The 57,671-nt window shown below is 43.8% G+C and carries 41 protein-coding genes and 1 pseudogene (1 of these 42 running past the window's edge); 17 read left to right on the top strand and 25 right to left on the bottom strand.

All coding sequences use genetic code 11. The annotated features are described in order from the left end of the window. Positions 1-1,307, top strand: partial view of a prephenate-dependent tRNA uridine(34) hydroxylase TrhP gene (gene trhP / locus CAG57_RS07545; RefSeq protein WP_099612033.1) — the 3' portion only. The gene continues 94 nt to the left of window position 1, outside the view; the window shows 1,307 of its 1,401 coding nt (coding positions 95-1,401); the start codon falls outside the window, past its left edge; its stop codon occupies positions 1,305-1,307. A gap of 2 nt (positions 1,308-1,309) precedes the next feature. Beyond that, positions 1,310-1,564 carry a YfhL family 4Fe-4S dicluster ferredoxin gene (locus CAG57_RS07540; RefSeq protein ID WP_099611877.1) on the top strand — a complete coding sequence of 85 codons (255 nt, stop codon included), beginning with the start codon at positions 1,310-1,312 and terminating at the stop codon, positions 1,562-1,564. A gap of 42 nt (positions 1,565-1,606) precedes the next feature. Here CAG57_RS07540 and CAG57_RS07535 read toward each other — a convergent pair. From CAG57_RS07535 to CAG57_RS07520, 4 genes and pseudogenes are all read right to left on the bottom strand, one after another. Then, a pseudogene (locus CAG57_RS07535) lies at positions 1,607-3,027 on the bottom strand (MDR family MFS transporter). Between the two features lie 138 nt (positions 3,028-3,165). Continuing rightward, on the bottom strand, positions 3,166-6,432 hold the full coding sequence (locus CAG57_RS07530; RefSeq protein ID WP_161428516.1) for an ExeM/NucH family extracellular endonuclease: 3,267 nt from the start codon (positions 6,430-6,432) through the stop codon (positions 3,166-3,168). A 30-nt stretch (positions 6,433-6,462) separates the two neighbouring features. Next, positions 6,463-7,557: a porin gene (locus CAG57_RS07525; protein ID WP_237665836.1), complete on the bottom strand. Its 1,095-nt coding sequence runs from the start codon at positions 7,555-7,557 to the stop codon at positions 6,463-6,465. A gap of 552 nt (positions 7,558-8,109) precedes the next feature. After that, on the bottom strand, positions 8,110-10,101 hold the full coding sequence (locus tag CAG57_RS07520; protein WP_161431060.1) for a bifunctional metallophosphatase/5'-nucleotidase: 1,992 nt from the start codon (positions 10,099-10,101) through the stop codon (positions 8,110-8,112). A gap of 146 nt (positions 10,102-10,247) precedes the next feature. On the opposite strand from CAG57_RS07520, the gene panE reads away from it, so the two are divergent. Genes panE through CAG57_RS07505 form a run of 3 tightly spaced genes read left to right on the top strand, consistent with a single transcriptional unit; the run spans position 10,248 to position 12,952 of the window. Beyond that, positions 10,248-11,138: a 2-dehydropantoate 2-reductase gene (gene panE, locus CAG57_RS07515; protein WP_161426792.1), complete on the top strand. Its 891-nt coding sequence runs from the start codon at positions 10,248-10,250 to the stop codon at positions 11,136-11,138. Further along, entirely contained in the window at positions 11,135-11,734 is a 600-nt protein-coding gene (locus tag CAG57_RS07510) for a DJ-1 family glyoxalase III (protein ID WP_161426793.1), read from the top strand. The genes panE and CAG57_RS07510 overlap by 4 nt, the downstream gene beginning before the upstream one ends. A gap of 6 nt (positions 11,735-11,740) precedes the next feature. Continuing rightward, positions 11,741-12,952, top strand: coding sequence for an aminotransferase class V-fold PLP-dependent enzyme (locus tag CAG57_RS07505; protein WP_161426794.1), 1,212 nt, complete (start codon positions 11,741-11,743; stop codon positions 12,950-12,952). Between the two features lie 27 nt (positions 12,953-12,979). Here CAG57_RS07505 and csdE read toward each other — a convergent pair whose 3' ends face one another. From csdE to CAG57_RS07485, 4 genes are all read right to left on the bottom strand, one after another. Next, complete coding sequence (gene csdE / locus CAG57_RS07500) at positions 12,980-13,405, bottom strand: cysteine desulfurase sulfur acceptor subunit CsdE (RefSeq protein WP_099611873.1); 426 nt, start codon at positions 13,403-13,405, stop codon at positions 12,980-12,982. A gap of 62 nt (positions 13,406-13,467) precedes the next feature. Next, positions 13,468-14,277 (bottom strand): tRNA cyclic N6-threonylcarbamoyladenosine(37) synthase TcdA, encoded by an 810-nt coding sequence (gene tcdA, locus CAG57_RS07495; protein WP_161426795.1) that lies wholly within the window; start codon positions 14,275-14,277, stop codon positions 13,468-13,470. Positions 14,278-14,359: 82 nt separating this feature from the next. Beyond that, positions 14,360-15,463, bottom strand: a complete 1,104-nt coding sequence (gene mltA, locus CAG57_RS07490) for a murein transglycosylase A (RefSeq protein WP_161426796.1) — start codon at positions 15,461-15,463, stop codon at positions 14,360-14,362. Between the two features lie 71 nt (positions 15,464-15,534). Continuing rightward, the gene (locus tag CAG57_RS07485) at positions 15,535-15,948 is read right to left on the bottom strand and encodes a DUF2850 domain-containing protein (protein ID WP_237665826.1); all 414 of its coding nucleotides are present in this window, start codon (positions 15,946-15,948) and stop codon (positions 15,535-15,537) included. A gap of 292 nt (positions 15,949-16,240) precedes the next feature. Here CAG57_RS07485 and argA point away from each other — a divergent pair, with 292 nt between their 5' ends. Together argA and CAG57_RS07475 are read left to right on the top strand one after the other, a co-directional pair. Next, on the top strand, positions 16,241-17,575 hold the full coding sequence (gene argA / locus CAG57_RS07480; protein WP_161434089.1) for an amino-acid N-acetyltransferase: 1,335 nt from the start codon (positions 16,241-16,243) through the stop codon (positions 17,573-17,575). Between the two features lie 217 nt (positions 17,576-17,792). After that, complete coding sequence (locus CAG57_RS07475) at positions 17,793-17,975, top strand: hypothetical protein (RefSeq protein ID WP_099611871.1); 183 nt, start codon at positions 17,793-17,795, stop codon at positions 17,973-17,975. A 37-nt stretch (positions 17,976-18,012) separates the two neighbouring features. Here CAG57_RS07475 and recD read toward each other — a convergent pair whose 3' ends face one another. From recD to CAG57_RS07455, 4 genes are all read right to left on the bottom strand, one after another. After that, positions 18,013-20,145: an exodeoxyribonuclease V subunit alpha gene (gene recD, locus CAG57_RS07470; RefSeq protein ID WP_161428038.1), complete on the bottom strand. Its 2,133-nt coding sequence runs from the start codon at positions 20,143-20,145 to the stop codon at positions 18,013-18,015. Continuing rightward, positions 20,142-23,750 (bottom strand): exodeoxyribonuclease V subunit beta, encoded by a 3,609-nt coding sequence (gene recB, locus CAG57_RS07465; RefSeq protein ID WP_161428046.1) that lies wholly within the window; start codon positions 23,748-23,750, stop codon positions 20,142-20,144. Before recB ends, recD begins: the two co-directional genes overlap by 4 nt. Positions 23,751-24,005: 255 nt before the next feature. Next, positions 24,006-27,464: an exodeoxyribonuclease V subunit gamma gene (recC, locus tag CAG57_RS07460; RefSeq protein ID WP_161428039.1), complete on the bottom strand. Its 3,459-nt coding sequence runs from the start codon at positions 27,462-27,464 to the stop codon at positions 24,006-24,008. Positions 27,465-27,553: 89 nt separating this feature from the next. Next, the gene (locus CAG57_RS07455) at positions 27,554-28,522 is read right to left on the bottom strand and encodes a TDT family transporter (RefSeq protein ID WP_099611869.1); all 969 of its coding nucleotides are present in this window, start codon (positions 28,520-28,522) and stop codon (positions 27,554-27,556) included. Between the two features lie 108 nt (positions 28,523-28,630). On the opposite strand from CAG57_RS07455, the gene CAG57_RS07450 reads away from it, so the two are divergent. The 3 genes from CAG57_RS07450 to dapD all read left to right on the top strand — a co-directional run bounded on the left by CAG57_RS07450 (position 28,631) and on the right by dapD (position 31,195). After that, on the top strand, positions 28,631-29,521 hold the full coding sequence (locus tag CAG57_RS07450; protein WP_161428040.1) for a LysR family transcriptional regulator: 891 nt from the start codon (positions 28,631-28,633) through the stop codon (positions 29,519-29,521). A gap of 91 nt (positions 29,522-29,612) precedes the next feature. After that, positions 29,613-29,906, top strand: a complete 294-nt coding sequence (locus tag CAG57_RS07445; RefSeq protein ID WP_099611867.1) for a YebG family protein — start codon at positions 29,613-29,615, stop codon at positions 29,904-29,906. A 257-nt stretch (positions 29,907-30,163) separates the two neighbouring features. Beyond that, the gene (gene dapD, locus CAG57_RS07440; RefSeq protein ID WP_099611866.1) at positions 30,164-31,195 is read left to right on the top strand and encodes a 2,3,4,5-tetrahydropyridine-2,6-dicarboxylate N-succinyltransferase; all 1,032 of its coding nucleotides are present in this window, start codon (positions 30,164-30,166) and stop codon (positions 31,193-31,195) included. A gap of 63 nt (positions 31,196-31,258) precedes the next feature. Here the strand turns inward: dapD and CAG57_RS07435 are convergent, their stop codons facing one another. Beyond that, on the bottom strand, positions 31,259-32,377 hold the full coding sequence (locus tag CAG57_RS07435; RefSeq protein ID WP_161428041.1) for a GNAT family N-acetyltransferase/peptidase C39 family protein: 1,119 nt from the start codon (positions 32,375-32,377) through the stop codon (positions 31,259-31,261). A gap of 81 nt (positions 32,378-32,458) precedes the next feature. Between CAG57_RS07435 and CAG57_RS07430 the strand changes: the two genes are divergently transcribed. The 5 genes from CAG57_RS07430 (at position 32,459) to CAG57_RS07410 (ending at position 39,587) form a co-directional block, all read left to right on the top strand. Then, entirely contained in the window at positions 32,459-33,910 is a 1,452-nt protein-coding gene (locus CAG57_RS07430) for a RimK family protein (protein WP_161428042.1), read from the top strand. A gap of 170 nt (positions 33,911-34,080) precedes the next feature. Further along, positions 34,081-35,019, top strand: coding sequence for a zinc transporter ZntB (locus tag CAG57_RS07425; protein ID WP_099611864.1), 939 nt, complete (start codon positions 34,081-34,083; stop codon positions 35,017-35,019). Positions 35,020-35,139: 120 nt separating this feature from the next. Next, on the top strand, positions 35,140-36,288 hold the full coding sequence (gene chrA / locus CAG57_RS07420) for a chromate efflux transporter (RefSeq protein WP_161428043.1): 1,149 nt from the start codon (positions 35,140-35,142) through the stop codon (positions 36,286-36,288). 322 nt (positions 36,289-36,610) lie between these two features. Beyond that, the gene (locus CAG57_RS07415; RefSeq protein WP_161428044.1) at positions 36,611-37,744 is read left to right on the top strand and encodes an HD-GYP domain-containing protein; all 1,134 of its coding nucleotides are present in this window, start codon (positions 36,611-36,613) and stop codon (positions 37,742-37,744) included. Between the two features lie 157 nt (positions 37,745-37,901). Continuing rightward, positions 37,902-39,587, top strand: coding sequence for an AMP-binding protein (locus tag CAG57_RS07410; RefSeq protein WP_161428045.1), 1,686 nt, complete (start codon positions 37,902-37,904; stop codon positions 39,585-39,587). A gap of 144 nt (positions 39,588-39,731) precedes the next feature. Here the strand turns inward: CAG57_RS07410 and fusA are convergent, their stop codons facing one another. Together fusA and radA are read right to left on the bottom strand one after the other, a co-directional pair. Continuing rightward, the gene (fusA, locus tag CAG57_RS07405) at positions 39,732-41,819 is read right to left on the bottom strand and encodes an elongation factor G (protein ID WP_099611860.1); all 2,088 of its coding nucleotides are present in this window, start codon (positions 41,817-41,819) and stop codon (positions 39,732-39,734) included. Between the two features lie 226 nt (positions 41,820-42,045). Continuing rightward, on the bottom strand, positions 42,046-43,425 hold the full coding sequence (gene radA, locus CAG57_RS07400; RefSeq protein ID WP_099611859.1) for a DNA repair protein RadA: 1,380 nt from the start codon (positions 43,423-43,425) through the stop codon (positions 42,046-42,048). A 176-nt stretch (positions 43,426-43,601) separates the two neighbouring features. On the opposite strand from radA, the gene CAG57_RS07395 reads away from it, so the two are divergent. Then, positions 43,602-45,941 (top strand): PilZ domain-containing protein, encoded by a 2,340-nt coding sequence (locus CAG57_RS07395; RefSeq protein ID WP_099611858.1) that lies wholly within the window; start codon positions 43,602-43,604, stop codon positions 45,939-45,941. Positions 45,942-45,995: 54 nt separating this feature from the next. On the opposite strand, the gene serB is transcribed toward CAG57_RS07395, so the two are convergent. Beyond that, entirely contained in the window at positions 45,996-46,991 is a 996-nt protein-coding gene (serB, locus tag CAG57_RS07390; RefSeq protein WP_161427061.1) for a phosphoserine phosphatase, read from the bottom strand. Positions 46,992-47,092: 101 nt separating this feature from the next. Here serB and CAG57_RS07385 point away from each other — a divergent pair, with 101 nt between their 5' ends. Then, a complete protein-coding gene (locus CAG57_RS07385; protein ID WP_099611857.1) occupies positions 47,093-47,704 on the top strand; it encodes a YtjB family periplasmic protein in 612 nt (203 codons plus the stop codon). Positions 47,705-47,760: 56 nt separating this feature from the next. Here CAG57_RS07385 and deoD read toward each other — a convergent pair whose 3' ends face one another. The 9 genes from deoD to CAG57_RS07345 form a co-directional block, all read right to left on the bottom strand. After that, positions 47,761-48,486 carry a purine-nucleoside phosphorylase gene (deoD, locus tag CAG57_RS07380; protein ID WP_099611856.1) on the bottom strand — a complete coding sequence of 242 codons (726 nt, stop codon included), beginning with the start codon at positions 48,484-48,486 and terminating at the stop codon, positions 47,761-47,763. Between the two features lie 153 nt (positions 48,487-48,639). After that, positions 48,640-49,860: a phosphopentomutase gene (locus tag CAG57_RS07375; protein ID WP_161427062.1), complete on the bottom strand. Its 1,221-nt coding sequence runs from the start codon at positions 49,858-49,860 to the stop codon at positions 48,640-48,642. Positions 49,861-49,878: 18 nt separating this feature from the next. Then, positions 49,879-51,222, bottom strand: coding sequence for a thymidine phosphorylase (gene deoA / locus CAG57_RS07370; RefSeq protein WP_161427063.1), 1,344 nt, complete (start codon positions 51,220-51,222; stop codon positions 49,879-49,881). Between the two features lie 94 nt (positions 51,223-51,316). Then, positions 51,317-52,096: a deoxyribose-phosphate aldolase gene (deoC, locus tag CAG57_RS07365; RefSeq protein WP_099611855.1), complete on the bottom strand. Its 780-nt coding sequence runs from the start codon at positions 52,094-52,096 to the stop codon at positions 51,317-51,319. A 436-nt stretch (positions 52,097-52,532) separates the two neighbouring features. After that, entirely contained in the window at positions 52,533-53,789 is a 1,257-nt protein-coding gene (locus tag CAG57_RS07360; protein ID WP_161427064.1) for a NupC/NupG family nucleoside CNT transporter, read from the bottom strand. Positions 53,790-53,985: 196 nt separating this feature from the next. After that, positions 53,986-54,801, bottom strand: coding sequence for a TatD family hydrolase (locus tag CAG57_RS07355; RefSeq protein ID WP_237665731.1), 816 nt, complete (start codon positions 54,799-54,801; stop codon positions 53,986-53,988). Further along, complete coding sequence (locus CAG57_RS16050; RefSeq protein ID WP_099611852.1) at positions 54,773-54,979, bottom strand: hypothetical protein; 207 nt, start codon at positions 54,977-54,979, stop codon at positions 54,773-54,775. Before CAG57_RS16050 ends, CAG57_RS07355 begins: the two co-directional genes overlap by 29 nt. Positions 54,980-54,989: 10 nt before the next feature. Beyond that, positions 54,990-55,763: a peroxide stress protein YaaA gene (gene yaaA / locus CAG57_RS07350; protein ID WP_099611851.1), complete on the bottom strand. Its 774-nt coding sequence runs from the start codon at positions 55,761-55,763 to the stop codon at positions 54,990-54,992. A gap of 99 nt (positions 55,764-55,862) precedes the next feature. After that, entirely contained in the window at positions 55,863-57,293 is a 1,431-nt protein-coding gene (locus tag CAG57_RS07345; protein ID WP_099611850.1) for an alanine/glycine:cation symporter family protein, read from the bottom strand. Positions 57,294-57,671 lie beyond the last annotated feature (378 nt).

The following is a 57,671-nucleotide window of genomic DNA, read 5'->3' as shown; positions in this document are numbered from 1 at the left end:
TCTATGCTGGCCAGCCTCGCTATAGCTTACGGGTGCGTAATAACGAATTTAACCACGAAAACCTACAAATCGGCATTAACGAAGCGCATGCTCAAGGTAAGAAGTTCTATGTGGTATGTAATATTCAGCCCCATAACTCCAAATTAAAAACCTTTATTCGTGACTTAAAGCCGGTCATTGATATGGGCCCAGATGCATTAATTATGTCTGATCCCGGCCTGATTATGATGGTTAGAGAAGCCTTCCCAGAAATGGCGATTCACCTCTCGGTACAAGCCAATGCCGTCAACTGGGCAACCGTGAAATTTTGGTCAACTCAAGGGGTTGAACGGGTGATTTTATCGCGTGAACTCTCTTTAGAAGAAATTGAAGAGATTCGTGAAAAATGCCCAGAGATGGAGATCGAAATTTTTGTTCATGGCGCACTGTGCATGGCCTATTCTGGTCGCTGCCTTCTTTCGGGTTACATCAATAAACGCGATCCAAACCAAGGCACTTGCACCAATGCTTGCCGTTGGGAATACAAAGTTGAGCAAGGCAAAGAAGATGAGACTGGACAAATTGTTGAACAATTCGATCCCAACGCGGCTCAACCGATTGAAGTGCAGAGCGAACGCCCAGACAATACCATTGGGTTAGGTAAGCCAAGTGATGAAGTGGTTTTGCTTTCAGAAAGCCATCGTCCAGATGAAAAAATGGCCGCCTATGAAGATGAACATGGCACTTACATCATGAACTCGAAAGACTTACGCGCAGTACAACACGTTGAGCGCTTAACTCAAATGGGCGTGCATTCTTTAAAAATTGAAGGCCGTACCAAGTCGTTCTACTACTGCGCTCGGACGGCGCAAGTGTATCGCAAAGCGATTGATGATGCGGTAGCCGGCAAACCATTTGATGAAAGTTTAATGGGAACCCTTGAGAGCTTAGCGCATCGCGGTTATACCGAAGGTTTCTTGCGCCGCCATACCCATGATGCTTATCAAAATTACGACTATGGTTACTCGGTCTCTGACAGCCAACAGTTTGTCGGTGAGTTTACCGGAAAACGTCGTGGCCACCTGGCTGAAGTTGAAGTGAAGAACAAATTCTGCGTCGGTGATAGCCTAGAATTGATGACACCGAAAGGCAATGTCGTCTTTACCCTTGAAAGTATGGAAAACCGTAAAGCCGAATCTATTGATGATGCAAAAGGTAACGGTCACTTTGTGTTTATTCCGGTACCAGACGATTTGAACCTTGACTATGCTCTACTGATGCGCAACTTAAACGTCGGTCAAGATACGCGTAATCCAACAGGTAAATAATTATGGCGCTTTTGATCACAGCCAAATGCACTAACTGTGACATGTGTGAACCGGAATGCCCAAACCATGCGATTTCGATGGGGGATGATCTTTATCAGATCAACCCCGATTTATGTACTGAATGCAAAGGGCATTACGACAAGCCAACGTGTCAATCGGTTTGTCCTATCACCAATTGCATTATCACTGACCCCGAGCATATTGAAACCGAAGAACAGCTATTAGAAAAATTCGTCGTGATTCAAGGCCTTGCTTAATAAAAGCCCCAGACATAAGGTTCTGGGGTTTATTTTATCCAGCTAACTATAATCATCCAATTGAATGTGCGGTGCACGCAGCGCATTCAGCACACATAAAAATGCCAAACCTGCCGCCAATAAATACCCCGTTTGAAAAGCGTGAATAATCACCGATTGTGGGGTATCTAATAATGTTTGCAACGAACTTTGTGCATTAAAACCGGGGATTTGTGAGTAAATCAAACTGCCAAATACCGCCGTTCCTACTGATGCCCCCAGTGAACGTGACAGGGCTGCCATTGAAGTGATTCGTCCTAAACTCTCTCTGCCAGCGAGGGTTTGAATCAGCACTTGCGTTGAAGGCATCACCGAACCTAGCCCCAGCCCACAACAACATGCCAGTCCACTGACCCAATAAGGTGTAGGATCTATCATGGCGAGCAGAAAAAAGCCCAAACCAGTGATCGACATCCCCACCACAGGTAACCACTTCGGTACTCCCGTGTAGGCAATGGTTTTGCCTGTGATATAAGAACCACTGATTATTCCTGCAGAAAGTGGCATTAACAGTAGCCCCGCTCTCGCGGCATTCACCCCTAGCCCAACTTGTAAAAAAATAGGTAGGAAAAACACCAAAGCAAACAAACAAGCCGCAAATAAAAAAGTCGAAATAAGAGGAATATAAATTTCTTTGCGCACTAAAAGTGCTAAAGGTAAAAACGAATGTTTCACCGAGTGTTGTTGCCAGATGAACACCAGTAGTAACCCGAGAAACACCCCGAGTAAGGTCAGGCTAAGTAAAGAGCCCCACGCAAAATAGTGCCCTCCCGCAGACAACCAATAAATAATCACCGTCATTAAACTCGGAAATAGGATTAGTCCGAAAAAATCAATTTCGGTTTTCTGCGCCTTATTCACGGTTGAAGTCAATTTCGATAAACGATAAATCGCAACGCCAATCAAAGGTAGGTTAATCCAAAATAACCAATGCCAGGTTAAATAAGTGACGATCACGCCTCCCATCACCGGCCCACCAATACTGGCTAAAGCAAATAAGGAAGAAAAATAACCTTGGAAGCGTGCGCGTTGGCGCGGAGCCACTAACTCCCCAATTAAGGCTTGTGATAGGCTCATTAACCCCCCACTGCCCAACCCTTGAATAATTCGCCCTGCTACCAGCCATTGCATGTGACCAGCCAGCGCACTCACCACCGAGCCCCCACCAAAAATGATTAACGCAATCGTCAGCATTTTCTTACGACCGTATTGATCGCCCAGCCAGCCGTAAATAGGAACCGAGGCCGCCCCCGCCAACATATAGCCCACTGCAATCCATGAAGAAAGCTGCATATCTCCCAGATCACTGACGATTGCAGGGGTTGCCGTTGCTAATAATGTTTGATCCACCGCCGCCAAAAACATCGGCAAAAAAACAATCGTAAAAATACTTAAAAAGGTTTTTTATCAACAAGCTGAGACATGAATGCTTACAATTGTGCGAACCATGGACTCATCATATAGCGGAAAAAGACAAAACCAAAGCTCCTCAGCCTCTATGCCGCATAAATAGAAAAAGCCGCTCTATCCAAGAGCGGCTTATAAATAACAAGATTACTCAGTTAGTGTGTACGGCGAGAGCGACGTAACCAGCCAAATGTCAGTAAAGACAAGAGGCCAAAGCCACCCAGTGAGCCACCTGAACCTGAGCCATCATAGCTTGGCACAGCAACTTTACCCGTACTGATACCATCGGTTTTAGCAACTTCAATTGTCATTTCTTTACTAGAACCAGCCACTTCAGACCAAGTTACTTCAGCGTCATTGGCTTTCGTAACGGCTTGATCATCTTCAACATCTTGACGCATTAGATACATGCGAACGGTGTATTCACCACGTGGTAAATTCGCCACGTTAAAACTTACCGTTTGAAGGCCATCTTTTTTCAAGCCAACCACAGGGATCTGAGGTTTATCATTTGATTTCAAACCGCTCGTGATGACTAAATAAGCTTTATCGTCTTTTTTAGCATCGGCATTGACAACAAATGGAATATCGACGCGGCTACTATCAATGGTAAAGCGCACTGGCTGTGAACCTGGTTCAGCATATTTATACGATAACGCCATAATCACAGGATCATGATCCGATGAACGGAAAGCGGTGACTTTGGGCGCACTGTAATCTTTATCAGTACCGTGGAAAACACCAGGATTGTTACCAGCATTTCGTTTTTGGTAATCAAACAGCGGAGTTTCTGAACTGTTAATGTTCCAGTCAATTGCATCCACCACGCGTGATTTCAAACCAGGGCTAACCAACATATGGTCTAATGAGCCAATTTCGTCATTGTATGAATAACTCCAACTGGGTTGACGACCATATTTTTCATCCATCATATGTACAGCGTGAGAGTAACCGAAACTGCGCTTAATCACCGCACCATCAGAACCAAATTGAGGCTGGTTACCAATCCAAGTATCACGAGCCGCTTTCAAAGTTTTATTGTCTGGATTACTCATAAGCACGAGCATTGGGTCTTCATGAGCATAGGAGTTGAGGTCACCCATAATGATGCGATCATTATCTGGATAACGTTTTTCTAGTTGCTCGCCCAACTGAACCGCTCCCGCAATACGGAAGTTTTCACAGTTGCCTTGCTTATCGACATCAATAGGATTGTTCTTATAATCCTTAACTTGGAAGTCTTCCCAACACGCCGAACCTTTTGATTTTAAATGGTTGACTGAAACCGTTAGTTTTTTACCGGTATTGTGTACTAAGAAGGTTCCCGTTAACGAATCACGTTGGTAAGCTCGACCACTGCCGATCAATTCGCCTTTACCATTGGTGATCACATTACCATTATCGTCTGTCAATGCGGGGGCTTCTTGACGCGGCATAGGAATAATATCCACCTCTTCCAAGGTCACCTTACTCGGACGATAAATCAAACCGGTAGTAATCGCATCAGAACCTACGGTATCTTCTGCCGTGATCATTCGATCACCATTGGTATCAAAAGCAACAAAGGTATAGCGATTGCCTACGTAGTTGTCATAATGTCTTTTGGAATAACGATCTTCGGTATACTTATCGTTCAGAGCATCAACCAACTCTTTAACCGCACCATAGTGTCCAAAACCATTATTCTCTATTTCCATTAAACCAATAACATCAGCATTCATGCCATATAGCGCTTCAACTAATTTGGCTTTTTGCAGCTCAAATTCCACTTGACTCTCTGCGCCACGATTTAATCCATGAGAGTTATAGTCCCCTTTAAATGGCGAGTTGAAAAAGTTCAATACGTTTTTCGAGCCCACGCGTAATACAAACTCATCGGCAGCCACATTGGTTTGTAAACTCGGTTTGTTTTGTCGCGCACTATTATTTGATTTAAAGTTTGCTTTTGTGACAGTAAAATCACTGCTTTCTGGCAAAATCAATCGGTATTCATTATAGCTATAATCTAAGACACCGCGCATATCCACAACACTGTCATTGACTCGAATTGCGTTGGCGTTTGGATTGGTATTCCAAGCTGGGAAGTAAGGAATTTGTCCGTCTTTTGCCTTCGCATCACTTTCAACAAATACTCGGCGGTCTTGGTTTTCACGTATTGCGGCTTTTGATGCTTCAGAGCCAGCGGCGGCTAACTGGTTCGGATGCATATTGGGCCGTTCATAGGCAATCACCATGTTGCTTCTTCGCGGAGCATAATCAAAACTAAAGGTGCGGCTGACCCGCATATCTTGTTTACCCTCTAGCTCAGAATTCATATCTTCCGGCAAAGTAACTAACATCCCTTCATAACGCTCTAGTGTTGCACGGAAGGACAATTTTCCATCTTCAGTGTCCAATTCAGGAATCACAGTAATAGGGGTTGGAGCGATTTGATTGACCGTTGCGTCCATCACTTGGAATTTATTGACGGTGGTTTTCAGCTGAGTACGGCCATAAGACTCTTCAACTCGACCTTGGAAACATAAGGTTTGCCCTACATGCTCGTCTTTTGCCCCTGAAAAGGTCACCAGTAGCCCATCAGAGGTTTTAGCGTTGCCATCACCATCTTTATCTTGGATGTAATAACCTTTGGTCAAGCCAGTGGTTGCTGCCACCACCACACCTTGAACAAAATACTCGTCATCACTGATGTATTTTTTATTCTCGACATCGACCATAGGTGAATGCCAGCCATCACCCTGAATCGCATACGTTGGTGTCAGAGTCTGTCCTTCACAAACACCGACTTCCGGTTCTGGAGGAATAATTGCGCCGGATAATCCAGAGCCTAAACCTTCTGGTGAATCTTTGGCCGATAAATTCCACTCATCCGCTTTAAAGACCGCACTTGGTTTAGACTCATTACCGGTATTACGTACGAAGGTCTGATCAACGCCCCATTTTTCACCAGAGATGCCGACAATATCATGCGTTTTGCTGCGATATTCAGCTTTCTTTGCCTCATCATCAATTCTGCAATCAGATTCATCACCACAAGATGGAGTAATCGGATAAGCAATAAATAAGGCATCATCACCATTAAAGCTAACATCAGCCACTTTAAGTTTGGCACCAGCAGGAATAGTCGATGCAATATCCGCATTCAGATCTTTATGGTGGATAACAATTGAGGCTCCGGCAGCCAATGTAACACCATTGAGGCGGTTAATTTCTTGAAAGTAGGTACCACCATTGCCATCCATATATAAGGCGGTATTTTCAAAGGTATGCGCATCACTACCCACATTGGTAATTTCAATCGCTTTATTAAAGCCCGATCCTTCAAGATAACGTGCAATAACAATATCATTAATATCGGCAAACGCGGGGGCGGCCAATGAGCTACCAACCGCTAATGCCAGGAGAGACATTTTATGTTTCATAAGTATATCCTTGATTCTTCACAGAGCCGGTTAGAAAAAGACTTTCGCTTTGGCATAAACATCTTGGTAGGCTTCACCGATATTGCCTTCCACTTCAATCACAGAAGCGCGACTCGGTTTATAACGTACCCCAATAGTTTGGAAGCTACGACTGCGTCCCATCGCTTCCCATAGCTCGACATCGTGGCCCCACTGCTGGCTTCCTCTATCCCAATCTTTATAGGCTTCATAGTTAACTGAACCAACCACATCCCAACGCTCATTCAAGCTATATTGGAAAGAAGCTAAACCGCCTTGGTTCTTAAATTCTTGATAGCGATTACAGACTTGAATCGCCGGATCGACCCAATCATCGGAAGTGGTCGTACATTCACCGATTTCTTCATATTCAATAAAGCCGTTTAGGCCAAGTAATAACTTCTCTGTCGCTGCATAACGCAACCCGAGCCCATACAATTTGTATAAACCGTATTTCGACTCACCAGAAGAGCCATTACGACGCTCTGCACCAAGCACCATTGAAAATTCATCACCAAAGTAACCCACATAGCCATTGGTAATATTGCCTTGAGCTTGGCCTGATGAAGATTCACCTTTATAGCTGTAAGAAACCCCTACGGCAAACTTCTGATAGTTACCTTCATATTTTATGGTTTTAGCTTGGTCGCCGGCTTCTCCCGTCTCCGCACCGGTATCAAATGTTAAATCACCGTAAGCATCATAATCATCAAATGCAGTATCCGTTAAACCAAATTCGACATAGTGGTAAGGGCTATATCGATAACCCAGCCAAGCTTTATCGATCTGTAATACCATATCACCTGTGCCACCGCGCCAATTTTCACGTCCGTAATCTAATTCGATGCGGTAATCAAAAATGCTCACACGGCCTTTCGAGCCGAATGTAGCGAATGTGTCATCAATAAAAGAATCATCTGAGTGGTATTGTTTATATTGGGTTTTATTACCGAAATAGCCACCAACACCAACTTCACCAAATACATCCATATAATCGCCATTTTCGGCGTTATAAACTCGAGCTGCTTGGCTCATCATAGGTAAAGCTAAAAATACAGCGGACAGTGCCAAAGGTAGCACTGATTTTCGGGAGTTTATTACTCGCATGCCATTTTCCTTGCTATAAAGAGAGGTTCTTACAAAATGAGTGTCTCATCACAATGAAATGCAATTTTAACCTTATTAATATTTATTTTTTGTGATCAAAATTCATAAAAAAAACGCAAAAAAAACACAACCCCGAAGAAAAAAACAACAAAACCCTTTAAATACAATGTGTTAAGCAAAGAAAATAAAGTTCAAAATTGATAAGGTTTTCTTAATATCGTGATAAAGCTCTCATCAATTAAAAATTAGCAGTAAAAAGCAAGCGTTTCCTTTTGATTTTATTGATATTTACGCACAGAAATAAGCGCAATAACACTCATATTAAATTTTTAAATAGCAATAAAAAGTAGACAGTTCATTTTGTCGTATATCGTTTATTTCATGAACAAAATAATGACCAATACTCAACTATTGATTGATAACAGCATCAAGAAAAATGATTCAATAAATGGCAGGTTATTTTTTATCCGTTATAAAAAAACGCCTCTCTGATACAGAAAAGGCGCTTTTTATTTAATCAGTCACTTTTTATTTAATGAGTAAATAACGTGATTATTTTATTCGATTGAGTGTCACGACCGGATAATCTAAAGCTTGTAAAATAGGCTGCTGTTCAGCAATATATTTCACGACGGCACGCGCATCGGTATTACACAACACATGCTCTGCCTTACAGTTAAGCGGTTGAGATTGGTAACGAACTTGATAGCGTCCGTCAACTTCTTCGATATGGCTAACTGGGAAGGCGGCTAATTTTCCATTCACGTAGGCTAAATCCACTCGACCGGTTTCTGTTTTTTGCGCGTCAAACAGTGGTGTCCAACCATCATTCCCCGTGGCATTATAGCTATTCATCGCCACATTATAGGTTTGGTCGTCCTGCAATGGGGTCCAGACTGGCTGCTCTAGCGAACCGGTATTGACTTCGATCTGCGATAATTGACCTTTTTGATGTGCAACCGTTTCATCAAATACATAACGCAAGTTTCCGCCGTAAGGGAATTTTCCGGCATGCGCACTTGGTGGTAATGTGTCAGTGACCGTTTTGCTGATCAACGCCTTAATCACCGAGCCTTTCACTGGCACAACCGACATAAAGTTAGCGAAAGGCAGCATTTCAAGCGTCACATCCCCTTCTCGATATTCACCTTCACTAATATTGGTGCGAATTCCACCCGCTCCCGTTAAAGCAAAATCGACTTTCATTCCAGTGACTTGAGTCACTTCATCACTGGCAGCCCAGTAATATTGCCCTAAGGCAACAATCGGAGCGACCCGAGAACCGTGTTGATCTGAATTATTATCGCCAGGTCGACGAGCATGACGAATTTCCTGTGGCACATTGGCAATCACCTCACCATAAGCTTGCTCGACGGCCGGTTTATAGTGCGAATCAATATGCTTTCTCAACTGCGCCTGTTCGGCGGCAATGGCAATGTTACGTTGACGCTCGATAAAACGAATGGCTTTGCTTTTTTCGCTGTCACTGAACGCGCTTTCGGTTTGACGATTCGCTTGATGATAAAATTCATCATTACTGAGTAAGGTATTATGTCCTGCACACGAAACTAATTCACCTTGAGCATCAAAACTTACCTTCGTTTTCCCAATCGCTTGAGCGAATTCTCCGGCTTGTACGACACAGGTTTTGCTGGCACCGTTAGGATTGGTCACTAACTGGGCATAAATGCCATTATTACTTAATCCTAAATTAGTAAAATCCCCCAACAAAGTGTGTGAGTGCCCACCAACAATCAGATCAATGCCATCCACTTTACTAGCAATATCTAGATCAACGGCATTCCCGACATGGGTGACCGCAATAATATTATTCACCCCTAACGATTGCAGCTCATTGACCGTAGCTTGAGCTGAAGTGACCATATCAAAAAATTGCAGATCACCGGTATTCGGGGCAATATTCGGCATGTCATCCAACGCGATACCAAATACCGCCACAAGAGGTTTGTCTTTAGGTAGCTGCTTTACGTCATCGATGCGTTGCTTGTTAAATCCATCAAAAGTATAAATAACATAAGGTTTTAAATTGGTTTGATCTTTGAGATCGTTATCCATACTCGCATCAATGTTAGCGGCCAGTACGGGGAAATTGATCTGATTTAAAAACTCATTGAGTTTTTTGTTGTTTAAATCAAATTCATGATTGCCTAATGCCATCGCATCGATCCCCATACGACTGAGAATGTCTGCATTCATTGCACCTTCATTGATTTTGAAGTAAGCGCTTCCTTGCCAAGCATCGCCACCATGCAGAAATAACATGCTGTTGTTTTGTTTTTCCGCTTCTGCTCGATACTCATTCGCTTTGGTTAGAATACGAGGATGCCCGCCAAATTCGTTATACACGCGCTGGTTATTAATGTAAAAACTAGAACGGACAGGATCAAAACTAGAATGTGTGTCGTTAATATGGGCAATAGTGAGATCAAAAACGCTGTCTTTAGAGGGCTGGATATCACTTTGGCTGCATCCCAGTAGTGCTAGCGCAATACTACTGGCAAGTAGAAGACGGTTACATCGCATAACTTTATTTCCTTATTTAGCTTAAAGTCACATAGTTGATGTAATTTAAAGGAAAATTCAATTAACTTCTGTGATATGAAATAGATAATGAAGGTAAAATAGCATTTTCATTCGCTATGAATAGAACATACGTTTATGAAGAGATGATGAATATAATAATCCTCGGCCCTGGAGCCATTGGCAGTTTATGGGCTTACCAATTACAACGTTCTGGCCATCGTGTCGCGCTATGGGGAACGCAACCTTGTCAACAGTGGTTAATCGCTCAAGATGATGACCCAGCGATCTCTTATGCTTATAACCAACCTGCCACCCTGTCTGATGCTGATGCGGTATTGATCACCGTTAAAGCATGGCAAGTTGCTCAAGCCTTGACGCCGTTACTTCCTCACTTAGCGCCAGAGACCATGCTCATTTTCATGCATAATGGCATGGGAGCGCTGGATGCCTTGGACAAATACATCAGCCCACATCCTGTTATTCTCGCCACCACAACACACGGCGCTCAGAAAAAAACACCTCACCATGTAATGCATACCGGACAAGGCATAACACAACTTGGAGCCTATAATCCGCTCGGCGAACCCTGTTCTTTTTTAGCACAAGTGTTGGATAACGCACTACCCACTGTCACTTGGAATCACACCATTACTCACGCGCTGTGGCACAAACTGGCGATCAATTGTGTGATCAACCCACTCACCGCGATTCATCAATGCCGCAATGGAGAGCTTGCACAACCTCATTATCGCTCAATCATTGAACAACTTATTGATGAACTCATCCCTGTCATGCAAGCCGAACAGATACCCTGCCATAAAATGGAATTAACCCACACGATTGATCAAGTCATCACAGCAACGGCAAAAAATTACTCCTCCATGCAGCAAGATGTTGTTTATCGTCGTCAAACCGAGATAGACTTTATCACTGGCTATGTGGTGCAAAAAGCTCAGCAGCATGGGCTGATGATGCCAACGCATCTGAAGTTGTATCAGCACATTCGCTCAATAGAAACAAGTTGGATACCGTCATGAAAAAACGCATATTGGTCCCGATTGCTCCTGGAACAGAAGAACTAGAAGCGGTCACCATCATTGATATTTTACGTCGTGCCGATTATGAAGTGATTATCGCCAGCGCCGATTTTTCAGGTCAATTAAACGTGCTTGGATCTCGGGGGATTATACTGACAGCCGAGTGCCAACTGGTTGATGTGGCCGATGAAGAATTTTCCGCTGTTGTTCTCCCAGGTGGGCTCAAGGGAGCGGAAGTATTACGCGATAGTACCTTGTTAGTCGAAATTCTTAGACAGCAAAAATACGATGGTCGTCTGGTGGCCGCCATTTGTGCCTCACCTGCCGTGGTTTTAGAGCATCATCAGTTATACCCTAAGGCGATCATGACCGCTTACCCCAGTTTTCAAAATCAGATTTCTCAAGATCGCTGGCGTAACCGGCGAGTGACCTTTGATGTTAACCATAACTTACTGACGAGCCAAGGGCCGGGTAGCGCACTCGAATTTGCCATAGAAATTATTGCTCAACTATCAGGAAAAGCGATGGCAAAACAAGTTGCACTTCCTTTAGTTCCCCTTCCTCAACTGCACTACGAAAAATTAGGCGAAGAATAATTTCCTATGTTAGATATCACCGCCATCCGTGGGCAATTTCCCGCATTAACACAGCAGATCAATCAAGCACCGCTGGTTTATTTAGACAGCGCGGCCACCACTCAAAAACCACAATGCGTGATTGATACCTTGAGCCATTATTATGCAACACATAATGCCAATGTTCATCGGGGAAGCCACGCCTTAACGGCTCAAGCCACTTCACAGTTCGAAGCCGCACGACACTGTGTCGCAGAGTTTATCGGCGCAGAGCAGAGCTGCAATATCATTTGGACACGAGGCGCGACTGAAGCGCTCAATCTGATAGCCCAAAGCTATGCTCGTAATACGTTACTTCCGGGAGACGAAATACTGCTTTGTGAAACAGAGCATCACGCCAATATCGTGCCTTGGCAAATGGTTGCCCAGCAAACGGGAGCTAAAGTGGTCAAAATCCCAATGACTGAGCAAGGAGAATTTGATTTAAACGCTTTTTATCAAAAACTTACGCCGCTATGTAAAATCGTCTCACTGGCTCATGTGACCAATGTGACAGGAGCACGTAATCCAATCGAGTCAGTGATTAAAGCGGCCCATGATATTGGTGCCATTGTGGTAGTCGATGGGGCGCAAGGCATTGTCCATGAGAAGGTGGATGTTACTGAACTTAATGCCGATTTCTATGTGTTCTCCGGCCATAAACTGTACGCCCCAACCGGAATTGGGGTGCTGTATGGCAAAACCGACTTATTAAACTCGATGCCGCCTTGGCATGGCGGTGGAAAGATGGTGGATAAAGTCTCTTTTTCCGGCACGACTTATGCCGACCTACCGGGAAAATTTGAAGCGGGAACGCCCAATGTGGCTGGCGCATTAGCGCTCGCCTGTGCGATTGAGTGGTATCAAGCTTTTCCTAAGCCTGCAGTGTTACAACATCTGCATGAGTTACAGAGCAAAACCTATGCGGCGCTCTGTGAAATAGAGGATGTCAAGGTGATTGGCTACCAACCCCAATCCAGCATTATCAGTTTTATTTTACAGGGCGTGCATCATCAAGATGTTGCTACCTTATTGGATCAACAAGGGATTGCGGTACGAGCGGGCCATCACTGTGCACACCCGCTCATGGAAGCATTTGGCTTACAAGGTACGGTACGTATTTCATTTGGAATATACAACAACGAACAAGATGTAGAGCAATTTATCCATGCACTCCATAAAGCCGTTGAAATATTGTAGGATAATTGGGCAAGATTTAGGGCGGGGTTATCCTAGATCTTGCAAGATTTTATCCGCCATGGCTTTTAAACCATTTCCCCGAGATGGGCTTAAATGAGCCAATAAGCCAAGTTGGGAGAAATAACCATCAATATCAAAACTGAGGATCTGCTCTTTGGTTTTGCCCTCAAAAGCAGCCAGCAATAAAGCAATCAGCCCCCGCACAATACGAGCATCTGAATCAGCACAAAAATGCCATACCCCCTCTTGCTGTTGACTGACTAACCAAACCTGGCTCTCGCACCCTGCGACACTCACTTGCTCACTCTTTAATGCTTCTGGCATAGCAGGTAACAGCTTCCCCCACAGGATCAACTGTCGATAACGCGCTTCCCAGCCTTGTAGGGTCTGCATCACAACCAGGACATCATCACTGGTAATCTCTGAACCAAAGGGGTGAGAAGGAAAAAGCATGCTCTATCTCCAATGATAAAAATCAGCGGGTTAATAATAAAAAATAAAAATAATTCAATCGATTAAGCGCGATGCTTTTGAATCAATTTCTCAATGATACGGGCAACTGCGACAAAACCAAAACTAGCCGTTACCACCGTAGCAGCGCCAAAACCACTGGCGCAGTCCATACGCTTGGGGCCTTCCGCGGTTGATTTTACCGCACAAACCGAACCATCCGCTTGAGGATATTTAAGCTGTTCGGTCGAAAAAACGCACTCAATACCAAATTTACGGGCCGGATTGGTTGGAAAATGATGATGGCGACGCAAACGGTCTTTGAGTTTTTTCGCTAAAGGATCTTGAATCGTCTTGGTTAAATCTGCCACTTTAATTTGCGTGGGATCCGTCTGCCCACCCGCACCACCGACGGTGATCACTTTTATTTTATGGCTGCGGCAATAAGCCAGCAACGATGCTTTAGCCGGTAAGCTATCAATCGCATCGAGTACGTAATCAAAATCTTTACTCAAATAAAGATGCTGATTGTCAGGGCTGATAAAATCATCAATCAAATGGATTTGACATTCAGGGTTAATCCGTTGAACACGATCCGCCATCACTTCAATTTTGCTCTGCCCAACCGTACCGTTCATTGCATGAATTTGTCGATTAATATTCGTGACACACACATCGTCCATATCAATCAAAGTTAATGCACCAATACCAGAACGTGCCAGCGCTTCCACAGCCCATGAACCGACCCCACCAATACCAATCACACACACATGTGCAGCACGTAAAATTTCCACTTCACTGTGACCATATAATCGACGGGTTCCACCAAAACGTTGGTTATAACTGTCTGAGGCAGGCGTTTCGAGTTCACGCATAACAAGCTTCCACCACTATAAAAGCCAAAAAGAAAGAGTGCGATTTATACGCACTCTTTACTCAAAAGTCTAGTTTCGCAAGCTACTCCCGCTTTTCAGGAGGCAGCGACCAAGGCGCTTGAGTGGGCGAGTTATCTAAACCTAATTTCCACACGCGGCCAAAATGCTTGTAATGGCCCGCTTCTATTCCAGCTCTTGGGCCCATGCCATGGTATAAATCGAGATGGTTTTGTTTTACCGCACCGCCGGTATCAAGCACGATCAATAGCCTCAGTTGGTGTGTTCCCGACCAAGTGCCATCAGCATTTAATAGTGGAACTTCAGCTAAAATTGGCGTGCCCATGGGGAATAGGGTTCTGTCACCCGCCACCGATGCCAGCGGTAATAATGGAATCCCAGCACTGCCGGTTACTGGCGCGGCTGCATTCGGCCGGAAAAAAACATAGGACGGGTTCTGCTCTAACAGCTCTTTCACCGTCGCTTCATCATTGGCAAGTACCCATTCTTTAATCGCTTTTAAAGACATATCGGCCCGTTTCACCAAACCACGCTCAATCAAAACGCGTCCAATACTGACATACGCTCGGTTATTTTTCCCAGCATAAGCAAAATATTCTAGCGTATCGTCATCCTCAAAATGAACAAAACCACTTCCTTGCACTTCCATAATAAACGGATCAATTAAGTTAGCAGCATACCCAAGCTCTAGCCCTTGCCCTTCTAAAGCACCTGCGTATATGTCAGCGCGGGTTGGACACTTATCACCGCACTCTGGTAATGCGTAAACGGGGTAACGAAACACCTCATCCGGACGATGACGAAGCTCCATGACTGGAGAAAAATACCCGGTAAATAACACGTTACCTTGCTTATCACCGCCTCCCAGCTGTGCCGTTTGGACGCCAAACTGGGCCAGCTCAGCCGGATCACCACTTTGCAAAACCCATTCATTCAGCTTTTCATACAATGATTGATAAATGGCCGCCATAGCGGCAGAACGAGTGACGACTTGTTCACTTTGTTCGGCAAACGCACTGAAATCACGAGGAGAATTAGAAGTAACAGCATCCACTTTATTTAAAATTTGTGGCAATTGATCATCCAAATACTGCTGCGCTCGATCTGTGGGTTGTGCACAACCAAATAAGAGTGCCAACATAGCGTAAGAAAAAAAACGTTTTATCACTGGGATCTATCCATCTTGGGTATGAACGAAAAGCATGACAAACTCCTCTGCGAAGAGCAATGACAGAATCGTTAGCGAAGTGGTTTTTTATGTTTTCCTGACAATTGAAAAATAGGCTTATAGTGATGAGATGACACCAGCTTCATTTCGGTACTGGCTGCATTCAACATTTGATACTCGGCCTTTTGATCGCCAACATAAAACGTTAATAGGCGGCCATTATATGAGTAATGAGTCGCAACCAGATGCCCATTCATCATAATTGCCTCATCGCGTATTTCGATATGCTGGGCTGCATAGGGGGCAACATTTTGCTCAATCCAGACGCCATGAATCTCGCTCTTTGCTGGTTGAAATTGCTCCGAAATACGCCCCCATAGATTGCTGTAGAGTAAGATAGCACCAAGTGTTCCTAGCAACGCCACCAGCATCAGCAATCGTTCAAGACTTTTGTGTTTTTTCAATGACTTTTTTTGTTTTTTCAATACATAGCCCTCTTTGGGTACAACCACAGCAAGCATGCCGGTATCAACCAATTGATAATTGAAATAAGAAAAACAAAACCATGCTTAATTAGTATACATAAAAGCCACAAATCATGCCCATAAAAGCACAGCCATAATGTTAGCGGATAAATCATTTGCAGCGAAATGATTTGAAAAATAAATGAACTTAGCTGCCGCTCACAAGGCTCCCTCACATTGGGTGGAAAAATACTTGCTTACGAATGAATAAAAAGTCATTATTTAAGCATAATTAATAAATCAAGTGCTCACTATGAAAATTCGCAGTACCGCCCTCGTGAAAGGGTTTAGACAGTCAGCGCCTTACGTGAATGCGCATCGTGGAAAAATCATGGTCATCATGTTAGGTGGTGAAGCGATTGCCGATAAAAACTTTTCCAATATAATTAGTGATATTGCGCTACTGCATAGCCTTGGGATCAAAATAGTCCTCGTGCATGGCGCGCGACCACAAATTAATCAAATCTTAACCACTCACCAACGCACAACACCTTACCATAAGGGCATTCGGATAACGGATGAAGAAGCGCTCAGTTTGGTCATGCAGGCGGCAGGGCAGTTACAACTGGCGATTACTGCTCGGCTTTCAATGAGCTTAAACAATACTCCAATGGCCGGTACACAACTCAATGTCGTGAGCGGTAATTTTGTTATCTCTCAGCCTTTGGGGATCGATGATGGCATCGATTATTGTCATAGTGGCCGCATCCGTCGTATCGATATTGACGGAATTAACCGAACACTCAATCAAGGTTCAATCGTATTATTGGGCCCCATCGCTAGCTCAGTAACTGGCGAATGCTTTAATCTCCTTTCTGAAGAAGTGGCCACACAAGTTGCTATTCGATTAAAAGCCGATAAGTTAATTGGCTTTTGTGCAGAACAAGGAATTATTGACCCGCAGGGAAATTCTATCGCCGAGCTATTTCCCAGCGAAGTCGAAACCTTAATGACACAATTAGAAACCACCCACGCCCCTCATGAAGATTCAACCGGTACCCTACGTTTTTTACGTGCAGCCATTACCGCTTGCCGAGCAGGAGTTCCGCGTAGCCATTTAATTAGCTACAAAGAAGACGGCGCTTTAATCCAAGAGCTATTTTCTTTTGATGGGATCGGCACACAAATTGTCATGGCCAGTGCAGAACAAGTTCGTCAAGCACAGATTGATGATATTGGCGGTATTTTTGATTTAATTCGCCCACTTGAAGAACAAGGTATTTTAGTCCGTCGCTCTCGCGAGCAACTTGAGCAAGAGATTCATCAATTTACTATTATTGAAAAAGATAGCTTATTGATTGGCTGTGCTGCACTTTACCCTTACTCTAACGAAGGAATGGCTGAAATGGCCTGTGTCGCGATTCATCCTGAATATCGAGATGGCGACCGGGGTTTATTACTACTCAACCATATGAAAAATCAAGCAAAAAAAATGGGTATTCATCATTTATTCGTATTAACAACGCATAGCCTACACTGGTTTAGAGAGCAAGGATTCATTGAGGTGGGAGTTGAACGCTTACCGATGGCCAAACAAAGCCTGTATAACTATCAACGACGCTCTAAGATCTTAATTTTGTCGCTCTAGATACTCTGTACATAAAATGATCACTTGCAATGCTTATGCAACTGTGTACAATTCGCTTTGATGTGATTTAGATCTACTTTTTCACACCAATAGGACACATTATCCACTCATACAAAACAGCAAAAAAAAGAGATGGATAGGCTGGTCTAAATAGATGATTTAGACGTCGCATGGATGGCTTTTACTACTCGTACCAGTAATTAAGAGCATAATATCTATGAAAACCGTAATTTGTAACTCGCTGCAAAGCTTTTGGGATATGGCAGATAACCATTTTTTAGAAGGTTTAGATGTTCATTGTGTCTTTCCTGTCTGTGAAAATCTACAACGCTTTTTATTAGAATCAAAAGAACGCTATAAAATCCGCAATATTACCTTCACAAAAGCTCTACAAGCTTAATCTATCCCTATTACTTCTCAAGCAAGGCTATCAACGGTTAATCTTCCGCTTGCATTAACCGTTCGACCAAACCACTGGCGCGCTCTGTTTTTACTGTAATACATCGTTTGAGTACGGCCATATCGGCATAAAGTGCTAGGCGTTGTTTTGCTCGCGTTACTGCGGTGTAAATAAGCTCACGCGTCATGATAGGGCTAACATTTGGAGGTAAAATTAATAGCGTGAAATCAAATTCACTGCCTTGCGATTTATGAATCGTCATCGCATAGGCGGTTTCATGGGCAGGAACTCGGCTCGGTAATACGGCTTTTATCTGGCCATTTGGTAACTCAAAATAAACCTTGAGTCGCCGATTAGGATCATTGTCATCGGGCAAGCAGACACCAATATCACCGTTATACAACCCGAGAGCATGATCATTTTGGCTAATCATAATTGGTCGCCCGGCATACCATTGTTCATCTTGGTATTGAATCTGTTTTTGCACCGCTAGTGCGCGTTCAATACGTAAGTTCAGGCCTTGGACACCAAACTGTCCCTCTCGTACGGCACATAATAATCGACAACGGCTAAAGGCTGTTAAAACGGCTTGTGCTTTGTGCTGCATTGATTCTGGCTGGCCTAATGGATCGCTGTACGACTGATTCATCCGCTGTAAATAGCCCGAGTAAGCCTCCACCAAGGTCTGCAATAGATGTCGGTAATTGTCACTGGTGATCGGAAAATGCTCAATATCACAAAAGCCTTGCTGCCAAACCTGATGAAGTTTTTCAACATCACCACAGTTGATCGCTTTGGCCAGTTGCCCGATCCCTGATCGGGCATCAAAACGATAACTTTTTTGCAGCATACATAAACTATCGGCCAACGGATGAGTCAACGCTCGGGTCGAGTAAGAAGTTAAACAGGAAAATCCGGTCAGCTCAGCCAATCGCTGGCGCTGAGGCATTGAATATCCTTGTGATACAAAACTGCAAATATCGCCCAATACTGCTCCGGCCTCTACTGAAGCAAGTTGATCTTTATCCCCCAGTAGAATGAGCTGTGCATGTATAGGTAAGGCTTCGACTAATTTACTCATCATGGGTAAATCGACCATGGAGGCTTCATCTACCACCAATATATCCACATGTAATGGATTTTTACGGTGATGACGAAATTCAGCACTTTGTGGAATAGCACCAAGCAATCGATGTAACGTACTCGATTCGGTCGGTATTCGAGCTTTCAGAGCAGGATCAATGGCTAATTTTGCCACCGCTTGTCCAATCGATTCGGTTAAACGAGCGGCCGCTTTGCCCGTTGGTGCCACTAATTTAATCAGTGGTGTTTTACCTTGTTGATGAGCTTGACGAACTAAAGCGGCCAGTAGTTTAGTTACGGTGGTCGTTTTCCCGGTTCCCGGCCCGCCTGAAATAACGGCAAACCGACGAGTCAGGGCAATGGCCGCCGCCACCTTCTGCCAATTTATGCAGCAACGCTCTGGGACTAATTCATCCAATAAGACCAGATCACTAGCTCTTTGAGCGCGAACTAATACCGCGTCAATTGCTTGCCAATCAAACGCCTCTTCTTCCACCACATCTAACCAATCACAAACCAAACGTTGGCGAATTACCGAAGAATCATGTTGATCCTGTAACGCCATAAAGAGCGCTTGGTAGTTTCGGGCAAATAACTCATCTAAACACGACTTAAGGTTTTGAACCATGGGAAGCTTTAAGCTCATTGGTGTACCAAAGCTTTGTAAATATTCAGCCAACGTCGCTTCATACTGCCAGTACCGATGTAGATATAAACGCCGTCCATCAAAAATTAACGGCACAACATCCTGTTGGGCACCGATGATTGAACATTGCGTGACCAGCGCTTGCCAGTCAATCGAATACCACAGTTCGTTAACGGCCTCGCCCAAGTCGCCATGCAAGCCAAGCTTACTGGCTAAGGCTGTTTTTTGACCACACTGGTCAAATAAAGGCAAGCAGATATGTCCTCGGCCTAATTCGGCACTGATGGCAGCACTAATGAACAATAACATCTGTTGCTGCTGGCTAGATAAAGCCTGCTTTTTCACGCACCCAAGCATAAATCGTGCAAATTGATAATCAAGCTGACGCAACGTACCCTGTTTAACCCATTGCATTAATTGAATTAATGGCTGCTCAATCATAAATCAAACTCCATCTGTCCTAAGTCATTAACCGGCGGTAATGCAGTCTGACCATCAATCGCTCGCTCTAGGGACTGAATAAATTCAAAACTCGGTTTGGCATAAAACACGCCACAGGGCGATTGCCCATCCATGCCGCGTAAAAAGAGATAATACACGCCCCCAAAATGAACCTGATAATCATAATCGGCTAAACGGCTACGCAAAAAACGATGCAGCGCTAATGTGTATAACTGATATTGCAGATCATAGCGATGCTCAACCATCGCCCGCTCAAGCGACTCGCCTTGATAGGCCTGCCGCTCATCTCCCAAATGGTTTGATTTCCAGTCTAATAGATAGTATTTACCTTTATATTCAAAAACTAAGTCGATAAACCCTTTCAACATACCTTGCACTGGATAAAATCCCAACTCCCCCGCTTGAGCAGATAATGGATCATAACGATGCGCCATTCGATTGAGTTCTGGGGCGGTTAATAGTTCAATCGGTAAGAGAAACTCCATCTCCGTTAAGCGCTGTGTTGGGGCCATTTGGTTAAGAGATAACGCTTGACCATCCAACGGGGTACTTAACACCGTTTCAACCAGGTTTTTCAAGACCTCAAGCCACTCAGGCTCAATTTGATAACGCGCCATTAAGCTTTCAATCGTCATTCGATTGTTCTCGCTATATGCTGACTCAGTAAACTCAACATCTTCGAAGATCGCGTGTAAAAAGGTACCGGGAGTGGCACCACGAGGAAAAGTAAAAATGCTGCGTTCACTGCCGTCAGTCAGCAAACGTTCATCTTGCTCTCCGGCCGAATCAATATCAAACCCTATCGGTTCAAGTACACCTTCTTGTCGAGGTGTCCCTTGCTTTAGTAATCCAGAATAGCTGGTTACACGCCATGAACGGTCAATCGAAACTTGTAACGTTTCAGCACTAAGCTCTGGTTGTGACACATTGAATGGACTAAAAGGTTCAAGTTGCGGCTCTGGAGGGTCGGTGACCACCACAGAATTAAGCGTCACCTGCTGAGATAGGACGCGAGTCAAGGTAACAATGTCTCCCAGTTGCCCGTTTTGCAATAAATATCCTAGAGCACTTAAATGTACCCCGGTCGGCTCTTTGGTTGAACGTCCATTACGCAGCGGTGCAACGCCAACAAAGCAGCCATAAACGGCGCGAGTTAGCGCGACATAAATAAGGCGCAAATCTTCCGCTAATCGTTCTTTATCAGCTTGCTGTAAGGCGGCATCACTTTTCATCATATCAAGTACGGTTTTACCGCTGGTCAGGTCATGATATTTTCCTTCTTGCGCAACCCGATAGCTCAAGGCAAAAGGTAAAAAAACCAAGTCATATTCAAGCCCTTTCGATTTATGAATGGTGACGATTTGCACCAGGTTTCGCTCTGATTCAAGGCGCAACATCGCATCATCATGGCTACTGCCCGCTTGAGCATCCTCGATCGATTGAGCGAACCAGCGCAATAAACCATGATCACTTTCAAGCATTTGAGTCGCTTGTTGCAGTAACTCACTCAAGTGCATAAAATCGGTCAGTTGTCGCTCACCATGGGTCTCAGCAAGCCAGCGTTCTGCTATATGTCGCTGGCTCAGTACTGAGCGTAACATGGGTAGCACACCACGCTCTTGCCAAAACTTTCGATAATACTTGAATTCATGTTGTACCGTTTCCCACTCATTTTCATCATTATTGAGTAAATCTAACTGAGCGGCATTCAGGGCGAACAGGGGGGAAGCGAGTGCACTGCGTAACGCTTTTTCATCTTCTGGATGTAAAACAGCCAGCAACAAGCGCTGAATATCTGCGGCAACCACACTGCTAAAAACGCTGTCTCGATTTGAAAGATAAACACTGGCAATGCCTTGCTGTGCCAACGCTTGTTGAATTAAACGCCCTTCACTACCAGTACGCACGAGTACCGCAATGTTTGCCGGTTCGATAGCTCGATGTGGCTCAAAATAAGCCTCTCCCTGCTGAGCGGCTGTTAATAGTTTCTGAATCTGACTGGCTGTCGCGTCCGCCATGATTTTTTGGTAGTCTCCTTTACTCACCGGTGCATCAGCCTGCTGATACCAATATGTTAATGCTGGCTGAACTTGCCCTGCTAAAAACCACTGCTTTTGCGACGCTTTCGGGCTAGCCTGTACCGGGTAAAAGGGAATGTCTTTATCATAAATAAAAGGGCTATCTGGCTGAGTAAATAACTGGTTCACCGCTGCCACCATCTGCGCACTAGAACGCCAGTTAGTACCTAATGTGTAATGAGCTGTAACCTGATTTCTTGCGGTAATATAGGTAAAAATATCAGCACCACGAAAGGCATAAATCGCCTGTTTAGGATCACCAATCATAAACCAGCCGCAGGTCGGATGCGCCAAATAGACGTGGCTAAAAATATGGTACTGCAATGGATCAGTGTCTTGGAACTCATCAATCATCGCCACCGGATACAACTGACGAATTCGCTCTGCTAATATTCCTTGTTCATCTTGCGCAAGGGAAGCTGATAATTGGCTCAATAAATCATCAAAAGAGAGCCATTGCTGGCTCGATTTTGCGTTAGATAATAACTGTCGACAAACCGTTATGGCATGAGCCATCAAAGGCCCCTGTAAACCGACCGGTTGAGCAAGAAAAGAGTCAATAGTGACAAATAATGGATGATGAGGTGCATTTCCTTTCGGCGTTTTTTCAATAAGAACCGATTGAGAAAAACGACTCAATACATCGGGAATATCATAAGTGATTGTCGCACTAGCCGCCCAAGAGGAAACGCGCTTAATCCATTCCGGTAACGATTTTTTTGTATAGCTCCGTTTATTCACATCTGAATGGCTAATGATCGTCTCAATGTCTTGTTCAACGGCTCGCCATTGCTGTTTCACCGCTTCTATTTTTGCCAACTGACTCTGATGTAATGCGGCAAGATCGTCACTCATCATGGGGGGAATAAAACAAAGGGCTTCACCACTTAAATATCGGCCAATGCTATCTAGTAAGGCTTGAGGTGAAGGCCATAAACGGCGAATTTCTCCAGCAAGGTTAATCGGAAGTGGGTAAAATTGTCGCCGCCAGTAGTCGGCCACGACTTGCGCTTTTAATTGGCTTTCATCGGTAATAAATTCATGATCAAAACGCATTCCTGATTCAAACGCATTCTGGGTCAACATACGCTGACAAAAACCATGGATGGTATAGATCGCCGCTTGATCCATCTGTCGCTCAGCATTCAATAGAAGCTGAGCAGCAAAAGCATGATCGGTGATCTGTTCAAGTAACGGTTTAACGACCGGATCATGACTACTACCACGGCTAAAAGCGATACGAGCCTCATGAATACGACGACGAATTCGATCTCTTAACTCAGCGGTCGCCGCTTCGGTAAAGGTCACCACTAAAATCTGGTCTACGGTCAACGCTTGGTTGTGCCGAGTCTGCAGAGTGCCGTGTCCTAAAAGTAGTCGCAAATATAACCCGGCAATGGTAAAGGTTTTTCCTGTACCCGCCGAAGCTTCAATTAACCTTGCTCCATGCAAAGGAAACGTTAAAGTATCTAACGGGAGCGGGACAATAGTGTCGATATTACTCATCATTTACTCTGCTACTCTGCTTTGAGATATCTATGAATACGAATGTGATCTGGATTGAATTCTTCTATCTGATCAAGCTGAAACGCCTGAGTACCGAAAGATATGAGAGCTGACTCACGGTGCAGTGCATAGCAACCGATTACACTGCGCCGCATTAATGGAGTACAGCTAACAACTTCTCAACCATTCTGGTCCCTCTGACCTGTGGCCGTACAGCAAACGCCCTACACTAATAATGATTTACTGGCGGCCACCTTACTCTTTTTGATCCGCGCTATCTTGCCACGATAACCTTGCTGGTTGAATCACCAAGCTGGCCAATAAGCGCACCTGTTTGGCCAGTTCATCATTCCATTCAGGCCAAATTCGAGCAATGTAATCATTACTTCCTTCACCTGGTGAGGAGTAACTCTCGTTAAAAGTATCTGCCATTTTTTTCAGCGCTTTTTGTTCATCCTCAACCAATTTCCCACGGCTAAATCCGGCTTCCACCGCCGCTAAAGCCGTTTTAGGAAAGTAAGGTAAAGGTGCGGTCATCCCTTGATAATAGAAGGATACTAATTCTGTTAATCGCGTTTGGGCCTCGGTAGGCTCTGCCAAAATTGGGAAACAATAGTGAGTGACTCCCTCTTTACGATCATAACCAATCAGGTGCGTGACAGCTTGATAGCCCATGGCAGCAAAAACTAAGTGATCAAGCCAAGCGGCGAGGAGATCTTGTGCGCGAATCGCTCCGCTACGATAGCGCACCAAACCCGATTGATACACTTGCGTCAGCCACCCCGTTAACCATATCGGTTTATCCACGCCGAATGGATGCAATGTCATGGATATTTCAACATCAGGCTGTGGCTGTTGACATAACGTGTGAATGCAATCGAATAAAGCTTCCGCTTGAACACGATTCGTCTCTAGCTCTAAAGCACCAAAAGCGCCGATTGGCAAACGTCCTTGCGCACGTTGCTGAGCGGCAAACACGTTTAATACTTCTTCCCTTGCCAACGACTGTGGCTGATTAAGTAACGTCGCCAATAACTCATCGCGTAACTGATAACTCGCCAAACCATTTAACGCGAAAGGCTCCTCATCTTTAAGTACATTGAGCGGAGCCTCAAAAGTGACTTTTAATCGGCGCTGAAAAAAATAGCGCACGGGTAAGCGCCAAAAACGTTGCAGTTCAACCCAATCTAACTCAAGAGGATAACTCACTCCCAGCAGATAATCGTCAACTGGCTGGTTAAAAGCTAAACTCGCGGAGCCTTGTCGCAATGCGGCGGGTAACCACTCTTTGGCATAGCTTTTCATTTGCCCCTCAAAAGCCTGCGGACTAAATGGAACCATGGCATGTTGTAGCGTCAATTGAGTTAATAACTTTTCACCCGATTCATCGCTAGGTAAGGTTTCGTCCCCCTGCAAACAGTAGTTTTGCTGGCAATATTCCAATAGTTCACTCACCAGAACTGAAGGTGCTTTGATACTGTTGTCCTGTATTGAGCGACCAACGTAGCTGATATAAAGCCGCTGTTGTGCCGATAAAATTGCCTCTAAAAACAGATAACGATCATCATCACGTCGAGAACGATCACCCGGCCGGATCCGTCGGCGCATCAAATCAAACCCTTCTGCTGGCATGGTACGGGGATAAACACCGTCATTCATACCAAGTAAACAGACTACATTAAAAGGGATAGAACGCATCGGCATTAGGGTACAAAAATTAACTTGACCGGCTAAAAACCGAGGGCTAACACGTATACTTGATAATTGATTGTGCAGATATTGACGAAGGATGGCCGGTGCAATGGCTTGTTGATAACCCGCCTCCTGTAGTGTGTCTTGTAGCACTGCTAAGGTTTCATGGATCGACTGTAAAGCGATTTCAGCGGAAATGTCGACCCAAAAACCATCCGCTAATAATTGTGAAAGGGTCTCGCGCCACTCCGTAATCGATTGAGTTTGGGCTAAACGCCAACGATACTCACTGACCGTTTGGATAAAATGGGCTAACTTACCCGCTAATTCAGCACTCATACCTTGCACTTCATTGTAAGGGGCAAGCGGCATCTCACCCACATCAACAATGCTCGCACGGCTTGACATCGCATAACCGAGTAACATACGTTGAATACCAAACTGCCACGTATTTTGTTCCGTGGCGGGTAAGTCAAACTCTTGCGCCGTTTCACCATTCAACCCCCAGCGAATGCCGCTTTCTTCCACCCAATGCTTAGCAATAGCAAACTCTTCTTCACTGATATCAAAGCGCGCCAATACCGCAGGCGTTTCTAATAGCTCTAACAACTCAGAAGCTAAACAGCGGGACAAGGGCAAAGATACCCACTGCATGAAAGCATGCAGAATCGGGCTTTCTTGAGTACTAGCACGATCAGAAATTGAATAAGGAATAAACCGCTCTCCCGGCGCATTGCCAAACACCGCTTGTATGTATGGGCTATAAGCATCAATATCCGCAACCATTACAATCACATCTCGCGGCTTAAGTGATGGATCACGATCAAACATTGCCAATAGTTGATCGTGCAACACTTCAACCTCTCGCATCGGGCTATGACACAGATGCAGAGTCAGTGAATCATCACCGTGTTCAAGCGCGGGTTTATGTTCACTGCTGGCTAACCACTGATCATTATGATGCTCTTGTAGGTGTAAAATATCCGCCTGAATATGATGCAACAAGCTATCGCGCGGAATATCAATAAAAAGTTCCAACTCTTCATTCTGGCTCTGCTCTAGTAAAAACAGATTATCTCTTCCCAATTTTCCTAAAGATGCCAGCAAACTGTGCCCTATGGCTTGCTGTGTATGGAGATCATCACTTAAATAGTCACTGATATTTCCTTTTAATGGGGATGCCTCACCACTCACCATCAATTGTTGCTCAGCCAGCGCTATTTTTTTTCGTCGTTGCGCTTCAAGTCGAGAAAGATAGTGGTGATCTCGGATCTCTCCCCAATAATGCTGACAAGGGTTAGTAAACATCAAGTGCACATCAATATGTTCACCGATAGCCTTTAGAGCATCTAAATAACGAGGAGGTAAAGAAGAGATACCAAAAATAAATAACCGCTTCGGCAATTGTTCGAGCGGAATGTGACCACTTTGCAGTTGATCAATAAAAGTTTGGTAAAGATTGGCTCGATGATAATGAGATTGACCTTGAGCAAGGGTGTCATCGTACAAGGCTTTCCATAAGATAGGCTGCCAAGGATGCTCGCCTTCGATTTCTGCAACAGTTTGATCCGCCTCCCAAGCGGCGATCCAATCTGGACGGTAAACCAGATAACCGTCAAAAATATCGGCAATTTTTTCAGCCAATTGATAACGTTTAGCTTGATCTGAATCCTCAGTTAAATAACGACGTAGTGGTGCAAAAGCTGGCAAATCAAGTAAGTCTGGCAATAAGCGCATTAACTTCCAACTCATGGTTTGCTTGTTAAAAACACTGCGCGTTGGAACATGGGGAATAATTGTCGTAAACATCTGCCAAATAAAACTGGCGGGAAGCGGAAATTCAATGTTAGCCGCGACCCCCATCTCTTTGGCTAACGCCATTTTGAGCCATTGAGACATCCCTGTGCTTTGCACCAAAATATGTTCTTTACGAAAAGGATGATTGAGCGGATCATTTTTGATCAGATGCACTAAAAGAATTTTTAGTGTTTCGATATGATTAGAGTGGTAAACCGTAAACACAATGCACTCACACTACGTAGCCCTTGGTAAAGAGCAGAGTAGCATAAGTGCATTTAACTGAATAATGTTCCTGACCTAAACCATTAAAATTAGGCCTGACTGACCACAGTTCGAGCGGGAAGATAAAACATCAGATAGCGCAATGCGACATAACCCACAACCAAAGTAGCGATCATTAACTCACCAACAGCCAACAGATGTACCTGTTCAATATAATGTGGCGCGACAGAAACCTTTTCCATCCAATGGGTCATTTTAAATAGTGCCGTTGCACCGATAACCATTGGGAAAGTAAACGCAGCATAACCTGGACTGAAGGGCAAACGCAGCAACTGAGTAAAAGCCAAGTAAATGATGGCTGTCATTAAAACCGCTATTCCAAACAGCAGCGCAATAATGACTGGCGATGGTTCAGCGGTTACGGTTAAGTAGCCCGCTAACGATAAGCTTGCAGGTGCAGCTAAAATTGCTAAAGTTGGTTTGGCCGCATCAGGTACTTCATGCGTGAACATAAAGCGATAAATCATCATCGGTAACATGACAGCATAAACCACCATACCAAACAGCAGGGCACCTTGGGCAATCGGTGCTAGTGCTGGGTTTCCTGAAAAAGAAACATCTGCCACAATAATCCCCACAGGAGGCACAAACCAACTGGGCACCATATGGTGTAGTTCAAATGCTTTGGCGCGATGGTAAGTAAAACTGACCAAAAAAATCACATGTAACACTACTGCCAATAACCAAAGGCTATCCCCCGCCATAGGAAAAAACTGCCCGACGGAATGTGACACCACCATAGACGCCATAGCAAATGTCGGTACCACACTACCGACCACTGGATGCGCTAAATCTTCTCGTAATGCATGGTTATGCCATAAAAACTTCATCGCCAAAATCAACAATAAAACACTGGCAATTGCCGCACCAGACCACTGGCCGACCCCATGTAAATCCGCCGCATTTTCCCAGCTCCAACCTAAGCTGGCAATACCGAGAGCCAAACCTGCCATGGGGGTTGGCGCTCCCATCACTTTTGTTTTTGCTGCTTGAATCATATCGACCTCAATACACAACACCATTGCTAATTGACGGCATAATACGCTTGCTTAATGTTTGAATATATCTAATTATTTATAACAAACGTTCAATAAAAGTAAACGCCTATGAGTTTCCCTATTTCACTAAAGCAACTCAACGTCTTTATGATGATTACCCAGCATAAAACTTTGACCGCAGCCGCTGAGTCATTATTCCTTTCCAAAGCGGCCGTGAGCATGGCGTTAGCTGAATTGGAAAAGCAATTAGAGCATGCATTGTTCGATAGAGTTAATAATCGACTAATTCTTAACCAAGAAGGCCACAAGCTACTTCCTTTCGCTGATGAGCTGCTGGGCCGAGCAAAAGATCTTCATCATCTCTTTGATGAAGACAGCACCCTCTCTGGTCAGTTACGAATTGGAGCCAGTGATACAATTGGAAATCAAGTTGCTCCCTACTTATTAAGTGCTTTTCGACAGCAATTTGATCATTATGCGCAAAGTTTGTTTATCTCCAATACGGCACTGATTTGCCAAAAATTAGTCGATTACGAACTTGATGTCGCCTTAATCGAAGGAAAAACATTACACCCTGAATTGCTGGCCAAAGAGTTTGCCCATGATCAAATGTGCATTATTTGCTCTCCTTCGCATCCACTGGTTAAGAAAGCCGATATTCGTGTCGCTGATTTTGAACAAAGCCAGTGGGTATTACGCGAATCTGGCTCTGGCTCTCGAGAGTTTTTTATGCGGGTGATTGCGCCTCGCATTGAGCAATGGCAAGAAAGTTTCGAACTCAATACTACCGAGGCATTGATCAATAGTGTGTCTGCGGGTCTGGGGCTAGGGTGCCTATCACAATTAGCCGCACAATGTGCACTCAACGATGGGCGAGTTCGTCTATTGAACGTACCACTGGATATGAAACGTCGATTTTGGGTACTGGTTCATAAAGAAAAATACCAAAATCCACTACTAAAAAACTTTATCGCGTTTTGTCACCAGTGGCCCGGCTGACCTCTCAATTTTAGTGGCTTATCTGGACTTTACTCCACAAAAACTGTATAAAAAGCCAGTAATTTTTTTAGCACAATGTAGAGGATGAACCATGGCCGTCATCGTTAAGTACGTGGTGGAGCGCAACGGAGAAGAGAAAATGACATTTACCTCGAAAGCCGAAGCTGACGCTTATGACAAAATGCTGGATATGGCAGATGAGTTATTTGAGCTGTTAGGTAAAAGCGCTCTGATCGACGAAGAAAGCAAGCAAGAAGAACTCGCTCTTTTCTTGGCACAAAATAAAGAAGAGGTGTTAATCGCTCTGGGTGCAAAACGTAAACCCACTCCACCGAAAAAACCGAAAGCAGTCAAGAGCGATGAACCCGTCGATGATGCCGCTTAAGCCTGTTAAACCGTTGCCTCGCAGCGGTTTTTCTATCTAACAAGACATATCTATCGTTAAAAAGACAAAAGGTATCGGTCTACAGACGGATCAATCCTTCCCCCTTTCTTCCCGTTCAGACTCTCTTTAAGATATCTTTTAACATCGCAATAACGCCGCTCACCAACAAAGTTAGTCAACATTAACCAATGTATGAGTGGCCACATTAAGTCATCAACAATATGATGGAATTAAGCCCTTATTTATGGAGAACTCACATGGCGAATTTTGCCCTTGGCTTTGGTACGGCCACAAAAAATCGTAACGGAAAAATTATTGAGGCATTTTTCCCTCATCCTGTTCTTAACCCAAGTGATGCGCTCGTTAGTGCTTTGGCGAACATTTCAGGCTATCAACAAGGCAACCAAGCTTTAGAAATATCAGCAGAACAAAGCGCCCAATTAGCTAATGCTTTTGCGGCCAATGGTCAAGCGGCTAATGCTGCCTTGGCCGATAAAGCGGCAAAATCTACTCAGCCGTTAGTATTGGTGATTCTCGCCACGGATGATAAACCACAAACCGTGGCTGAAGGCTTCTTAAAACTTCAACTCATTTCACACCGCCTAGTCCAGCCTCATGGCACAGTGCTCGAAGGTATTTTTGGTTTACTACATAATATTGCGTGGACCAACGAAGGGCCAATTGACCTTCCTGAACTGGCAGAACGCCAAATTGATGCTCGTTTAGCGGGGCGTTCATTGAGTGTCGATTGTGTAGATAAATTCCCGAAAATGGTTGATTACATTGTCCCTGCCGGGGTTCGTATTGCTGATACCGCTCGCGTTCGCCTAGGCGCTCACGTTGGCGAGGGAACCACGGTTATGCACGAAGGTTTTATCAACTTTAATGCCGGAACTACCGGAGTAAGCATGGTTGAAGGGCGTATCTCGGCTGGTGTGATGGTCGGCAATGGCTCCGATATCGGTGGTGGTGCTTCGATTATGGGCACGCTCTCTGGTGGAGGAAAAGTCGTGGTGTCTATTGGTGAAAACTCTCTGCTCGGTGCCAATGCTGGCCTTGGCTTCCCATTAGGTGATCGCTGCACCATTGAGTCCGGCCTTTATGTCACCGCTGGAACCAAAGTTCGTATGCTAGATAAAGAAGGCAATGAAGTCGAAACCATCAAAGCCCGTGAACTGGCTGGGGTTTCTGATCTACTTTTCCGTCGTAACTCACAAACCGGTCAAGTGGAATGCTTAGCGAACAAATCTGCCGTGCAACTCAATAGCGAACTACATAGTAATAACTAATTGATTTTGTTATATAATTAATAAAATTAACTCACTCATGACTAGGGCCGGTGTTCTCTGGCCCTATATATTACCAGTCGTTTGCTGATCGCTCTTAGCTCGACTGATCACAACACAAGCAATCTGTTTTTGTTTGCCAAAGCCTATAATTTGCGATAAGGCTTTTTTCCCCACAGGCACATAAGCCGACCCTATCGCATGCTGCTCAGACTCAGCATGGGGATCGTGGAAAAAGAAAAACTTCTCACTCATGCCGCTCAGTACTATCCAATGGGGTTCCTTTTTCCCATCAAAACGATAGGTACTAATAAGCAATAAAACACAAGCACCCTGATTGATCCACACTTCGAATTGCGACTGACTCGGTGGTGCATCAATAATATCAACCGCTTGCTCATGGAGTTGCTGACAAAAGTCTTGGTGAACTAACTCTATTACGGTTTTTTTATTCGCATCTCGAACGCTGTCGATAAAAGGAATGCCTTGTGACTGATTCCACAACTCAACATGAAACCCGCGTTTTGCCGCTGCTAATGCTAAACCTTGCCCACTACAACCACCGTGACCTGCCGCCATAAAAATCGTGGTAGCTTCACGCCACAATTGCAGCTCTTGTGTTCGACTGGGTTGAAAACAAGCATCCAAACCAGAGAAGCTCATCAATAAACAAGCCGCTCCACAGGTAAATGGCGTCGTTTGTACATAAAGCGGCATCGGGAGCAAAACTTTCGGCCCGTGTGGAATTAAGCGCTTTTGCATCCGGCGTCCATCACATAAATCATCATAATAATGGATCAAACATTTCAAGGTTTGATAACCCATTCTTTCATACAATTTTATCGCGGGTATATTGTCTTCACGCACTTCTAGCCGTAATGTAGTAAAGCCTTGATCAAGAGCGGCACGCTCGCATTGCTCAACCAGCGTTTGAGCAATCCTCCGGCCTCTGAAATCGGGTTTAACGGCAATCGAATACAACCTTGAGAGCTGTGTACCTTGATGAAATAGTAGCAAAGCATAACCAGCTAACTGGTCACCAGAATCGGCGACAAAGAGTACCGAGTGGCTGGAGTGTAAAAAACGCTTCATTTGACGCGGAGAAATTTTGTCTCCCTCAAACAGCTGTTGTTCTAACGCATTAAGCGCAGCGAGATCAGCACTTTTCGCAAGACGAAAGTCCATACGACGTCCTCATTGGATGAAAAAGTGGTTGGTAAGATTGTGTTTCAATCATAGACCTATTGATTTAGGAAGAATATAGCCATGGCAAACCTTTTAATCGTGACCGATCAAGCCAGTGATTGGCAACAATATTTCCCTTCAGAACAAGTAGTTAGCGTTGACCAATACCTAGACGCAGAATGGAAATCGACCCAGCGTAGCGTACAAGTGGTCAATTTATGTCGCGATTACGATTATATGAGTACTGGGTATTACTGCTCTTTATTAGCCGAAGCCCGAGGTCATCGAGTGATTCCGAGGGTGATGGCGATTAATGACATTAACCAACCTTTCTTACTTTCATCTGGATTGGTTAAACTCAATAAGCTATGTAAAAATATTGAGGCAATTCATTGTAAAATCTATTTTGGCCGTACACCAGAAAAAGGGCTAGAGAAACTGGCTCAACGTTTGTTTGAACAATTTATGGTGCCCGTTATAGAACTGGATATGAATAAAATTCACGGTCAATGGCAAATCCATAAGATTGCCCCCTTCCCTTTCCAAGACTTACAAGATAGCGAACAGGATTTTTTTATTGAATCGCTAGAACTTTTCTCGAGCAAAATTTGGCGAAAACCGAAACAAGAAAAAAAATACCGATACGATATCGCTATGTTGGTGGATGAAGAGGAAAAAATGCCCCCCTCCGATGCCTCAGCGTTAAAACATTTCCGACGAGCCGCCAATCGGTTAGGAATGAACTTAGAACGACTCTCTCCAGACGATCTCTCCCGACTTGGCGAATTTGATGGGTTATTTATTCGAGCCACCACCAATATTAGTAACTACACCTATCGTTTTGCCAAAACAGCAGAAAAAATGGGATTAATTGTGATGGATGACTCTGAGTCGATCATGAAATGTACTAATAAGGTTTTTTTAACCGAGTTATTACAGCGTAATCACGTTCCTGCACCCAAAAGTGTCATCGTGCAAGGCTTTGATACGCAATGGAAAAGCTACCTGATGGGGCAGCTTGATTTTCCAATGGTGTTAAAAATTCCAGACGGTGCCTTCTCACGAGGCGTAGTCAAAGTACGCGATGAGCAAGAGCTAGAAAAAGAAGCAAATACGTTGTTTAAAAAAAGTGCCTTGATTTTAGCTCAAGCCTTTATGCCGACTGATTTTGATTGGCGAATCGGGGTTATAAATCGCCAGGCGATTTATGCTTGTAAATATATGATGAGCCGTGGCCATTGGCAGATTTATCAACACCATAGTAGTGGCAGAGTCTCTTCTGGTGGCTTCGAAACACTGGACTTAAAACAAGTACCAAAACCAGTTGTCGACATTGCGGTCAAGGCGGCAAACCTGATCGGTAGCGGATTCTATGGTGTCGACCTTAAAGAGATTGATGGCCAAGTATATGTGATTGAGGTGAACGACAACCCCAGTATTGATCATCACGTTGAAGATGCTTTTCTTGGTGAGTTACTGTACGACCGAATCATGACTGAGTTTTTACGTCGTATTCAGATGCGTGGCTTTTAAACGTCTTATCTCACCGCTGAAGGCTTGGAGTTGCAACCACTGGGGCAACTTCAAGTTAAACTGAGATAATCATGTTTAACATAACCATGTTTGATATAACCATATTTGACTCTGACCCAAGGACTCCTTTATAAAAGTACTTGGGTTTATTTTTACAAAAGGAAAGAGAGATGGATGATCTTATCGCTCACTGGGAATTCAGTCCTCATCCGATATCGTGTTCCCGACAGATGCCTCAAGCAATTAAAGCAAATCACTGGTATCACTGCCAACGCGATAAAGAAGGGCTGCGCAGCTGGTTACTCGATAATACCATTCCACCTTCTATCGTCGACAGTTTACTGGCCGAAGACACCCGCCCATTATTTGAACAGTATGATGAGCAAAACTTTTTACTGATTTTACGCGGAATCAATCTCAATAAACACGCCGATCCTTCCGATATGATAAGTATTCGTATGCTCTATTATCAAGGCGCTTTGATCACCAGCAGGAAAATTCCATCAAAAACCCTTACTGAAATACATGACTTATTAACCAAGGGAAATGGCCCTAAAAACCTCGCCGACCTAATCCTATCCATTATTGATGGGCTGAACAAAAATATTGATGATTACCTCGATTCAGTAGAAGAGAAGATCACCTTATTTGATGACGAAACAGAACTAAGCCTCCCACTGATCGAAACCCATAAAGCTTTACTGAAAATAAAACGCTTTATTAAACCTCAACAATACGCTATCGATGATTATCAATCCTCAAGCAGTTTACTCGCAACCACAAAACAGCTACGTTTGCGTCATAGTGTCAATACCATCATTCGTATCAATGAAACATTAGACTTTTTTCTGAGTGAACTCGAAATTATCAAGGGTGAACTTCGTCAATATCACGCAGAAAGAATGAATCAAAATACTTACCTTTTTTCAGTTATTGCCGCTATTTTTTTACCCACTAGCTTTTTAACTGGCTTGCTAGGCGTCAATGTGGGGGGAATACCTGGAACAGAATCACCGTTCGCATTTGCATTATTTTGTGGCAGTTTAGTCGCCATTTTCATTCTAGAATTTTGGATTTTACGTCGTTTACGGTTTCTAACGAATCAGTGAGTTACCACAGAATAGGTTTGCTGATTTCGGGAGAACCATGCCAGCCACGCAAGGATCGTTGTTCATTGATTGAATAAGTAGACCCATTGGTATCGTCTCACGTGAATAAAGGAATGCCTTATGTGGGAAATATTTAAAACTTTTTTTATTTTAGGCTGGATCTGTTTTGGTGGCCCCGCCGCTCATATTGGCTATTTTCGCCAAACCTTTGTGGCTCAACGTCAGTGGCTAAGCGATCAACAGTACGCTCAACTGGTTGCTTTAAGTCAGTTTTTACCTGGGCCAGGGTCAAGCCAAGTTGGTTTTGCTATTGGTTATCAGCGTGGGGGATTAATCGGTGCCAGTCTTGCTTTTCTTGGCTTTACGCTTCCTTCCATATTTTTAATGCTATTATTAGTCGTCGTTAGTCAACAATGGCTTAACCATCCACTGTTTGATCACCTGATCCACGGTTTAAAATTACTCGCCGTACTGGTGGTCGCCGATGCTACTTGGGGAATGTATCAAAGCTTTTGTCGCCGTAATTTAACTCATAGCCTATGCTTAATCAGTGCGGTCACTTTACTACTCTTTCCTGGAATTTTCTCCCAAATTGGCATATTGATATTTGCCGCTATGGTCGGCATGGGCTGGCTACAAAAACCACACTCATCTTTTAATTCAACTAAATTTAGCCTTAACTGGTGGCCGATGCTGCTTTTCGCTGCTCTCTTCATTGGGCTTCCTTGGCTAACTCAGGATCAACCTATCCTAGCCTTATTTGAAACGTTTTTTTATGCTGGCAGCTTAGTGTTTGGTGGTGGGCATGTGGTGATGCCTCTATTGCAAGGTTTACTCGCAGACCAAATCTCTACCGATACGTTTTTAACTGGCTATGCTGCGGCTCAAGCGGTACCTGGGCCAATGTTTACACTTGCAACGTATTTAGGCGGTCATCTATTTCCCGACGCTCCTATTTGGGGATCGCTTATCGCAACCGCTGCCATTTTTCTGCCGGGTTTTTTACTCTTACTGAGTGTATTAAAAAATTGGCAAACATTATCTAACCAGCCCTTAGTTTCTGGTGCACTAAGCGGAGTGAACGCTGCTGTAGTCGGGCTATTACTTGCCGCACTCTATCAACCGGTTTTCATCAGTTCGGTTTTAGTGCCGATAGACGCGGCTTTACTGATTATCGGCTATGGATTATGGAAGATCGCCCGCTGGCCAATTCTTGGCCTCGTTGGTTTTTATCTTCTCTGTGGATTAGGGTTGGCATTAATTGGGTAAAAAGAAGGGAATTTTTGCTGAGTAGATCGGTTAGTTCTCATTTTATCGCCTAAACTAAAATAAGCGACTATACCCAAACAACTTGGCGTTGCAGGTAGGCAGCAAGTGAGTGACAAATTTGTCTGGAAAAAATTTGAACAGCCGTAGGCTGGCCTTTAGTGAGAGCCACGGATGGTTCTCATAATCTCCATGAGCATAGGCAAGCTATGTGATTGGGGTGAACGAACGTAGCCCCCCTGCAGCTTCAAGTAGGAAGGGTATACCCCTAGTTGAACGGCATAAAATAGAAAATAATCGCACCAACAAGAAGGATGGCACCGATATGGAGAATAACGATTTACATGACTTCTTTGCTATTGCTGGAACGTTAAATCATCAATTGTCTCATATTCATCAGCGGATCATCACCCACGATCCAATGATTGCACGCCTCTCTTTTGCGCTATACGATGCCGAGCATGATGAATTAAAAACATACGCGGGTAGCACATTAAACGGCCTTGAACTCGCCCATTACTCTTGCGTTTTGAATGACTTACCTTCACTAAGGCAGTGTATCGAATCCGGAGAAGTTCGTTATATTAATGACCTACCGCACGAACTCAATTCGACCCATCCGCATAACCGTTGGTTAATCGCACAAGGTTTTCAGTCCTCTTTGGCCTTACCTGTTTATCACGCGCAAACCTTTATTGGGTTTATCTTTCTTAATTCTTGTGAAAAAAATGCTTTTAATCCGGAAAAATATACCACTCTCAAACCTTTTATTGACATCATTCGTTTTGTCGTTAGCTCTGAATATGATTTAGTCCATTCACTGATCACTGCTGCCACTGAGATAAATGAAAAATCAGTTGAACATTGGCAAGAGTCTAGAGCACACAAAGAGCGGATCAGCCGTTTTGCTCGGGTAATAGCTTTAGAAGTGGCGAGTATTTATCAATTAGATGATGAACTCATCGAACATATTAGCCAATTTTCTAAATGCCATGACATCGGAAAACTGTCAGTTCCAAGCCAACTTTTAAATAAACCGAGCGCTCTAGGTCATGATGAACGAGTATTATTAAATCAGCATGTAGAGAAGGGCATTGAGATCATTAACCAAATCATTGATGAGATCGGCTCGCCAGAACATCCTAGCGTGTCTATTCTTAAAGAAATTGTGGCTTATCACCATGAGTTTCTTGATGGCAGTGGCTACCCTTATGGATTAACTGAAGAATCCATTCCTATCTCGGCTCGGATTATTGCTGTTGCCAATATTTTTGATGCCTTAACCAATCATCGGCCTTATAAACAAGCGTGGTCGATCCCTTTTGCCTTATTAGAATTAGAGAAAATGGTGAACGCTGGTAAATTAGATAAACATTGCGTTAATGCACTGCGTTATCATCAGGATTATATTAAACGGGTCATTGAAGCTTATCCAGAAGTCGATCCGCAAGATCGATAACTAGGGTCTGTTGTTAAAAAAATAATACTTTTATTTAAATTATAAAAATCGGTCATAGGCAATAAATGTGAGTTAATTCCACTAACATCCTCTGACTCCTGTGCTACATTTATAGTTAATTAACATAAATATAACAAATCAAACATGGAGTTAGAGAATGAACCATCCTAACAAGTTAAGCCAAACAACTTGTGCTCTCCCGCCACCCAATGAAATGATTTTAACTTGGGCACAAACTCGTCCTCACGATGTGTATCTCCGACAAATTATCAATCGCGAATTTGTTGAGCTCACATTTTCTCAAGTCGCTGATAGCGCATTAAGGCTTGTTTCAGCATTGCGAGCTTTAGGCGCGGAACCTGGAGATAAAATAGCATTAATCTCTAAAAACTGTGCTGAATGGTTTATCTGCGATCTAGCGATGATGCTCGGCGATTATGTCAGTGTTCCAATTTTTCCTACAGCAGGCTCTGATACCATTGAATATTGTATCCGTCACAGTGAAAGTAAAATATTAATTGCCGGTAAACTTGATGATGCGAAAGCCACAACCCAAGTATTAGAGGAGATGCCTGATTTACTCAGTATTGCGTTACCCTATCCTTCTGCTCCTCAATGCCAATATCAATATCATGACTTAATAAAGCAACATTTACCCAGTGAAGAACGACCACAACATTACGATGATAAACTGATGTCTTTGGTATACACATCCGGCACATCAGGCTTGCCAAAAGGAGCTATGCTCACTTATGGTGCTTTTTCTTGGTCAGTACAACAATTGCTCAACCAGATTGGCATTGAAAAAGAAGATAGGCTGTTTTCCTACCTCCCACTCGCTCATATTACCGAACGAGTTTATGTCTTTGGTACCTCAATTCAAGGCGGTGTCTTAACCGCATTTCCTGAATCCTTAGATACGTTTATTGAAGATGTAAAAATGCAGCGTCCAACGCTATTTATCTCCGTACCTAGGCTATGGACTCTGTTTCAGCAACGTATTCAAGATAAATTGCCACAGAGAAAACTCGATATTTTACTCAAAATTCCGTTAGTAAATAGCTTAATCAAACGAAAATTAGCCGATGGGCTTGGTTTAAACAAAGCTCGGGTACTCGGTTGTGGTTCAGCCCCCGTCTCGCCTGCATTACTTAAGTGGTATCACAGTGTTGGACTCAGTATCACTGAAGCTTGGGGGATGACAGAGTCTTTTGCTTATAGCACACTTAATTATCCTTTTAGAGCCGATAAAATAGGCACGGTTGGTCACTCCGGCCCAGGTATTCGTCTAAAAATTACCGATGAAGGAGAAATACTGGTGCATAGCAAAGGAGTGTTCTCTGGATACTACAAAAATGATACCGCGACGAAGGAAGCATTTGATAGTGACGGTTGGCTACACACGGGTGATAAAGGAAATATTGATGCTGATGGCTACTTAACTATCCAAGGCCGAATTAAAGATACCTTTAAAACAGCAAAAGGAAAATTTGTCTCTCCAGTACCGATTGAAAATAAACTCTTTGAATACAGCCGGGTAGAAATGCTCTGTTTGATCGGTCTTGGTTTACCAGCCCCCATTTTACTCGTTGTACCTCACAACTTTCCTCATTTTGATAAAGCTCGCTATGAAAGAACCACAAAAAAAGTGATCGATAAAATCAATGCGCAACTTGAGTCTCATGAACAGATAAAAGGGGTGTTGATGATTAAAGATCCTTGGAGTATTGATAATGGTATTCTGACGCCAACTTTAAAAATAAAACGGCACGTATTAGAACAAAAATATCATGAAGTCGGACAAAACTGGCCAAAAGATCAATTGATCGTCTGGGAAAAATAACGCGCAAACGAGAGACTAATAATCTTATTGTTGACTCGATAATAAAGCAGGAATTTAGGTTTAGCATCGAATAACAAAATCAGCTCCATAAAAAAGCCCCATCAGCTTTACTGATGGGGCTTTTTAAGCATCTAAATTAAAGAATTACTTCTTCTCTTTTTTCGCTTTAACGTCAGCAATCACGGCTTCAGCAACGTTAGCTGGACATGGTGCGTAGTGTGAGAACTCCATAGAGAACTGACCACGACCAGATGTCATTGTACGTAGCGTACCGATATAACCAAACATTTCAGATAGTGGAACATCAGCTTTAACACGAACGCCAGTTACACCCGCTTCTTGGTCTTTGATCATACCGCGACGACGGTTTAAGTCACCGATAACGTCACCGACGTGATCGTCTGGAGTGAACACGTCAACTTTCATGATAGGCTCAAGAAGTTGTGGGCCCGCTTTAGGCATAGATTGACGGAATGCACCTTTCGCCGCGATTTCAAATGCGATTGCAGATGAGTCCACTGCGTGGAAGCCACCATCAAATAGTTCAACTTCAACGTCCAGAGTTGGGAAGCCCGCAAGAACACCCTCTTGCATCATGCCTGCAAAACCTTTTTCGATTGCTGGCCAGAATTCCTTAGGAACGTTACCACCAACAACCGTTGATTTGAAAGTGAAACCAGAATTTAGTTCACCAGGCTTGATACGGTAATCAATCTTACCGAACTGACCAGAACCACCAGACTGTTTCTTGTGTGTGTAGCTATCTTCAACCGCTTTGGTGATTGTCTCACGATAAGCAACTTGCGGTGCACCGACTTCTAGCTCAACACCATAAGTACGTTTCAGGATATCAACTTTGATATCTAGGTGAAGTTCACCCATACCTTTAAGGATGGTTTCGCCTGAATCTTCGTCAGTTTCAACTTGGAATGATGGATCTTCTGCAACCATTTTACCGATCGCAATACCCATTTTCTCTGAACCATTTTTATCTTTAGGCTTAACCGCGATAGAGATAACTGGATCTGGGAAGATCATTGGTTCTAGCGTACATTCGTGCTTTGGATCACAAAGAGTGTGACCAGTTTGAACGTTCTTCATGCCAACAACAGCGATGATGTCACCCGCTTGCGCAGAATCAATTTCGTTACGTTGGTCAGCGTGCATTTCAACCATACGGCCGATACGTTCAGTTTTACCTGTAGCACTGTTAAGAATGGTGTCGCCTTTTTTCATCTTACCTGAGTAGATACGGATAAAGGTCAAGGCACCAAAACGGTCATCCATGATCTTAAACGCAAGCGCGCGTAGTGGCTCATCAGCAGAGACTGTCGCAACTTTACCTGTTGCTTCACCCGTTTCAGGATCAGTCAGAGGCTGAGGATCAACTTCAGTTGGCGATGGTAGGTAATCAACAACTGCATCTAGGATAAGCTGCATACCTTTGTTTTTGTAAGCAGAACCACAGTAAGTTGGGAAGAATGCTAGATCACGAGTACCTTTACGAATACAACGTTTGATGTCTTCTAGAGAAGGTTCTTCACCTTCCATGTAAGCCATCATGAGTTCATCATCCATCTCAACAGCAGTTTCAATCAACAGCTCACGGTATTCAGCCGCTTTCTCAACCATATCAGCTGGAATATCAGTAACTTCGTAGTTTTCTGGTAAACCTGAATCATCCCAAATGTATGCTTTTTGGCTCAGTACATCGACTACGCCTTTGAAATCGTCTTCGATACCGATAGGTAGAGTCATCACAAGTGGTGTAGCGCCAAGAACATTCTTCACTTGATCAACGACACGGTAGAAATCTGCACCCATACGGTCCAGTTTATTGACGAAAATAATCCGTGATACGTGTGAGTCATCAGCATAACGCCAGTTGGTTTCTGATTGAGGTTCAACACCACCAGAACCACAGAATACACCGATACCACCGTCAAGAACTTTCAAAGAACGATAAACTTCAATAGTGAAGTCTACGTGTCCAGGAGTATCGATGATGTTTAGGCGGTGATCTTTCCAGAAACAAGTAGTCGCAGCCGACTGGATAGTAATACCACGTTCAGCTTCCTGTTCCATAAAGTCAGTGGTGGTCGTACCGTCGTGACTGTCACCCATTTTATGGATTTTACCAGTTAGCTTTAGGATACGCTCGGTAGAGGTAGTTTTCCCCGCATCTACGTGAGCAAAAATACCAATGTTTCTGTATTTTGATAAGTCGGTCATTGTCTTACTCTGTTAATAAGGTATAAAGTGCGCGCAGAGTATATCACAATCTGTCAAGACTGATAGCCCTGCTTACGCTTGCTGAAAAAAAATAGTTAATGATTGTCTATTGCTGATGAAATATAGGTGATAGCGGCGAAAGACGCGAGTAAAGATCGGTGAAATTTACTTCGCCATCACACACCACCATTAAGAAAATCCTGCTGATTGGTCGTGTAGCCCAGATTTAAAGTTCATCAAAAGCACTAATCGCTTCCGATAACTTTCTCACGCCATGTATCTGCATACCAGTAATTCCATTTTTGGGCATATTAGCAATAGGCACAATTGCTTTCGTAAAACCATGTTTAAAAGCCTCATTAAGCCGCTCTTGTCCGCTTGGAACAGGACGTATTTCACCAGCCAAGCCAACTTCACCGAACACGACCACATCTTTAGGTAAAGGCTTATCCCGAAAACTCGATAGCAAGGCCATCAGTAAGGCAAGGTCAGCACTGGTTTCTGTCACCTTCACCCCACCAACAACATTCACAAACACGTCCTGATCGGCCATTTGTAAGCCACCATGTTTATGTAATACCGCTAACAAGAGTGACAGCCGGTTTTGCTCTAAGCCAACCGCGACTCGTCTAGGATTTGCTAACTGGGAATAATCCACCAATGCTTGAATTTCAACCAATAGTGGGCGAGTTCCTTCCCAAACCACCATGACAGAACTCCCTGAGGTTGCTTCTTCTCCGCGAGATAAAAAGATTGCTGAAGGATTGCTCACTTCTCGCAAGCCTTGCCCTGTCATAGCAAACACGCCCAGCTCATTAACCGCCCCAAAGCGGTTTTTATGACTTCGCAAAGTTCGAAAGCGGCTATCAGCACCACCATCAAGAAGCACAGAGCAATCGATAATGTGCTCCAGTACTTTTGGACCTGCCAGAGTACCATCTTTGGTAACATGGCCAACAATAAACACCGCGACATTATTTTGTTTCGCGTAACGTGTCAAGGCTGTTGCCGACTCTCGAACTTGAGCAACACTGCCAGGAGAAGACTGAACATCAGCGACATGCATCACTTGGATTGAATCAATCACCATGATGCGAGGTTGCTCTTTTTCGGCGATCTGACAAACGCGATCAACATTGGTTTCAGAGAGCATTTTTAAATGCTCTTTCGGTAATCCAAGCCGAGCTGCGCGCATCGCGACTTGTTGTAATGACTCCTCTCCTGTCACGTATAACGTAGGCATCTGAGCAGAAAGCAAACACATGGTTTGTAGTAGCAATGTTGACTTACCGGCTCCAGGATTTCCGCCGATTAAAATGGCCGCTCCGGGTACAACGCCACCACCTAAAACTCGATCAAACTCTTTAAAACCACTGCTAAAGCGGGGAACTTCCTGAAGATCAATCTCCGACAGAGTTTGTACTTGTGTTTCCGCCGCACCGCCTGCATACCCCATCAAGCGCTCATGACGAGCCACCTGAGGAGAAGCCGCTAAGCGTACTTCAGAAATGGTATTCCAGGCCCCACATGCATTACACTGCCCCTGCCAGCGTGGAAAATCTGCCCCACATTCGTTACACACATAAGCGCGTTTCGCTTTTGCCATGAATCCTCAAAACTTATCTGAACTGTGAACTAAAAGGTTTATGAAAAAGTTAAATCACTGCACTATAGACTAACATCATAGTTATGTTACTCACATAAACCTCTAAAGATTAAAGCAGTAACGCCGATAAATCAGTAGCGGCTCACTCTAACAGAGATTCACTTTACTAGAAACGTATGCAGCAATCCGAAATCCTCTCTTTCGCTGAACAACTCATTCCGGTGTACCACTCACCCGATTTTGAGTACCTACTATCTCAGATAACAGATGGTCAACCTCCTTCTGTCAAACTTTTAGTTAAGATGGAGCTCAACAGAGTAATGGCTCCTTGTTCAAAAATCATCGACTTACGAGGAAAAGTGCAGGGAGAGTGCCGAGAATATGATTTAGATGGCCGTAAACATTGGCTTGATGATGTTGCCTTTAATGCTTACCACAAAGGCATTAAAAAGTTTGGTGGCTATACGGAAGGCGTTTGGGAAAACCTCTACAATACGCATAATAATTTCCGAGTGATGAAACAACGGAATGACGGATCAAAATCCTCATCCGCCACTAGTGCCTCTTTTCAGGTCGAAGCAATAACACTTGGTTACGACCTACAACGGCAAGAAAATCGTTTAAAGCTAGCTACACAGGTTCAAATAACCCTCAATGATCAGTTTCTGCATGGTATCAGCGTTGACTTATCGGCCTCTGGGGGGAAATTTAAAGTTCCAGCGGCATTTAACTACAAATTAGGCCAAGTGATTCAAGTTCGTTTTAGCGAACTTGAAAAAACGTTAACCATACCCGGCATAACCGAAACGGTAGAGTATCGAATTCTGGCTATTGATGACTCTTATGATAATGACGCCGTCAAGTTTCTACGAACGTTAAAGCTGACCGAAACAACTCTTGTTGAAAATATCATTAATGAGGTTTTAGCCAGCAATCATCAAAAAGCTCGTCACGACAATCAAGATAAAATTATTCGAGCTCGAACAAGGGGATACGAACATACTTATCTTAAGCACACCTGTAACCTCCCCCTCTTTTTTAGTGGTAATGATTTAAAACTGGTACTTCTAACAGAGCATAATCAACCGACATGGCAATATTGGCATGACGAACGTAACCAACAAATGCTAGGCAGTGTTTTTAATCGCTCTCGGATGTCCTTACTCACCCAACCAGGGGTTGCCGATAGCGGAAACGTACTGTATGCGTTTAAACATCAACACCAAGATAAAACCTTATTTTTTTCGATGATGATGCCCGAGGCGCACCCCGCTCATCGAAAACTATTTTGGCATGTTGGGGCCAAAAAGGAGAGTTGGAAGGCGTTTCAGCTCACCATGTTTGAACTCTCCAATCAAGAACGCCAAGAGCTAGCACTACATGCCAAAGAACTGGCTGAACATTCAAATCAACTGACGCACTGCGGAATACTACAAGAGATTGCTGATGCCAGTGCAGCAACCGATTATTTACTGGTTGAAAAGCCTAAACTCGCTGCCAATGAATTAAATGCATTTCGCCACACACGCCAAGTGGTTGGTAAACCGATGGGAATCTACTTTGATGCTCGCTCACGACGTAAAGAACCGAGGTACCGTTTTCGTACCCCATTGCAATTAAAAATGCAAAAACAGGTAATTGCCGAAGGCGTTACGGTTGATCTCTCCAAACGAGGCTTAAGCATTATTCTTGATAAACCGGTCGCGCTTAAAGCGGGCGACAAAGTTCAGATTAACTATCATGAACTTAAGCTGTATGACTCCAACTTACCGCTCGATGCTCTTCCCTATCAGGTCATTCGTATTGGTCCAGAAGGACGACGCTTACAACTCATGATTGAGGAAAATTCGGCAACAATGAAAAGCATCGCCTTTTTTAATAGTATTATCGAACATAATCAAGATAAGTTGCTGCCGCAAAAAGAACAATTACCGAGCCCCGCTCTCCTCGAAGGGCTACATAATATCTTGCTCGATAAAATGGTCAGTTCACCGATATTTGTCGATAAAGTCGGCGTTAACCTAAGACCTAAAGTCATTGGCGTTAACTATCCACTCCCCCCTCACCTGACCTTGCTCGCCAAACTTGGGGAAAGTGATCATTTGTCTCTTGAACCTATTTTTAAAGGCCATACCAACACATTACTTGCCTCACCGATGCGCCGAATCGAGAAAGCAGAAGCTCATTATCATGAAGTGTATATCGCAGCGGTTAAATTTGCCGACCGTATTCAATCCGTTGAATCTCGTCTGTTGCATGAGTTTGATTCACTAAAAGAACGAGTTGAATTTATCCGCAAAGGTAAAGAAATGGGAGAACTTTACGTTCTTCGAATTTGTGCAGCTCCTGTTTTTGATCCGTTCACGACTTTATTACAAAGTGATCTTAATGAGCTGGCTTTAATTAATTTAAGCCAAGCAAAAAATTTGGAAAAAGAGATCGGTTCGATCGTGGGTTATGGAGAGCTTGCTGATATAACAGAAGAGGTTTTGACTCGTTTAGAAATCAAGCCATAACACCTCTTCTGTTTTTATCATAACGAGCTTCTCTCTGTGCTCGTTATGATTTTTTTAATCAGTATCGATGGATGGCTGCGCTTTCCAACTGACTTTTTGCTGTTTTACTAAGCCAGCAGACAAAATACACAGCACTCCTCCCAAATTACTATGGCGTATCGCTGTTTGAGCTTGTGCCTCCACTTTCGGCTTGGCATGGTAGGCAATTCCAAGCCCAGCCGTTTTCATCATCAACAAATCATTCGCACCATCACCAACAGCAACCGTGTTATGCTGCTCAAGAGCAAATGTCTCGGTAAGCTCAAGTAAAATATCGGCTTTGGTTTGAGCCCCAACCACCTGACCAATGACTTGACCTGTCAGTTTTCCATCGACGATTTCCAACTGATTTGATTGTGCATAATCAAAGCCAAGTTGCTGCTGAAGGTGATCGGAAAAATAGGTAAAACCACCGGAAGCAATTGCCGTTTTCCAGCCTAATTGTTGTAGTGTATGAATCAATTCGGGCAGTTCTGGCATTAAAGGGAGATGATCACGCACGGAGGCTAAAATAGCCGCGTCAGCCCCACGTAACTTACCAACCCGTTGCCGTAAACTTTGTTCAAAATCCAACTCTCCCTGCATTGCTCGTTCCGTCACTTGCGCCACTTCATCACCGACGCCGGCCAGTTTAGCAATTTCATCAATGCACTCTATTTGAATAGCGGTTGAATCCATATCAAAAACGATCAAGCCGGGTTTAGAAAGATCGGGCACTTCATCAATGCGCGCATAATCGAGCTTTAAATTTTGCAAGATGGTTTGATGCTCAGTCGAAAGTTCTCCCGCCATGAGTGCAACCTCATAAGCCCCCACTTTCCATGTTTCAACAATGGCAGTGTATTGCCCTGTGAAAAAATCGATATCTTCAAATTGCTGTGGCGTTAACTGTTCAGCAAAGACGATCCAATTGGCCTTTTTTTTATCCAATTGTGTTGCAAAGCGTGTTTCAGGAAGACGATTCAGCAAGGTGGTATGTTTTCTAATGCGTAACGTTTTTACAGCGTCCATGTCCACTTTCCTTTGTTATGATTACAAGACGTTACCCTATTGCAATTTGAAAACGCAAGTCTCAATATGGGTTAAGTGTGATTTTTTCAGGTTAACTGTCTATGGATGGCTCACTTTTTTCATTTCGTGTCGTATTACGCGGTTTCGTCATGCTGTTATTGATCGTGATGTTTTTGGTCACCATTCAAAATAGTGTGGTCATTAGTAAAGGTAATGAACGTATTCAGGCTAAACAACTGGAGACATTAACCAAGGTATTGATCAACCAAGCCTCTCTTTCTGCAAGTGCGATGTTGGCCGAACAAGATCAAGAGCGTTTGTTAGCCCTCACCAACCAACTCGCTCAGGAACGTTTGGTTTTTGATGCAACCATTTATGATGCGGAAGGTGTGAAACTGGCAGCCAGTGATGCCGCACTCAGTGCTCGCGAAGTATTAGGGTTAGATACGCCTTTACAAACAGCAAGTATTGGCCGACAACAATTGGTAGAGCCAGTCCTGCATGATGGGAATATCATTGGTTTTGTTCGCCTTACCTTTGAAACAGGTAAAGTGACTGCTATTTCCGATCATCATTATCGTAAAAGTGATCGTTATATGTATTTGATGTTACTGATGAGTTTTATTAGTGGTGTATTGATCACCTTACTATTACGTCACCAATTAAAGTCAAAATCAGTGAGTGAAAACTGGTTACTGAAACAGACCCACTAAAAAGCCCCAGCGCTTCGCTGAGGCTTAACTTTTCCATCTCAAACTTAATCGCTTAATTAAAAGTTCGCTTGGTCACCAATAAGAATCGAATCTAATGCGATTTCAATCATTTCATTAAAGGTGGTTTGACGCTCTTCAGAGGTAGTTTGTTCACCGGTTTTAATGTGATCAGACACGGTACAAATCGCGAGTGCTTTAGCGCCATATTCCGCTGCAACGCCATAGATCCCAGCCGCTTCCATCTCAACTCCGACAATGCCATATTTATCCATCACCTCAAACATGTCAGGATCTGGGGTATAAAACAGTTCAGCAGAGAATAAATTACCGACCTTCACATCAATACCGCGAGCTTTCGCCGCTTCTTCAGCCGCTTTGACCATTTTGTAATCTGCAATAGCAGCAAAGTCATGATCTTTGAAACGAATACGATTCACTTTCGAATCCGTACACGCGCCCATACCGATAACGACATCACGCACTTTAATTCCTTCGTTAACGGCACCACAGCTGCCGACACGAATAATTTTTTTGACCCCAAAGTCTTTAATCAGCTCAGTCACATAAATAGAGCAAGAAGGGATCCCCATGCCGTGGCCCATCACTGAGACTTTGCGACCTTTGTAGGTTCCGGTATAACCAAACATATTACGGACGTCACATACTTGTACGACCTCTTCAAGAAAAGTTTCTGCAATGAACTTGGCCCGTAGTGGATCCCCTGGCATAAGTACAACGTCTGCAAAATCACCCAACTGAGCATTAATATGTGGAGTTGCCATATTTTTATTTTCCTATGTTGCGTTTTTCTAACCCACCCTAGGGTCTGTTGACCTTAGCATAAATTAGGCAAAATCTCGCTAGTAACGTTTTTTGCTCAACTCAACCAACCGATTGAGCTGAGCCTTCGTTCACTTTTTATCTGTTATTAATAATTATAAAAAGTTTTTTCCGTAATCCATCGCAGATAGGCCAAAATAATGCGCAATGCTTTGTCCGATATCAGCAAAGGTTTCTCGCAAACCTAATGTCCCTGGAGCCACTTTTTGGCCAAAGACCAGTACCGGAATGTGCTCTCGCGTATGATCCGTTCCCATCCAAGTAGGATCACAACCATGATCCGCAGTGAGTATTAGCAGATCATCAGCTTGCATCTGGGCAAGAATTTCAGGTAAACGTCGATCAAAGTATTCCAGTGCCGCCGCATAACCGGCCACATCACGACGATGCCCATAAGCTGAATCAAAATCAACAAAATTGGTAAAGACGATGGTGTTATCACCCGCTTGCTGAATTTGCTCCACCGTGGCATCAAACAGTGCAGGAATGCCTGTCGCTTTCACTTTCTTAGTAATTCCACAGTTAGCGTAAATATCAGCAATTTTACCAATCGAAACCACTTGTCCTTGTTTTTCTTCAACTAATTTCTGTAATACGGTTGCTGAAGGTGGCTCGACGGAAAGATCGCGGCGGTTACCAGTCCGTTCAAATTGTCCTTTACCTGCACCAACAAACGGACGAGCGATCACCCGACCAATGTTGTAATCGGCTAACTCTTCACGAGCAATTTGGCACAATTCAAGCAGACGATCTAAACCAAATGTCTCTTCATGACAAGCAATTTGAAATACTGAATCGGCTGAGGTATAGAAAATTGGCTTACCCGTCGCCATATGCTCTTCCCCAAGATCATCAAGCACTTGCGTCCCTGATGCGTGGCAATTACCAAGAAATCCCGCCAAACCAGCACGCTTTAAAATGCGGTCGATTAGCTCGGTAGGGAAGCTGTTTTCTTTATCACTAAAATAGCCCCATTCGAACAACACGGGTACACCCGCAATTTCCCAATGCCCTGATGGGGTATCTTTACCAGAAGAGAGTTCAGCGGCGTGTCCATAAGCACCGATAATATCCGCGCGTTGATCCAACCCTGGGGCAAATTGTCCTGTAGCTTCTTTGTGTGCCATCGCTAACCCTAACTTGGAGAGATTAGGTAAACATAAAGGCCCTTGGCGATCGGCATTATCGGCTTTGCCTTGTTGGCACTGCTCGGCAATATGACCTAAAGTATCCGCGCCAACATCACCAAATTTTTCAGCATCAGGTGCCGCACCAATACCAAAGGAGTCTAAAACTAATATAAATGTTCTTTTCATTATTTTTCCTCACCGGAGTTACACATCTTCAGGTCGAATTTGACGATAGATTTCCGGAGTTTCTTGATAATTGCCGCCAATCTTAACGGCTTGTTGAAGTACTTTCGCAGCAGAATGCCATTGTGCTTCACTGCGGGCATGAATCACCGCCAGTGGTGTGGTGTGGTCTGCTCTTTCACCTAAACGGATAAATTGATCAAAACCTACGGCATAATCGATGGCATCAGTTGCCACTCGTCGTCCACCGCCCATACTGACGACCGCCATACCAATCGCGCGGGTATCCATAGCAGAGACGACACCGCTTTGCTCAGCATAAACCGGTTTGATCACCTGCGCTTTGTCTAAATAACGTTGATAATTTTCAATCAAGTCATGAGGGCCACCCAGTCCTGCCACCATTTTTCCAAACCGTTCTGCCGCTTGTCCGTTATCGAGCACGGCTTGTAACTTGGTACGTGCGTCTTGAGGATCGTTGGCTAATTTAGCCAACAGTAACATCTCAATACACGAGGCCATGGTTACCTCAAATAAGCGAGGGTTACGATATTCACCAGTTAAAAAGCGTATGGCTTCACGCACCTCTAACGCATTACCTGCCGATGAAGCCAATACTTGGTTCATATCGGTTAAAATAGCCGTAGTCTTGGTACCTGCACCATTCGCCACTGCCACGATCGATTTAGCCAATTCTTCAGAGGCTTGATAGGTTGGCATAAACGCGCCAGAACCGACTTTGACGTCCATCACTAAGGCATCGAGACCGGCTGCGAGTTTTTTCGATAAAATCGATGCTGTAATTAATGAGATATTATCCACCGTGGCGGTGATATCACGCGTCGCATAGACCCGCTTATCCGCAGGGGCTAGATTGCCCGTTTGGCCAATGATCGCCACGCCGGCCTGTTTAGTCACTTCACCAAACCGCTCATTGGTTGGCATAATGTTGTAACCGGGAATCGCCTCTAATTTATCGAGCGTACCCCCGGTATGACCTAAACCTCGCCCTGAAATCATTGGCACATAACCACCACAAGCGGCCACCATAGGGCCGAGCATTAATGAGGTCACATCCCCAACCCCACCGGTCGAGTGTTTATCAACGATTGGGCCATCAAAGTTCATGTGCGTCCAATCGATAACCATCCCCGAATCACGCATAGCACAAGTCAATGCAATGCGCTCAGGCATGGTCATTTCTTGGAAATAAATGGCCATCGCAAAGGCAGCAATTTGCCCTTCTGAAACGCTATTATCAGCCACACCTTGGATGAAAAAGTAGATTTCTTCACGGGTTAAAACTTCGCCGTCACGCTTGCGACGGATGATCTCTTGCGGTAAAAATGCATGAGATATAGACATAAGCGCCTCCCAAGCTCTCGATAAGAGCCATGGTCTAAATCGTGTATAGAAGATTTAGGTGGCGAGATTCGCCACCGATAGATAAACCAGAAACTTAGTAAGCGGTAGGATCAGCCTGTTGCTCTGAAACGCCTAATGTATTGAGGAGATTGGTCAATAAACTAGAAGCACCAAAGCGATAATGGCGGCTATCAACCCAATGATCCCCTAAGATTTCATCTGCCATGGCTAAGTAGAGAGCAGCATCTTCAGCGCTACGAACACCACCTGCAGGTTTAAAACCGACCTGCTTCGCCACGCCCATATCACGAATAACTTCTAACATCATTCGAGCATACTCAGGGGTCGCATTGACAGGCACTTTACCGGTTGAAGTTTTGATAAAATCAGCCCCAGCCTCAATTGCAATTTGCGAGGCTTGTTTAATCAATGCTTCTTCTTTTAGTTCACCGGTTTCAATAATGACTTTTAGCAGAACATGATTGCCACAAGCGTTTTTACACGCTTTGACCAAATCAAAACCCACCTGCTGATTGCCCGCCATCAAAGCGCGGTAAGGAAACACAACATCAACCTCATCGGCACCATAAGCTATTGCAGCCTTAGTTTCAGCAACTGCGATATCAATATCATCATTACCGTGGGGAAAGTTCGTTACCGTCGCAATTCGAATTTCTGGGGTTCCCTGCTCGCGAAGGGTCTTCTTAGCAATAGGAATAAAGCGAGGGTAAATACAAATAGCTGCCGTATTACCCACGGGACTTTTAGCATCATGACAAAGTTGGATAACTTTAGCATCAGTGTCATCGTCATTTAATGTTGTTAAGTCCATTAATTTGAGTGCACGTCGTGCTGCAGCTTTTAAATCGCTCATTTCTATCTCCGATCAATATATTCAATTAGTTCACTACTTAATGTGACGTTCACTCAACTAAGTAGCCACAAAATGAACGGACTTGGTTCCCTGAAGACTCGGTGCATCGCACCAATTGCTGTCCTTGTCACCGCACAGTACCAATAGGTATGGCACAACAATCTATGATTGCGGTGTCTATCTCGGGTAAATCATTTTACCCATGCTTGAATTTTACCGCTTGTCTCATCAAACATCGACATGACTGTCACTTCACTGACTACATGCTATAGCGGTTGCTCATAAAACGATAGCAAGATAGAAAGCGCAAACGGTTTGTATCTCAAAATAACCTAAGCCTAAACTCTTTGATGGGCTAAAAACACAAATTCCCCCGTAACAACTGCTTGCTACGGAGGAATAAGAGCTGGCGTCTATAAATTCAATTCCTAACCGGTTAGAAAGAAAGGAATAAGCCTGCGATGGTCGCTGCCATCAAGTTAGAGAGTGTGCCCGCAACCACCGCCTTGATACCCATGCGAGCAATATCGCCACGGCGTGAAGGTGCTAAGCTACCTAAGCCACCCAATAGAATTGCGATAGAAGATAAGTTCGCAAAACCACACAATGAAAAGGAAATAATCGCTTTGGTTTTTTCAGTCAATACCGCAGGCGCGGCATCGGTTAGATAAGGCGCAAACTGAGAATAAGCAACAAACTCATTGGCAACCGTTTTTAGACCAATAAACTCACCAGCAATGGTGGCTTCTTCCCATGGCACCCCAAGCATGAACGCTAAAGGAGAGAATAGCTGACCTAAAATCATTTCTAAGGTCAGTTCAGGCTTATCAAACCAACCACCGATACCACCAAGCATACCATTAATCAGAGCTATCAAACCGATAAAGGCAATCAACATCGCCCCCACATTAAGCGCTAATTGTAGGCCGGCAGAAGCACCACCTGCTGCTGCATCAATCACGTTAGCTGGCTTTTCATCTTCAGCCGCTTCAATGCCATGAATTTGGTCAACCGGCTTGTCGGTTTCAGGCATGATAATTTTTGCAAACAGTAACCCGCCGGGGGCAGCCATAAACGATGCAGCAACCAAGTATTCAATTTTAACACCCATTGAGGCATAACCGGCCAACACACCACCCGCAATCGAGGCTAAACCACCACACATCACAGCAAATAGCTCTGATTGAGTCATTTTCGGCACAAATGGGCGAACCACTAACGGAGCTTCAGTTTGCCCTACGAAAATGTTTGCCGCAGCAGACATCGATTCTGCACGAGAAGTTCCCAGCGCTTTTTGTAACCCGCCGCCTAGAATTCTAATGACCCACTGCATAACACCAAGATAATAAAGCACAGAGATCAAAGCAGAGAAGAAAATAAGTGTTGGAAGAACGCGGAATGCAAAGATGAATCCGCCCCCACCAAACAGCTCAAACATCTTCCCTGAAACTAATCCTCCGAACAAGAAGGATGTACCATCGTTACCATAGTTGATAACGCTCGATACTGCGTCAGAGAAGCCACGTAATAGTTCTTGTCCCCAAGGAACATAAAGAATAAATGCCCCTAAGGAAAATTGGATAGCAAAAGCGCCACCCACGGTTCTGAGATTGATAGCTTTACGGTTTGATGATAATAATACTGCGATAGCAAGTAAAAATATCATACCGATTAGGCTCATAAACAGGCTCATGGTTTATGACTTCCTTATAAGTTAAATATTGGCGTGTTACAAAAATGAAGCTCAAAAGCAGAGCAATTATACGCACCGCAATCAAGATAAAGTACCGCACCGTTCACACTTTATTATAAGATTCACTATACATTCACATATTTATGTGATTAAAGTCACCATTAATAACCCTATTGGCCAAGCGTGGAAAAATAAACTAGCTTGGTAGCTTGAATACTTGATGGCTATTTTGCCAAAGCTGATCAACTAATTGATAAGGTTCTTGTTGCTTGAGTAAAGCGAGTTCATTGAGGATTAATGGTAACTGGCTCGGAGTATTCGTGCGCCCTTGAAATCCAAATAATGGCATATCTGGAGAGTCGGTTTCTAGCACGAGATGTTCAAGCGGGATCGCCGCCACTGTTCGGCGAGTTTTTTTCGCTCTTGGATAAGTGATAACACCACCAATACCAAGTTTAAACCCTAATGCAATAAACTGTTTTGCTTCTTGTTCACTGCCGCTGAAAGCATGGATAACTCCACCTTGGGTAAAACGCGACTGTTTGAGGAGCTGTAATAAACGCTGATGGGTTTTCCGACTATGCAATATCACGGGTAACTGAGCGTTTTGTGCCATCGCTAGCTGCCTTGTTAAGATCATTTCTTGGTGCTGGGCTGTATCACTGATCATTGCATCTAAGCCGCACTCTCCGACAGCCACACAGGCATCACTCGCCTGCGCAAGATACAGCTCTAACCGATCAAAGCAATGACAAACGGGGAGAGAAGGCAAAAAGTGGGGGTGAATCCCTAACGCATAATAGAATATATCACCATGATATTTAGCGAGTCGTGCAACTGTGGCCCAATTCTGAGGGCCGACACTGGGAAGCAAAAACCGTATCACACCTTGCAGTTTAGCTCGCTCAAGTTCACACGCTAATCTCTGCTCAAAGATAGGCAGATCAAGGTGGCAGTGCGTATCAAACAGCCGATATTCCGACTCATTTAGCTTGGGATGATGTGACATCATCACTATGCTTCTCTGTTAAATCATTATACTTCTCTGTCAAATCACTATGCTTCTCTGTCGAATCATCGTATTTCTCTTGTCGATAAGGCACACAACTGCGTTTTTGCTCTGGAGTTAACCCCCATTGTTTACACCATGCATCGTAACGAGCGATAACATCTGATATCCACGGCCACATAAAATCTCCCTCACTGCTCGTCACGTTTGAATACAAGCTCAGTTGGGGTTGATTCTTGCTCATCAAAATAGTAACCAGCCACATTAAACTGAGTCAGTGCTTGTACCGAAGAAATTTGTTCATCAATAATATAACGCGCCATCATACCGCGTGCTTTTTTGGCATAAAAGCTGATCACTTTATATTGACCATTTTTATGATCTTTAAAGATAGGGGTAATAACCTGCGCATCCAATTGATTCACTTTAACCGCTTTAAAATATTCATTAGAGGCAAGATTGACTAAGACATGATCATCTTGAGCTTGAATAGCTTCATTGAGTTTATCCGTGATAATCTCTCCCCAGAATTGGTACAAATTACTACCGCGCGGGTTATCAAGTTTTGTCCCCATTTCTAATCGGTAAGGTTGCATCAGATCGAGCGGTTTTAGTACTCCATATAATCCAGAAAGTATTCGCAAATGCTGTTGAGCGAATGCTAAACCTTCATCGCTCAATGAATCAGCGGCTAAGCCTGTATAGACATCACCTTTGAAGGCAAAAATCGCTTGGCGTGCATTCTCAAAGCTAAAGTGTTCACTCCACTGGGCAAAACGAGCAACATTTAACCCAGCAATTTTATCGCTGACTTTCATTAACCGAGCGATATCCTCAGGCGTTAGCTGTCGACAAACATCGATTAAGGCTTGTGAATATTCAATCAATTCGGGTTGCGTGTAACTTTGGCTAGGCAGCGGGGACTCATAATCGAGCGTCTTTGCCGGTGAAACCACTATCAACATCGCTATATCCTATATTTGAGTTATTGAGCAACTTACTAGCCTACAAAAAAAGCCATGCATTGTCTGCATGGCTTTGACTATCTTTTTCATAGCGCATATCTATTGCGATTTATGATTATCCCAAATTCCATCTTCTAACTGAGATTTCAGCTCAGGGTAATCATTGGCATCAAACGTGGGAAGTTTTCCAGCTTTAAGCTGACGGTTATAATCTTTTGCCAATTTAACAACAATTCCTGATAACAATAAAATTGCCACTAAGTTAACAATCGCCATCAGTCCCATAGAGACATCCGCCATGGACCAGACAACCGGCAATGTGGCTAACGAACCAAACATCACCATACCCAAAACGATGATCCGGAACACCACTAATCCTTTCTTATTATTGTGCTCTAAGAAAATTAGATTCGTCTCAGCATAAGAGTAGTTTGCAATAATAGAAGTAAAAGCAAAAAAGAAGATAGCGAAAGCAATGAAGATACTTCCCCAATCACCAACTTGGGAACTTAATGCACGCTGCGTCAATTCAATCCCTGTCAGTTCGCCATGAGGAACGTATTCACCAGACATTAAAATAATCGCCACAGTTGCTGAACAGATAACGATCGTGTCAACAAATACACCAAGCATTTGAACATAACCTTGAGAGGCTGGATGTGGTGGATAAGGTGTAGCTGATGCAGCAGCATTCGGCGCTGACCCCATACCCGCTTCGTTTGAGAATAAACCACGTTTAACTCCGTTAATCATCGCTTGAGCAATGGCATAACCGACCCCACCCGCGGCAGCTTGTTCTAATCCAAATGCACTTCTAAAGACTAAACTAATAACATCAGGCAACTTATCGATATTAATAATCATGACCGCCAAGGCAATCACAATATAGGCTAACGCCATAAAAGGAACAATCAGCTCCGCTGTGCGGGCAATTTTACGAATCCCACCAAAAATGACAAATGCAGACAGCAGAACAATAGCAATACCGACATACAAAGGTTGAAAACCAAAAGCCGTATGCATAGCACTAGAAATTGAATTGGCTTGTACTGCGTTAAATACCAGACCGAAGGCAATAATCAGAAAGATAGAAAACAGAACGCCCATCCAACGCATTCCGAGTCCCTTTTCCATATAATAAGCTGGGCCACCACGGTAGTTGCCATCCTTATCGCGTGTTTTGTAGAGCTGGGCTAAGGTACTCTCAGCAAATGACGTCGCCATTCCGACCATTGCGGTCATCCACATCCAGAAAATGGCACCTGGCCCACCTAATGTTAAGGCTACCGCAACACCGGCCATGTTCCCGGTTCCAACACGAGCCGCTAGGCTGGTACATAATGCCTGAAAAGAAGAGATGCCAGATTTGTCTGATTTACGACTATTTCTTAGCACGCTAAACATATGGCCAAAATGGCGAAATTGGATAAAGCCCAACCGAAAGGTGAAGTAAATCCCGACTCCTACCAAAAGATAAACTAAAATAGACCCCCAAAGCAGGTCATTCATTAAGTTAATTACGTCTGTCACAAGAACCTCTCATAGAGTGATGCGCTGATGTTAGTCACAGCGAACACCGTAAATAGACATATTTGAATCCCGAAAAGTTATTAGTGTTATGGGATACATTTACAGTGGTGTACACGCTGATCCAATGAGTTGATTAATACAGCGATTTTTTTGACTGCCGGATAATGCAGCCTGAACCGGCAAAAATCAATATGCAATAAATAGCATTTTGTTGTTATTTTTTACTATAAAGTCACCATTCATTAACACACAAACGACCATTTAAATTGCAAATAAAAAACAAAAAATACACAAATAAACCACAAGAAAGATTAAAAAAAAACCAAACCTACCTCATTGCATAAGCAAAATCTCATATACTGAGAAGTCAGCTAACAC

This window comes from Vibrio sp. V30_P3S12P165, from assembly GCF_009904905.1.
Classification (GTDB): domain Bacteria; phylum Pseudomonadota; class Gammaproteobacteria; order Enterobacterales; family Vibrionaceae; genus Vibrio; species Vibrio fujianensis.
Note: the sequence above shows the minus strand (reverse complement) of the source record. Positions and strands in the feature narration are given on the sequence as shown.

What these genes read in the sequence shown, in the direction of transcription:
- CAG57_RS07475 (WP_099611871.1), top strand. Translation starts at nt 17,793, where the DNA reads ATGAAAACCGTAATTTGTAACTCGCTGCAAAGCTTTTGGGATATGGCA.
- csdE (WP_099611873.1), bottom strand. Translation starts at nt 13,405, where the DNA reads ATGCTTTTTCCTTCTCACCCCTTTGGTTCAGAGATTACCAGTGATGAT.
- CAG57_RS07360 (WP_161427064.1), bottom strand. Translation starts at nt 53,789, where the DNA reads ATGAGCCTGTTTATGAGCCTAATCGGTATGATATTTTTACTTGCTATC.
- deoD (WP_099611856.1), bottom strand. Translation starts at nt 48,486, where the DNA reads ATGGCAACTCCACATATTAATGCTCAGTTGGGTGATTTTGCAGACGTT.
- CAG57_RS07435 (WP_161428041.1), bottom strand. Translation starts at nt 32,377, where the DNA reads ATGGACTTTCGTCTTGCGAAAAGTGCTGATCTCGCTGCGCTTAATGCG.
- CAG57_RS07510 (WP_161426793.1), top strand. Translation starts at nt 11,135, where the DNA reads ATGAAAAAACGCATATTGGTCCCGATTGCTCCTGGAACAGAAGAACTA.
- CAG57_RS07525 (WP_237665836.1), bottom strand. Translation starts at nt 7,557, where the DNA reads ATGCGAGTAATAAACTCCCGAAAATCAGTGCTACCTTTGGCACTGTCC.
- serB (WP_161427061.1), bottom strand. Translation starts at nt 46,991, where the DNA reads ATGGACGCTGTAAAAACGTTACGCATTAGAAAACATACCACCTTGCTG.
- panE (WP_161426792.1), top strand. Translation starts at nt 10,248, where the DNA reads ATGAATATAATAATCCTCGGCCCTGGAGCCATTGGCAGTTTATGGGCT.
- CAG57_RS07450 (WP_161428040.1), top strand. Translation starts at nt 28,631, where the DNA reads ATGAGTTTCCCTATTTCACTAAAGCAACTCAACGTCTTTATGATGATT.
- recB (WP_161428046.1), bottom strand. Translation starts at nt 23,750, where the DNA reads ATGAGTAATATCGACACTATTGTCCCGCTCCCGTTAGATACTTTAACG.
- recD (WP_161428038.1), bottom strand. Translation starts at nt 20,145, where the DNA reads ATGATTGAGCAGCCATTAATTCAATTAATGCAATGGGTTAAACAGGGT.
- chrA (WP_161428043.1), top strand. Translation starts at nt 35,140, where the DNA reads ATGTGGGAAATATTTAAAACTTTTTTTATTTTAGGCTGGATCTGTTTT.
- dapD (WP_099611866.1), top strand. Translation starts at nt 30,164, where the DNA reads ATGGCGAATTTTGCCCTTGGCTTTGGTACGGCCACAAAAAATCGTAAC.
- CAG57_RS07395 (WP_099611858.1), top strand. Translation starts at nt 43,602, where the DNA reads ATGCAGCAATCCGAAATCCTCTCTTTCGCTGAACAACTCATTCCGGTG.
- fusA (WP_099611860.1), bottom strand. Translation starts at nt 41,819, where the DNA reads ATGACCGACTTATCAAAATACAGAAACATTGGTATTTTTGCTCACGTA.
- CAG57_RS07385 (WP_099611857.1), top strand. Translation starts at nt 47,093, where the DNA reads ATGGATGGCTCACTTTTTTCATTTCGTGTCGTATTACGCGGTTTCGTC.
- CAG57_RS07455 (WP_099611869.1), bottom strand. Translation starts at nt 28,522, where the DNA reads ATGATTCAAGCAGCAAAAACAAAAGTGATGGGAGCGCCAACCCCCATG.
- CAG57_RS07415 (WP_161428044.1), top strand. Translation starts at nt 36,611, where the DNA reads ATGGAGAATAACGATTTACATGACTTCTTTGCTATTGCTGGAACGTTA.
- CAG57_RS07520 (WP_161431060.1), bottom strand. Translation starts at nt 10,101, where the DNA reads ATGCGATGTAACCGTCTTCTACTTGCCAGTAGTATTGCGCTAGCACTA.
- CAG57_RS07375 (WP_161427062.1), bottom strand. Translation starts at nt 49,860, where the DNA reads ATGAAAAGAACATTTATATTAGTTTTAGACTCCTTTGGTATTGGTGCG.
- deoA (WP_161427063.1), bottom strand. Translation starts at nt 51,222, where the DNA reads ATGTCTATATCTCATGCATTTTTACCGCAAGAGATCATCCGTCGCAAG.
- deoC (WP_099611855.1), bottom strand. Translation starts at nt 52,096, where the DNA reads ATGAGCGATTTAAAAGCTGCAGCACGACGTGCACTCAAATTAATGGAC.
- CAG57_RS07445 (WP_099611867.1), top strand. Translation starts at nt 29,613, where the DNA reads ATGGCCGTCATCGTTAAGTACGTGGTGGAGCGCAACGGAGAAGAGAAA.
- CAG57_RS07425 (WP_099611864.1), top strand. Translation starts at nt 34,081, where the DNA reads ATGGATGATCTTATCGCTCACTGGGAATTCAGTCCTCATCCGATATCG.
- yaaA (WP_099611851.1), bottom strand. Translation starts at nt 55,763, where the DNA reads ATGTTGATAGTGGTTTCACCGGCAAAGACGCTCGATTATGAGTCCCCG.
- CAG57_RS07355 (WP_237665731.1), bottom strand. Translation starts at nt 54,801, where the DNA reads ATGATGTCACATCATCCCAAGCTAAATGAGTCGGAATATCGGCTGTTT.
- argA (WP_161434089.1), top strand. Translation starts at nt 16,241, where the DNA reads ATGAAAATTCGCAGTACCGCCCTCGTGAAAGGGTTTAGACAGTCAGCG.
- CAG57_RS07430 (WP_161428042.1), top strand. Translation starts at nt 32,459, where the DNA reads ATGGCAAACCTTTTAATCGTGACCGATCAAGCCAGTGATTGGCAACAA.
- CAG57_RS07505 (WP_161426794.1), top strand. Translation starts at nt 11,741, where the DNA reads ATGTTAGATATCACCGCCATCCGTGGGCAATTTCCCGCATTAACACAG.
- CAG57_RS07540 (WP_099611877.1), top strand. Translation starts at nt 1,310, where the DNA reads ATGGCGCTTTTGATCACAGCCAAATGCACTAACTGTGACATGTGTGAA.
- radA (WP_099611859.1), bottom strand. Translation starts at nt 43,425, where the DNA reads ATGGCAAAAGCGAAACGCGCTTATGTGTGTAACGAATGTGGGGCAGAT.
- CAG57_RS07410 (WP_161428045.1), top strand. Translation starts at nt 37,902, where the DNA reads ATGAACCATCCTAACAAGTTAAGCCAAACAACTTGTGCTCTCCCGCCA.
- CAG57_RS07530 (WP_161428516.1), bottom strand. Translation starts at nt 6,432, where the DNA reads ATGAAACATAAAATGTCTCTCCTGGCATTAGCGGTTGGTAGCTCATTG.
- CAG57_RS16050 (WP_099611852.1), bottom strand. Translation starts at nt 54,979, where the DNA reads ATGTGGCCGTGGATATCAGATGTTATCGCTCGTTACGATGCATGGTGT.
- tcdA (WP_161426795.1), bottom strand. Translation starts at nt 14,277, where the DNA reads ATGCGTGAACTCGAAACGCCTGCCTCAGACAGTTATAACCAACGTTTT.